The following is a 57,671-nucleotide window of genomic DNA, read 5'->3' on the forward strand; positions in this document are numbered from 1 at the left end:
TCGTGTTCGCCGCTCGAGATGAAGATCTTCGTGCCGGTGATGAGATACGAGCCGTCGCCGTTGGATTCGGCTTTCGTGCGCAAGATGCCGAGGTCGGTGCCGCAATGCGGTTCGGTCAGACACATCGTGCCCGTCCACTTGCCTGCGACGAGCTTAGGCAGATAGACCTTTTGCAACTCGGGCGTGCCGTGTGCGTGCAGACACTCGTAGGCGCCGTGCGAAAGGCCCGGATACATCGTCCACGCCTGGTTCGCCGAGTTCAGCATTTCGTAAAGCGCGTTGTTCACGAATGCGGGCAACCCTTGGCCGCCGTATTCGGGATCGCAGCCTAGGGCGGGCCAGCCCGCCTCGACGTATTGGCGATACGCCTCCTTGAAGCCCTTCGGAGTCGTCACCACGCCGTCGCCCGCGTACGTGCAGCCTTCTTGATCGCCGCTTTGATTCAACGGGAACAGGACTTCGGCGCAGAACTTGCCCGCTTCTTCGAGCACTTGATTGATGGTGTCGGCATCGAGATCGGCGTGCTTCGGCATGCCTTTCACTTCGGTTTCGACGTTCAGCAGTTCGTGCAGCACGAATTGCATGTCGCGCAGCGGCGCGGCGTACTGACCCATGACTTCCTCCAAAGGTTTACATCTTGTCTTGTACAGATCAAGCCGTGAGTGGCAGTCAGTGCGCCGGGTAGGAGCGTGGCTGACTAACGGCTTTCGCTCTGATACGAAACGATCGTTTTTTCCAGCGCGGCCCGCGTCAGACGTTCGGCATCGGGCAGATGCAGGAAACGCGCGTCGTGATGCAGGCCGAGCGTGAAGCTATACAGTTCGAACAGCATTAGGTTCGGATCGGTGTCCGAGCGCAAATGCCCCTCTTCAACGGCTTGCGAAATTGCTCTCAGCAATGCCGCCCGCCAGGTCGAGACGCTCAGGACGAGTTGCTCGCGCACCGGGTTGTCGCCACGGTCGTCGTACTCGACAGCGCCGCTGATGTAGATGCATCCCGTCATCACTTCCTGGATGCGTTTCTCCATCCAACGGCCGAGCATCGCGCGCAATCTCGGCAAGCCGCGCGGCTCGCGCAGACTCGGGAAAAACACCTCCTCTTCAAAGCGGCGGTGGTACTCGCGGACGACTTCCACTTGCAAGTCCTCGCGCGAGCCGAAATGCGCAAAAACCCCGCTCTTGCTCATCTGCATGCGCTCGGCAAGCAAGCCGATCGTCAAACCCTCGAGTCCGTTACGACTCGCTAGATCGAGCGCCGCATCGAGAATCGCTGCGCGCGTTTGTTCACCTTTTCGCATGGCCTCTCTGTACCGTTCTTTTGGCTGTGCAATCAAAAAATAGAACGGCCGTACTATTATTGAGCGCGGCCGCCCTCGAAACAAGGACTTTATTAGAAACTGGAATCTAACCGGGAAGCTAGGGGCGCTTGCCCGCTCGAGCGCCGGACGGCGCCGTCTTCCGCGCGCCTGTGCGGCGCGGCGAGGCGGCGCTAATCGTATCCGCCGACGGTCAGGACCTTCATCACGGCGCGGTACGTCGCGTAAGCGAGCCAGTTGATTAAGCGCTTCCCCCAAGGACGCGCGGCGTATGCGGCGGGGTCGACGGGACGAGCCTGCGCGAACGCCTCCACTATCGCCTCGCGCAACTGGCCGATCTCCCGGTGCTCGATCAGCACGACGTTGGCCTCGTTGTTGAGCACGAGGCTGAGTGCGTCGAGATTGGAAGAGCCCACCGTCGCCCAGTTCGAATCGACGACCGCTACTTTACCGTGCAACATCGTCTTTTCATATTCGGCGATTCTCGCACCGGCGCCGAGAAACGTTCGGTAAAGATGGGGCACCGCGTGATCGAGTGCGATAAATTCGTTGCGACCGATCAGCAGATGAACCTCGACGCCGCGCCGGGCCGCCGCCACCAACGCGCGGCGTAGCTTGCGTCCGGGTACGAAATACGGGTTGGCCAGCAAGATCTCGTGCCGTGCCCGGCCAATGGCGACCAGGTACGCTTTTTCGATCGCGCGCCGGTTGACGAAGTTATCGCGCGCGATAAAGGCGACGCTCGGCGCTTTCAGCGCCTGTTCCGAGGCATGGGCGGACGGCTGCGACGGGGCCGTGGCGCCCGTCGCGCTCGCTTGCTCGCGCAGTGCGAGCGCGCGCGGCACCGCCTCGGCGTATGGGCGGTGCCCGAGCGTTAAGCGCCGCCATTGCGTGTCCAGCGCGGCGCCGATGCGCGCGACGACGGGTCCCGTCAATCCGACCGCGAAGTCCCAGCGCGGATGCGCGAGCGGACCGTTCGCGGCGGCAAAGTCGTCGACGATATTGATGCCGCCGCAAAACGCAACTCGGCCGTCGATCAAGGCGAGCTTACGGTGCGTGCGCGAGAGCCCGAATCGGCCGAATACGCCCAGCCATCCGGGGTTGTAGATTCGATGCTCGATGCCCGCCGCCACCCATTCGTCGAACAGCGGGAGGCGGCCCGTCCCTAAGCCGTCGGTGATCACGCGCACGCGCACGCCACGGCTTGCCGCCCGCACGAGCGCGTCGGAGACGGGGCGACCTGCTTCGTCGTCGCAAAAGATATAGGTCTCGAGCGTGACCCTCTCTCGCGCATCGTCGATATGACCGATCAACGCGGTGAAATAGTCGGCACCGCTCTTGAAGAGCCGCACTTCGTTGTCGGCCGTGAAGGCGAGCCGCCATGCCCGGCGTTTGGAAACGAGGGCGGCCCCGATCCGCACGAGCCGGCGTGCGCCGCGTCCGCTCATGCTCGCTCGGGCGGCAGCTGCGAAATCCCAGCGGATGCGCTGCCTGCCCGCAACCGGCGCGGCAATTGCAGGATTGCATCGCGGTTGGACGAGGAGAAACACCGCGCCGCGGCCTGCTCGTACGGCAGCCACAGATAGGCCGTGTGCTCGCGCGGCGCGAGCGTGACCTCGAGTTTGTACGGCACCTCGAGCCCGAACCAATGTTCCACGTTGCGCGTGACGCCTTCGGCGTAGCGATGGCGCCAAACCGGGTAGATCTCGTATTCGATCCGCTCGCCCCAATCGATCAGCGCCTCGGGCGCAACGATCGGGCCGCCGACGACGATACCCGTTTCCTCCGCCACTTCTCGGACGGCGGTTTCGGCGAGCGGTTCGTCGATGCGGTCCTTCGATCCGGTCACCGATTGCCAGAATTCGGGGCGGTCGGCGCGCTCGATCACGAGCACGTCAAGCTCGGGCGTGTAGATGACGACGAGGACCGACTCGGGAATTTTCGGCGTTTTTTGCATGGCGTTCGATTGATTTGCAGTACGCCCATCAGCATAGCGCAGCAGTTGCGCACCGGCTCGCGCGACGCATCCGCCCATCGACGATCGACGCTGCCGCGTGCCTCGATGAATCCGCTTCGGGCAAGACCGCCTCAAGTACAAAACTCGACATAACTCCACACAATTCAACCGCTCTCCCGGTTGACCCATCTATTTTTTATTCTTACGATTTATTACTAGGCATAAAGACAATAAAAATCGAATGCTTTCACATCAATCGGATTTTGCCGTTGCTGTAGCCGTTCGTTGAATATCAAAAAAGCCAAATAAGGATAAAAATGAAAGAAAAATGCATTGGAAATGGCGCCGGAATCGGGCCGCTTGCCCGGCGCGTAGGAGGGACAACGCTGGCGCTGAGCATGCTCGCGCTGGCGGGTTGCGGCGGGAACGGAAACAGCACCACCACCCCCGCCGTAGCAGCCGACCAAACGTACACCGATAACGTTGCCTATTCGCCGAACGCCGGGGATTCGCTGCCTGCGGCGCAGGTCACCGAACAAGCGGCCGTCATGCATCACCAATGGTCGAGCGGCGGCGCGAGCGTTCCGTATACGACCACCACCGGGCATCTGACCGCTTCGGATACGAGCGGCAAGCTGGAAGCGACGATGTCGTACGTCGCATACGTCGCTCAGAACACCAGCGGCACCCCTCGTCCCGTCACGTTCTTTTACAACGGCGGGCCCGGTTCGTCATCCGTCTGGTTGCGCCTCGGCTCGTTCGCGCCGACGCGGGTCGCGACGCCCGATCCCTTGATGACCAACTGGCCGAACTATCCGCTCGTCGACAACGCGGAAAGCCTGATCGCCACGACCGACATGGTGTTCATCGATCCGCCGGGCACCGGTCTGTCGGAGGCAATCGCACCGAACACGAACAAGACGTTCTGGGGCTCCGATCCCGACGTTCAGGTGATGCGCGACTTCATCCGCCGCTACATCGCCGTGAACAACCTGACCGGCTCGCCGCTTTATCTGTACGGCGAATCGTACGGCACGCCGCGCACGGACATGCTCTCGCTGTCGCTCGAATCGGCCGGAGTACATCTGACCGGGATCGTGTTGCAGTCGTCGATCCTGAATTATGCGGCCTCGACCGGCGATACGTCGGCCGGGTCGTTCCCGTCCTACGCAGCGGTCGCGGCCTACTACAACCTGGCGTCGCCGTCGCCGACGAACCTCGGTACGTACGCGCAGCAGATCCGCAACTTCGTCACGGCGCAGTACACGCCGCTCGTACAGTACTCGACCGCTACGCAACAGGTTGCGATTCCCGCCGCCACGTTGAGCAATTGGTCTTCCCAGACGAATCTGTCGACGGCGTCCTTGAGCGCTTACTTCAAGTACTTTTACGACACGGAGGCCTCGCCGGGCCAGACGCTGCTCGTGCCGGGCTACACGATCGGTCGTTATGACGGACGCGTCTCGTTGCCGAACAGCGATTCGCGCCTTACCGCCGACAACGACCCGTCCGATATCTTGATCTCGCAGCCGTTCACGACCGCGCTTGCGGCGCAGATGCCGAGCTACCTCGGCTATCAGGCGCCGCACGCGACTTACCAGACGCTGAACGACAAGATCATCGGCGTATGGAATTTCAGTCATGGAGGCAAGACGCAACCGGATACGATCCCCGATCTGCTCGCGGCGCTCATGCTCAATCCGCAACTGAAAGTGTTGGCATCCAACGGCTATCACGATCTCGCGACACCGTTCTTCGAGACGGAAAAGGAATTGGCCCGACTGAAAACCGTAAAAGGTATTAATCCGAACATTCAGCTCACGTTTTACCAGGGCGGTCACATGATTTATTTGGATAATGTTGCGCGACCGCAAATGCAGGCCGATCTCGTGTCGTATTACAAGAATCAGTCGATTTCGAATGCGACGACGCTTGCGCAACTGGCGGCGCCGTGGGCCGATCAGAGCCCGGCGAATACGCCGACGGTCGCAACCACTGTCACGACGGCCCCCTGATCTCTCATCTCCAATGCGTGGCGGAGCCCCGTTGTTCGGGCTTGCGCTCGTGACACCTTTTTTTGTGAGCTACGTTATGTTCCAAATCTCATTGCTGCGCCTGTTGCCGCGCGCATCGTTGGCGGCCGCGCTCGTTCTCTGCGCGGGCGGCGCCTTCGCATCGACGCTGCAAGCCGTTTCGCCCCCCACGCCGCTCGCCGGTGGCGGCGTAGATGGCCCTTTCCTCCAGCGCGGCGCACGCGCATCGTCCGACACCCCAACGACCGGGGCAGCACTCAAGCAAGAGGCTCAGAACCGGCTAGCCGCGAGTCTCGGCGCGAACCGTGCATTCAGCGACAACGCCGCCATCACGCAGGTTCAAGCCCAGGCGAGCGGCCTAGGCTACGTTTCCGAGCATTTCCAGGAAATCGACACGGCGCGTAGCGGCAAGGTGACACTAAAGCAGGTTCAGCAGTATTTGCAGCAGCACTAATAAAGCCAAGGAATAAAAAAAACCAGCGGGTGGATCGACATCCACCTGCTGGTTTTTTTGTACCTTGCCTCTGTGCGAAGGCCTGTGAGCGCCCTCGCCGACCCCTCGGCGTCTTACGCCTTCGGCTGCTCCGGCTGGCGCAAACGGATATGCAACTCGCGCAGTTGCCGCTCGTCCACGGCGCTCGGCGCCTGCGTCAGCAGACACTGCGCACGCTGCGTCTTCGGGAACGCGATCACGTCGCGGATCGAATCGGCGCCAGCCATCATCGTCACGATACGATCGAGCCCGAACGCAATCCCGCCATGCGGCGGCGCGCCGTATTGCAGCGCGTCGAGCAGGAAGCCAAACTTCGCCCGCGCTTCTTCATCATTGATCTTGAGCGCGCGGAAGACCTTGCTCTGGACGTCTTCGCGATAGATCCGTACGGAACCGCCACCGATTTCCCAGCCGTTCAGCACCATGTCGTACGCCTTGGCGAGACAACGGCCCGGGTCCGTTTCCAGATACTCGAGGTGCTCGTCCTTCGGGCTCGTGAACGGATGGTGCGCAGCGACGTAGCGCGCTTCTTCCTCGTCGTACTCGAACATCGGGAAGTCGATCACCCACAGCGGCTTCCAGCCCGCTTCGACGAGGCCGTTCGCCTTGCCGAAATCCGAGTGGCCGATCTTCAGCCGCAGCGCGCCGAGGCTGTCGTTGACCACCTTCGCGCGATCCGCCGCGAAGAAAATGATGTCGCCGTCTTTCGCACCGGTGCGCTCGAGAATCGCCGCAATCGCCGCATCGTGCAGGTTCTTGACGATCGGGCTTTGCAGACCGTCACGGCCCTTCGCCGCTTCATTGACCTTGATCCACGCCAAACCCTTCGCGCCGTAGATGCGCACGAATTCGGTATAGCCGTCGATGTCGCCGCGCGTAAGCTCGCCGCCCTTCGGCACGCGCAGTGCCGCTACGCGACCGTCCTTCGTGTTCGCCGGTGCGCTGAACACCTTGAACTCGACGTCCTTCATCGCGTCGGTCAGTTCGGTGAATTCGAGCTTCACGCGCAGATCGGGCTTGTCGGAACCGAAACGCGCCATCGCTTCCGAGTACTGCATGACGGGGAACGCCTCGTCGAGCGTCACGCCGATCGTCTCCTTGAAGACGTGGCGAATCATCTGCTCGAACAGATCGCGGATTTCCTGTTCCGTAAGGAACGACGTCTCGCAGTCGATCTGCGTGAATTCGGGCTGACGATCGGCACGCAAGTCTTCGTCGCGGAAGCACTTGACGATTTGGTAGTAGCGATCGAAGTTCGCCACCATCAAGAGCTGCTTGAACAGCTGCGGCGATTGCGGCAACGCGAAGAATTGGCCCGCGTTCACGCGCGAGGGAACGAGGTAGTCGCGCGCGCCTTCGGGCGTGCTCTTCGTGAGCATCGGCGTTTCGATATCGATGAAGCCTTGCGCATCGAGATACTTGCGCACTTCCATCGCGACGCGATAGCGCAAACGCAGATTGTTTTGCATCTGCGGGCGACGCAGGTCGAGCACGCGGTGCGTGAGGCGCGTCGTTTCCGAGAGGTTGTCGTCGTCGAGCTGGAACGGCGGCGTGACCGAAGCGTTCAACACGGTCAACTCGTGGCACAGCACCTCGATTTTGCCGCTCTTCAAGCCTGCGTTGACCGTGCCTTCGGGACGATTGCGCACGACGCCTTGAACGCGAACGCAAAACTCGTTACGCACGCCTTCGGCGATCTTGAACATCTCCGCGCGGTCGGGGTCGCAGACGACTTGGACGAGCCCTTCGCGATCGCGCAGGTCGATGAAGATGACGCCGCCGTGGTCGCGCCGGCGATGCACCCATCCGCACAGCGACACGGTTTGGCCCAACAGATGTTCGGTCACCAGACCGCAGTATTCAGATCTCATCGACATGGTATTCGTCTTTCGTTTGGCATTTGAGGGCAGCGCGTGCGGTGCTATTCCGGATCACCGCACGGCGGCATTAAAGGGGCGGCTCGACCGGGCGGCGCGCCGGCGCGCTCGCCGGCAGTTGCGGGGCGACTACGCCCATCGAGACGATGTACTTGAGCGCGGCGTCGACCGACATGTCGAGCTCGATGACCTCCGCCTTGGGGACCATCAAAAAAAAGCCCGACGTCGGGTTCGGCGTCGTCGGCACGTACACGCTCACGTGCTCTTGCTGCAAATGGTTGATCACGTCGCCGCCCGGGGCGCCCGTAAGGAACGCGATGGTATACGAGCCGCGCCGCGGGTACTCGATCAATAGGGCTTTTCGGAATGCGTTACCGCTGCTCGAGAGCAGCGTATCGGACACCTGCTTCACGCTCGTATAAAGCGGCCCGACGATGGGGATGTGCCGCAAGATCGCGTCCCACCAGGTCACGAGCTTTTGCCCGACGAAGTTTTGCGTGAACAGCCCGACGATGAAGATGAACGCCAGCGTGAGCAGCGCCCCGACGCCGGGCAAATGGAACCCGAACAACTTCTCGGGCTGCCACGATTCGGGCAGCAACAGCAGCGTCTGGTCCATCGTACCGATGATAAGCCCCAGCACCCACAGCGTGATCGCCAAAGGTACGAGGACCAGCAAGCCGGTCAGAAACACGGATTTGAGCGTCGTCTTTTTCATGTATACCGCCAGGGAACCGCTAGGAATGAATCAGCGCGCTTATTCGTACCGCCCTGCGCTTGATGAGCGCGATGCCGCGCGACGACGTCCCGTCGGCGCCGGCCTCGGCGCCATCCGTGGCGACGCCCGCTCAGGCGTCGGACGTCGTGGACGCGGCGGGCGCAGCCGGCGTGCTCGTGCTGGCCGGTACGGCGGCCGAATCGGACTTGGCCTCCGACTTCGCTTCCGGCGTGGCATCGGACTTGGCCGCGGCTGTGCCGTTCGCACCGCCGGAGCCGCCGCGGAAATCGGTGACATACCAACCCGATCCCTTCAATTGAAAGCCCGCGGCCGTCACTTGCTTACGAAACGAGTCCTTTTCGCATTGCGGACACTGCGTCAGCGGCGCGTCGCTCATCTTTTGGAGCACGTCTTTCTCGAAGCCGCACGATTCGCAACGGTAGGCGTAGATCGGCATAATTCTCTTCCCGACTATTTCCGACAAAAAAACGGTTAAGCGCTTACAAAGCGTTGAATTATAGCCGCAATTGGGCGCGGCCCCGCTTAAGCGACGCTGGGCGCCGCGCAGCTCGCAAATTGAGGGCGCCGCCAACGAAAATCAAGTGTGCGGGACGCAGCGCGCGAGCGATCGCCCGGTTCCCGCGCGGCACGCGCGCAGCTTACCGCCGGCGCCAGCTCATCCAGCGCTCGCGTCCCGCGAATACCGGAATCGAATCGTCCACGGCTTCGTCCTCGACGAGGTCGAACGAGGGGCGCACAAGCGCGTCGAGTTCCGCTCGCGTGATCCCGAACGGTGGGCCTTTAGGCGCCTCGTCGAAGAAGAAAAAGCCTGCCAGCAAACCGCCGGGCTCGAGCAGTTCGGCCATCCTCGCCGCATAGTCTGCGCGGCGCGCGGGCGGCAATGCACAAAGGAACGCGCGCTCGTAGATCCAGCCCGGAGCGAACGGGGGCCGATAGGTGAAGAAATCGGCTTGTTCGACGAATGCCGCGTGAGGACCGAGCTGCGCGCGTGCGGCCGCGACGGCATCGGCGGCAAAATCGATCGCTCGCACGGTCCAACCCGCCTGCGCGAGCCAGCCGACCTCATGGGCGTTGCCGCACCCCGGAACGAAGACAGGCACCGGGGTCGAGCGAGCGGCAAAGGAGGCGAACGCCGCGGGCACGCCGGCTTGGTCCCATGGCGTGAAGCCTTGCCGAAAGCGCTCGTCCCAAAACGCAGCCGTATTCGGATCGCGTGTGGCGAAAGCGGGCGCCGCGCCGCCGGCGGGCTTTGATCCCGGGCGATCGGGCGATGAAGGCTCAGTCATGGCGTTAAGCTCCGTAAGCGATCGCAAGCCACGCACGGGCGACTACGGCGCCGACGCCGACCGCCACGCCGAACAGCAAGAGCGCCTGCAACATGCGGTTCGTGCGCTTTTGCTCGAGCAGCAGGAGTTTGACGGTCGCATCGTGCGTCGCGCGCGTCCCGTCGTGCCGCTCGGCGAGCACATGGTGAACAAGACGCGGCAACTGCGGCAGCGTCTTGCTCCACTGCGGCATTTCCACTTTGAGCCGCTCATACCACCCGCGCCAGCCGATCTGCTCGGTCATCCACCGCTCGAGGTAAGGCTTGGCCGTCTTCCACAGATCGAGTTCGGGATCGAGCGAACGCCCGAGCCCTTCGACATTGAGCATCGTCTTTTGGAGCAAGACGAGTTGCGGCTGGATCTCGACGTTGAACCGTCGCGACGTGGAAAACAACCGAAGCAACACTTGGCCGAGCGAGATGTCTTTCAGCGCGCGATCGAAATACGGTTCGCAAACGGCGCGAATGGCGCTTTCGAGTTCTTCCACGCGCGTGCTGGGCGGCACCCAACCAGATTCCAAATGCAACGTGGCGACGCGGTGGTAGTCGCGCTTGAAGAACGCGAGAAAATTCTGGGCCAGGTAGTTCTTATCGAAGTCGGACAACGCGCCGATGATCCCGAAATCCAAGGCGATATAGCGGCCGAAGTGAGCCGGATCGAGACTGACTTGGATATTGCCGGGGTGCATGTCCGCATGGAAAAAGCCATCGCGGAAGACCTGCGTGAAAAAGATTTCGACGCCTTCGCGCGCAAGCTTCGGGATATCGACGCCGGCCGCCCGCAGCGTCTCGACCTGGCTGATCGGGACGCCGACCATGCGCTCCATGACGAGCACGTTCGGCGTGCAGAACTCCCAATACATCTCGGGGACGAGCAGCAAATCGAGCCCCGCGAAGTTGCGGCGAAGCTGGCTGCCGTTCGCGGCCTCTCGCATGAGGTCGAGTTCGTCGTGCAAGTACTTGTCGAACTCGCCGACGACCTCGCGCGGCTTGAGCCGCTTGCCGTCGGCCCACAGGCGCTCAGCCCAGGTCGCCAAATCGCGCAGCAGCGCCAAGTCCGAGTCGATCACGGGCAGCATGTTCGGCCGCAACACCTTGATCGCAACGTCCTTACCGGCATGCTGGCCCGACTTTACCTTGGCGAAATGCACCTGAGCGATCGATGCGCTGGCGACCGGAACGCGCTCGAAGTCGTCGAAGAGCACGTCGACACGTGCGCCGAGCGACTTCTCGATGATGTCGATGGCGACGGCCGAGTCGAACGGCGGCACTTGATCTTGCAGTTTTGCCAGCTCGATCGCGACGTCGGCCGAGAGTAAATCGCGGCGCGTGGAGAGCACTTGCCCGAACTTCACAAAAATCGGGCCGAGGCTTTCGAGCGCGAGGCGCAAACGGACAGCCGGCGGCGACGTGTAACGGCGGCCGATCGTGCCGATGCGCACGAGGAATCGGACGCGGCGATCGCTGATCCGGCTCAACATCATCTCGTCCAAGCCGAAACGCCAGACGGTGTAAGCGATCTTGATGAAACGCAATAGACGCATAGGTGGCCCGCTCGCTATCGCACGCGGCGCAAGGCATTAGCCTCGCGCGCGAGCGTTTGCTGATCGAGCCGCTCGATCCGTTTTTCGACGCGCGCGAGTGCGTCGCGGGCGCGCGCAAGCTCGCTATTGAATGCATCGAGTGCATCGCGACGCACGAGCTGCGGGTTCTCGTCGAGCAAATATTCGGCGATCGAATCGCGCAAACCGCGACCGGCGCGCAGCGCCTGCGCCCCGGCCGTACGAACGAGCTCGGCAGCGCGATGAGCGGGCGCGTCGCCGATCAGCTTGGCCAAATCCTCCTCGGGCTCCCAGCGCAGATGCTCGGCCAGCTTCGCGAGCTGGGTGGCGAACTCGGCGTCGCCTTCGATCTTCACATGCTTCATAACCGCGGCTTGCCCGCCTTGCATGAAGGCCGGCAACGCATCGGAGGCGACTGCCAGGGACACGTCGACCGCGCGGGCGTCGATTTCATCGACGGCACTCAAATAGCCGCCGGGTTCGACGGCAAGCGTCAGGGTGATCGAGGAGAACTTCAGACGAGCCGTCTTCCCCGCGTAAGGAGCGAGGCGGTCACGCGCCCACGCTTCGCGAGCGAGCAGGTGATTGACGGCGGCGGCAAAGGGCTTGGCGGCAAGTGTCATCGGAGAGCAATAAAAAGCCCGCGCGGGCGGTAGCCGACGCGGGTCTCTATTGTAGCGCCCGATGGCCGGGCAACCGACGCTAGGCAAATGCGTTATGACGAATGGCCGGGGTGGAACGGTCGGGCTAGGAACGCCCGCGCCAACAATGGCCGCGGCGCGATCTAGCCTGAACCGAGGCTTAATGCGCCGTCTGCTCGATCCCGGCGAGCACCCAGCCATCGCCGCCGTGTTTGGGTTTCGTCAATTGCCACGTTTCGGCGAACGGCTGAGCCGCAGCCCCCCCGCCCTCTCGGAGCAGGCCAGTGTAACGCACGCTTGCGACATATTCGTTCGCATCTTCGGCCAGATCGACGAGCTCGGCATTGAGCTGCACAACGTCGGTCTCATCACGCTCGCCGCGCGCTTCGAAATCGACCTTCAGTTCGGCAAACATCTCGGGGGTCGAGAACGCGCGGATGTCGGCGAGCTTACCCGCATCCCATGCGGCCTGAAGTCGCACGAAGTTGACCTTTGCATGGTGCAGGAAGGCGGCCTCGTCGAAACCGGACGGCCGCTCGAATGTGGCCGGCACCGTCGCCGCCGAGACGGCGGCCGCGCGGCCGGCGCTCGGCGCCGGCGTCTCATCGCTGCCGCCGAACCCGTCGCGCCCCATCGGCATCGCCCCGCCGGCCGTGGCAAGCGAGGGAGCAGCGGACGCGCGCCGCAGCGACAGCAGCTTGCGAACGAGCCAGATACCGGCCATCGCCAACAACGCGACGACGATGACGTTCGCCATGGCGCTCGCAAACGCGCCGCCTAACCCGAAATGCGACAGCAGCGCGGCGATGCCCAAGCCTGCCGCGAGGCCGGCGATCGGCCCAAGCCAACGCGAACGCGCCGATGCAGCGGCCGTGGGAGCCGGCGCAGGCTGCGCGCGCGCCGCCTGGGCAGCGTTGCTCGGCTGCGTGCCGGCCGGCGCTTGACGCCCAAGCGGCTGCGCGGGCGGGGCACTTTCGCGCTGCATCGTTTGCGACTGGCGCCCCATGCTGCGCCCGCCGCTCATTCGCTTCGCCTCTGCATCGAGGGTGGCCAGCGCGCCGGTCGCGATCATCGTCGCCACGGTGAAGAGCCGGATTCGCTTCGAAAAACGCCATGAAAGCTGTTTGGAAGAATGCGAAAGCGAACCGGCCATGTTGGTATTCCTTATGAAAACAATGGGTTAGGGGATCTAATATTTCACCCCCACGTGCAAGGCTACCACGCCAGCTGACAAATTGTAATATTTCACGCCATCGAGCCCGGCCTGCTCCATCATCGTTTTCAACGTGTCTTGATCGGGATGCATCCGAATCGATTCGGCCAGATATCGGTAACTGTCGGCATCTTGCGCGAACTTCGAGCCAAGCCACGGCAAGACCTTGAACGAATACACGTCGTAGGCCTTTTTAAGCGGCTCCCAAACTTTCGAGAACTCCAGCACCAGGAGCCGGCCGCCGGGCTTCAAGACGCGGCGCATCTCGGAAATGGCCACTTCCTTGCGGGTCATATTGCGCAGCCCGAACGCCACGGTCACGACATCGAAGTAGTTGTCGGGAAATGGGATTTTCTCGGCGTCGCATAGCAGCGACGGCGTGACGACACCGCGATCGAGCAAGCGGTCGCGGCCCACGCGCAGCATCGATTCGTTGATGTCCGTCAGCCAGACTTCACCGCTCGGGCCCGCCTGTTTCGCGAAGGCCTTGGACAGATCGCCCGTGCCGCCGGCGATGTCGAGCACCTTGTAGCCGGGCCGTACGTTCGCTTGCGCAATCGTGAATTGCTTCCAGACGCGGTGCAACCCGCCCGACATCAAGTCGTTCATCAGGTCGTAGTTGGTGGCCACCGAGTGGAACACGCCGGCCACCTTCTTCGCCTTATCTTGTTCGTCTACGGTCTCGAAGCCGAAGTGGGTCTTGCTCATCGCGTTTATCCTCCGCGTTTCATATCAGTGACAGTGGCCCCGGGGAGCCGATGCGGCCGTCATCGGCGCATCGCGGTCGAGCCCCGCTGCTGCGAGCCTGTCGAAGTAGGTTCGCCAAAGTGCGTCCTGGCACGTGGCCAGTTCGTACAGCAAATCCCAGGAATAGATGCCCGTCGCATGGCCGTCGGAAAACGTCGGCTGCAATGCGTAATTGCCCACGCCGTCGATCGAGACGATCGTCACCTCGCGTTTGCCGGTTTGCAGCGTCTCTTGCCCCGGTCCGTGCCCGCGCACCTCGGCCGAGGGCGAATACACGCGCATCAATTCAAAAGGAATCCGATAGCTGAGGCCGTTCGGGTAGCGCAGCTCCAACGCGCGCGATTTTGCATGGACGACGATGCTCGTGGGCACCGGCGTTTCGGGAGTCAGTCCGCTCATCTTTCGCCTCTCATTCCAAATCCGCGGCCGCGCGGCGCTTCGCGCTTACGCCGTTATCCCTGCGCTTGAGCCATTTCTTGGCGCAGCGCTTCGGCGATCAGCGTGGCCTGCGCCCGCCGCTGCGACAGCAGCGCCTCGGAGACGGAGCGTTGCCGAGGCGCCCAGATCGGCAGCGGAAAATGGGCGTCGTTGGTAAAGCGCGGAATGACGTGCCAGTGCACATGCGGCACCTGATTGCCGAGGCTCGCGAGATTCACCTTATTCGGCGACAGCACGCGCCGTACCGCACGTTCGGTCGCGTAGACGGCCAGCATCACGCGTTGCCGCTCGCCCGGCTGCAAATCCGAAAATTCCGCCACGTGCGCGTTCCACACGACGCGACAAAAACCCGGGTAGTCGTGCTCGTCGGCCAGCACGACGCGCAATGCATCGTCCTGCCAAAGCACGACCCCGCCTTCCTCACGGCAAAATACGCATTCCATCATCGTCCCTTGGCCTCAAGCCGACGTCGATAAGCACTCATGCGCGGGCGCGCGTTACACCGTCTGCGCCCCGCGCGTGGGCGCTATTACACCAGTACGCGCTCGATTCCGCCATTATTCGCGCGCTCGACATAGTCGGCCATCCAGTTCTCGCCCAGGACGTGGCGCGCCATTTCGACGACGATGTAATCGGCTTCGACGCCCGCATCTTCGTTATAGCGCGATAGCCCCTGCAAGCAAGACGGGCAGCTCGTGAGCACCTTTACGTCGGCCGCACCGTTGCCGGCCGCCGCTTTGTCGCCATCGGTGCCCGCCGCCGTCACGGCAATTTCGCGCAGCTTGGCGGCGCCCTTACGAATTTCTTCCTCTTTCCGGAAGCGCACCTGCGTCGAAATGTCAGGGCGAGCCACGGCGAACGTGCCCGATTCGCCGCAGCAGCGCTCGTTCTTCGCGATCTTATAGCCGTCGTTGCTCGACCCCATCAGCTCGTTCACGAGCTTGACCGGATCGATCGTTTTGATCGGCGTGTGGCACGGGTCGTGATACATGTAACGCGTACCGGTCACGCCGTCGAGCTTGATCCCTTTCTCGAGCAGGAACTCGTGAATGTCGATAATGCGGCAACCCGGGAAGATCTTGTCGAATTCGTAGCCGGCCAATTGGTCGTAACAGGTGCCGCACGAGACGACCACCGTCTTGATATCCAGATAGTTCAGCGTGTTGGCCACCCGGTGGAACAGCACCCGGTTGTCCGTGACGATCTTCTCGGCCTTGTCGTACTGGCCGGCCCCGCGCTGCGGATAGCCGCAGCACAGGTAGCCCGGCGGCAGCACCGTCTGTACGCCCGCCTCCCACAACATCGCCTGAGTCGCCAGGCCCACCTGCGAGAACAACCGCTCGGAGCCGCAGCCCGGGAAATAGAAGACCGCTTCCGAGTCGACGGTCGTCGTCTTCGGATTGCGGATGATCGGAACGATCTTGTTGTCTTCGATGTCGAGCAGCGCGCGCGCCGTCTTCTTCGGCAAGTTGCCCGGCATCTTCTTGTTCACGAAGTGGATCACCTGCTCCACCACAGGCGGGCGCCCCGTCGTTGCCGGCGGATGCGCGGTTTGCTTCTTCGCGAAATTTTTCAGCAGATCGTTACCCAACCGCTGCGCCTTGTAGCCGATCCCCATCATCGCCGTGCGGGCGACATTGATCGTCTGCGGATTCGTCGCGTTCAAAAAGAACATCCCCGCCGCCGCGCCCGCGTTGAATTTCTTCTTGCCCATCTTGCGCAACAGATTGCGCATATTCATCGAGACGTCGCCAAAGTCGATCTTCACCGGGCACGGCGTCGCGCACTTGTGGCAGACCGTGCAGTGATCGGCCACGTCGTTGAACTCGTCCCAATGCTTGATGGACACGCCGCGGCGCGTCTGCTCCTCGTACAAGAACGCTTCGACGAGCAGCGAGGTCGCCAAGATCTTGTTACGCGGGCTGTACAGCAGATTCGCGCGCGGCACGTGCGTCGCGCAAACCGGTTTGCACTTGCCGCAGCGCAAGCAATCTTTCACCGAGTCGGCGATTGCGCCGATGTCGGACTGCTGCATGATCAGCGACTCATAGCCCATCAAGCCGAAGCTCGGCGTGTAGGCATTGCGCAGGTCGGCGCCCGGCAGCAGCTTGCCCTTGTTGAAGCGGCCGTTCGGATCGATCCTTTCCTTATATGCGCGGAAATCGGCGATCTCGGCCTCGGTCAGGAACTCGAGCTTCGTAATACCGATCCCGTGCTCGCCCGAGATCACCCCGTCGAGCGACCGGGCCAGCTTCATGATGCGCTCGACGGCCTTATGCGCGTCTTGCAGCATCTCGTAGTTGTCGGAGTTGACCGGAATGTTCGTATGCACGTTGCCGTCGCCGGCATGCATGTGCAGTGCGACGAACACGCGGCCGCGCAGGACCTTTTTATGGATCGCCTGCGCTTCGTCGAGGATCGGCTTGAACTCGCCGCCATTGAAGATTTGGCGCAGTTCGGCGCGAATTTCCTGCTTCCACGAGGCGCGGATCGTGCGGTCTTGGAGCACGTGGAAGACATTGACGCCCGGTTGATCGTCCACGCGGTCGGCGAACTTCTCGGCAAGTGCCTCGTAGCCGAGCTGAACCAGGTAGTGCTGCGCCTCGCGCAGCGACAAATCCAGCTTGTCGAGCGCGAACGACCAGCGCGCACGGACGCGGGTCAGCAGCGCGAGCGCCTGCTGCACACGGTCTTCCAGCAACTCCGCGCTCGGGATTTCGTTGGCGTCGTCCGTCTTGCCGAGCGGCAGATTGCCGGCCTTGAAGAACGCTTCGAGCGCGTCGACGAGTTGCAACTTGTTCTTCAGCGAGAGCTCGATGTTGATCCGCTCGATGCCGTCCGTGTACTCGCCCATGCGGTTCAACGGAATGACGACGTCTTCGTTGATCTTGAACGCGTTCGTATGCTTCGCGATCGCGGCGGTACGGCTGCGGTCGAGCCAGAAACGCTTGCGCGCTTCGGCGCTGACGGCGACGAAACCCTCGCCGCTCTTGCCGTTGGCCATGCGCACGACTTCCGAGGTGGCGGAGGCCACCGCATCGGCATCGTCGCCGACGATGTCGCCGATCAGCACCATCTTCGGAAACGCATTGCGCTTCGATTTCGTCGCGTAACCCACCGCGCGCAGATAGCGCTCGTCCAAGTGCTCGAGGCCCGCGAGAATCGCGCCCCCGCGCTTGGACGTTTCGAACAGGTAATCCTTGATTTCGACGATGCTCGGAATCGCATCGCGCGCCTGACCGAAGAATTCGAGGCAGACGGTGCGGATATGCGCCGGCATCTTGTGCAGCACCCAGCGCGCGGACGTGATGAGCCCGTCGCAGCCTTCCTTCTGCACGCCGGGCAGGCCGGCGAGAAATTTGTCGGTGACGTCCTTGCCGAGCCCTTCCTTGCGGAAGCGGCGCCCCTCGATCGAGAGCGTTTCCGTACGCAAGAGCCGCTCGCCCGGCGCGGCATCGCCGTCGAACCATTTCAACTCGAACCGGGCCACGTCGACATCGTGAATCTTGCCGCGGTTGTGCTCGAGCCGTGTCACTTCGAGCCAATTGCCCTGCGGATCGACCATGCGCCACCAGGCGAGATTATCGAGCGCGGTGCCCCACAGCACGGCCTTCTTGCCGCCTGCGTTCATCGCGACGTTGCCGCCGATGCACGAGGCGTCGAGCGAGGTCGGATCGACGGCGAACACATAGCCCGCAGCCTCGGCCGCCTCGGTCACGCGGCGCGTGACGACACCTGCGCCGGAGAAAATCGTCGGTACTTTGACCGACACGCCGGGTAGCTCCGTCAACTCGACGGCGCCCAACTGCTCGAGCTTTTCGGTGTTGATGACGGCGGAGAACGGCGTGAGCGGAACCGCGCCGCCCGTATAGCCCGTGCCGCCTCCGCGCGGAATCACGGTCAGGCCGAGTTCGAAGCAGGCCTTGACGATGCTCGCGATCTCCGCCTCGGTGTCGGGGGTCAGCACGACGAACGGGTACTCGACGCGCCAATCGGTCGCATCGGTGACGTGCGAAACGCGCGACAGACCGTCGAACCGAATGTTGTCTTTTTGCGTGCAACGGCCAAGCACTTTGGTGGCGCGGCGGCGCAGTTCGGCCATCGTCGCGAATTCGGCGGCGAACGCCTCGACGGCGCCGCGTGCGCTCGCGACCAGCATTTCGACGCGCGACGCGCGTTCGCGCCCCGCTTCGTCGCCGTGCTCGACCATGTCGGCGCGGCGGCGCTTCTCGATTTCGTTCAGCCGGTGGTTCAACGCCTCGATCAGCAACGCGCGGCGCTTCGGATTGTCGAGCAGGTCGTCTTGCAGATACGGATTGCGGCGCACGACCCAGATGTCGCCGAGCACTTCGTACAGCATCCGGGCCGAGCGGCCGGTGCGGCGCTCGGCGCGCAGCTCGTCGAGCGCGCGCCATGCTTCGTCGCCCAGCAGGCGAATGACGATTTCCCGATCGGAAAACGACGTGTAGTTGTACGGAATCTCGCGCAAGCGCGGTTCGGGTTCGGCGGCGACGGCAGCCGCGGCGCCGTGCGGATCGAAGACTTGAGGTGCGTTCATGGTCGGACGGATCGATAGGCCGGCCAAGGCGTCCATCGACGTTCAAGGCCGGCAATGCGCGTCACGCGCAATGATTTCTGGAAACTGGGCGTCGGCAGCGAGGGCTCGCCGCGCGGGTAGGCGGCAGCGCAGCCTGCTCGCATCAGAAGGTCGCTAGCCGCACGATCGTGCGTGACGGGCGTGCCGCTGCGCCGCGGGACGCGCTTCCCGCGGGGCTGGGGTGAGAGGGGCCGTCCGTGGCTGCCAGCGCATTATCCGGTCCTGGTTTTAAAACAGAATTCTACCGCATCGCACGAAGACGCGTTGACGCGCGATTGAACTCGCCGCAACGGCCGAATCCGCGCCCCAACCCGCCGGCCGACCGTCCATCCGGTCAATTTTCGGGCGGCTTTCTATGCCTTGCGGTTATCCATTCGGCAGGAGAAAACCGCCGTCCGTTGGCGCTATCATTGACCCTTTCGCATCCCGCACGCCACGCGCGCCCGTTAAGCGCCTCACGCCCATGTCCTCGTCTCACGATTACCTGAAGAAAATCCTGACCGCCCGCGTCTACGACGTCGCTCGCGAGACGGAACTCGAACCGGCGCGCAATCTCTCCGCCCGGCTGTCCAATCGCGTCTATTTGAAGCGCGAGGACAATCAGCCCGTCTTTTCCTTCAAGCTGCGCGGCGCCTACAACAAAATGGTGCACATCGACGCCGATGCGCGCGCCCGGGGCGTCATCACGGCCTCGGCCGGCAACCACGCGCAGGGCGTGGCGTTTTCGGCCGCGCGGCTCGCCGTCAAGGCCGTCATCGTCGTGCCCGTCACGACGCCGCAAGTGAAGGTCGACGCGGTACGCGCGCACGGCGGCCCCACCGTCGAGGTCGTCCAGTTCGGCGAATCGTATAGCGACGCTTATGCGCATGCGATCGAGCTGCAAAAGGCGCGAGGCCTGACCTTCGTGCATCCGTTCGACGATCCCTATGTGATCGCCGGGCAAGGCACCGTCGCGATGGAAATCCTGAGCCAGCATCAGGCGCCCATTCATGCGATCTTCGTCCCCATCGGCGGCGGCGGACTGGCCGCCGGCATCGGCGCCTACGTGAAAGCGGTGCGTCCGGACATCAAAGTCATCGGCGTACAAACGGAAGACTCGTGCGCCATGGCGCGCTCCATCCGGGCCGGCGAGCGCGTCACCTTGCCCGAAGTCGGTCTCTTTTCCGACGGCACCGCGGTCAAACTCGTGGGCGAGGAAACGTTCCGCCTGTGCCGCCAGTATTTGGACGATGTCCTCACCGTCAACACGGATGCACTGTGTGCCGCGATCAAGGATGTCTTCCAAGACACGCGTAGCTTGCTCGAACCCGCAGGCGCGCTGTCGGTGGCGGGCGCCAAGCAGTATGCCGAACGCACGGGCGTGACGGGCGAAACGCTGGTCGCCGTCACCTCCGGCGCGAACATGAATTTCGACCGGATGCGCTTCGTCGCGGAACGAGCCGAGGTGGGCGAAGCGCGCGAAGCCGTCTTCGCGGTGACGATTCCCGAAGAGCGCGGCAGTTTCAAGCGCTTTTGCGAACTCGTGGGCGAGCGCAACGTTACCGAGTTCAACTACCGTATCGCCGACGCGAGCGCGGCGCACATCTTCGTCGGCGTGCAAATCAAGAGCCGAGGCGAATCGGCGGAGATCGCCGGCACGTTCGAGCAGCATGGCTTTCCCACCGTGGATCTGACGGGCGACGAACTGTCCAAGCAGCACATTCGCTATATGGTCGGGGGCCACTCTCCGCTCGCGCGCGACGAGCGCCTGTTCCGGTTCGAGTTTCCCGAACGGCCCGGTGCGCTCATGAAATTCCTTTCGTCGATGGCGCCCGATTGGAACATCAGCCTGTTTCACTATCGAAACCAAGGCGCGGATTACAGCTCGATCCTCGTCGGCATCCAGGTACCGCTGGCGGACAACGAAGCGTTCGCGCGATTCCTATCGACGCTCGGCTATCCGCATTGGGACGAGAGCGGCAACCCCGTCTATCGGCTCTTTCTTGCGTGAGACGCCTCCATTCTCGACCGGACACCATGACTCCCGAACATTCGCCGCTCGGCAAAAGCACGAGCTATACCGAACAGTACGATCCGACGCTGCTCTTTCCCATCGCACGCAGCCAAGCGCGCGAAGCGATCGGCATCGCGCAGACGCTGCCGTTTTTCGGCACCGATATTTGGAACGCCTACGAGCTGTCCTGGCTCAATATGCGCGGCAAGCCGCAGATCGCCATCGCCACGTTTTTCGTGCCGGCCGAGTCGGCGAACATCGTCGAGTCGAAATCGTTCAAGCTTTATCTGGGCTCGTTTGCGCAGACGCGCGTCGAATCCGTCGACGCGCTGCGCGAGATGCTTAAGCGCGACGTCTCGGCCGCATGCGGCGCGAGCGTCTCGGTGCGTCTCGCGACGCCCGCGGAATTTAGCAAGCTCGAGTTCGAAGAATTCGACGGACTTTCGCTCGATCGCCTCGATCTCGATGCCGACGTCTACCAACCGGATCCGACGCTGCTGACCGCCGCTCACGGCGAAGCGCCCGTGGAAGAAACGCTTTATTCCAACTTGCTGAAATCGAACTGCCCGGTAACGGGCCAACCCGATTGGGGCAGCGTGCAGATCCACTACGTGGGACCGCAGATCGACCATGCGGGGCTGCTGCGCTACATCATTTCCTATCGCTCGCACACGGGTTTTCACGAGCAATGCGTCGAGCGCATCTTCATCGACGTTCTGCGCGAGTGCCGCCCGGTGAAGCTCGCCGTCTATGCGCGCTATACGCGTCGCGGCGGGCTCGACATCAATCCGTTTCGCACCAACTACAACCTGCCGATGCCCGATAACGCGCGCACGGCGCGGCAATAAAGGCCTGCGCAAGCGCCAAAATCCGATGAAGCCGGTACGGCGGGGCCCTGGGCAACCCTAGCTCCCGCCGGAAACCTGAGCGCCGCCTCGCTTCGATCGGCTCAGAACGCCTCGCTCGCGGACGCGCCTCGATCGTCGCCGGCCGCCCTCGCGCCGCGCGGCACGAAGCGTCCCGCGCGCGCGCCCGACGGCGCGCGATCGCGGTACGACAACGCGCCGTTGACCCACACGGCGTCGATACCGTCGGCGACCTGACGCGGATTGTCGAACGTGGCCGCATCGCGCACCGTCGCGGGGTCGAACAACACGAGATCGGCGTGATAGCCGACGTGAATCTCGCCGCGCCGCTCGAGCCCGAAGCGCCGCGCGGACAACCCCGTCATCTTGCGCACCGCCTCCTCGAGCGGCATCAACCGCACGTCGCGCGCGTAGTGGCCAAGCACGCGCGGGAACGTGCCCCAAAGCCGCGGGTGCGGCAGCGGATCGTTCGGCAACCCGTCCGAACCCACCATCGACGCCGGGTGGGCCAGGATCCGCCGCACGTCGTCTTCGGACATGTTGTGGTACACCGCGCCCGCCGGCTGCAAGCGCGCCGCCGCTTCGTGCTGCGTCACGCCCCACTCGCTCGCAATGGCCGCCAACCGCTTGCCCGACGCCTCGGGATGCGGTTTGGACCAGGTCACGGTGATCTCGATGTCGCCCGTGACCTGCTTGAGATCCAGCGTGGTGGAACTGCGGTCGTACGGATAGCAGTCGCAGCCCACGTGCTGTGTCGCTCGCGCGCGTTCGAGCGACGCGAGCACTTCGACGCTGCGCCCCCAGTTGCGCGGCCCGGCGCATTTCAGATGCGAGACGACCACCGGCACGTGTGCGTGCCGGCCGATGCGGCATGCTTCGTCGAACGCGTCGAGAATCGCGTCGAACTCGCTGCGCATGTGGGTCGCGTAAAGCGCGCCCGCCTGCGCGAGCGGCGCCGCGAGCGCCATCACCTCTTCGGTCGGCGCGTGAAATGCCGACGCATACGCCAGACCGGAGCTCAAGCCGAGCGCACCGTGCTCGAGCGCGTCGACGAGCTGTGCGCGCATCGCGTCGATCTCGGCCGCCGTCGCCCCCCGGTCAAGCCGGTCCATATGATTGCTGCGCAACGCCGTATGGCCGACGAGCGCCGCGACGTTGACGGCCGGGCGCGCGGCATTGACCGCATCGACGTACGCGCCGAAGGTGGGAAAGCAAAACGATTCGCGCTCGCCGAGCAGGTTCATCGGATCGGGCGGATCGCCGCGCAGCGTAACGGGCGATGCACTGATACCGCAGTTGCCGACGATAACGGTGGTCACGCCTTGCGAGAGCTTGGGCAGCATCTGCGGCTCGCGGATGACATGGGTGTCGTCGTGCGTGTGGACGTCGATGAAACCGGGCGCCAGCGCGCGGCCGTCCGCCTCGACGATCTCTTCGGCAATCCAATTCGAGAGGTTGCCGACGGCTGCGATCTTCTCGCCGCGAATTGCGACGTCGCGCACGACGGGCGGCTTGCCTGTCCCGTCGTAGAGCGTGGCACCGTAGATCAACGTATCGGCGGCTTCCGGATGAGAATGCATGGTTCGTCTCCGTGTGCGAGGCGCGTTAGGGCGGTGTGCCGCGGCGGGATGCGGCGGCACCGGCTTGCCGAGAATCGTACTCGCAGTTTCTGTACTATGGGAGTCCGAACGCCGGCAGGGACGCCGTCGCACGATTACACCAGGGACGACTCCGATGACATTGACGATGACGAGCTATACGGCCGCCTGCATCGACCCGCTCGGCAAGGGCTTAGGCATGGTGCCGAGCACGAGTGTGCCGCTCGACTCGGCGAAGAACCTCGAATGGAATCTGCTCGACGAAAACGTGAGCTTGCCGGCCGCTGTCCTCTACGCGGACCGGATTGAGCACAACTTGAAATGGATGCAAGACTTCATCGCCGAATACGGGCTGAAGTTCGCGCCGCACGGCAAAACGACGATGGCGCCGCAATTGTTTCGCCGGCAGCTCGACACGGGCGCTTGGGGGATTACGCTCGCCACGGCCCATCAAACGCGCGCGGCCTACCATGGCGGCGTCGAGCGCGTGTTGATGGCCAACCAGCTCGTCGGCAAGCAGAACATGGCGATGATCGCCGAGCTTTTGTCCGATCCTGACTTCGACTTCTTTTGCCTCGTGGACTCGCCGGATGGAGTCGATCAGCTCGGCACCTTCTTCAAGGCTGCCGGCCGCCGGTTGCAAGTGTTGATCGAACTGGGGGTGCAAGGCGGACGAACGGGCGTACGCGACGATGCCCAGCTCGAAGGCGTACTCGCCGCGATCGCTCGTCACGAAGGCACGCTGGTGCTCGCCGGCATCGAACTGTACGAGGGCGTGCTGGCCGACGAGCAAGCCGTGCGCGCGTTCTTGCGGCGGGCGGTCGATACCACGCGTACGCTCGCGCAGGCAGGCCGCTTCGAGCGCAGCCCAGCGATCCTGTCGGGCGCGGGTTCGGCCTGGTACGACATCGTCGCGGAGGAATTTGCCGCGCAATCGAAGGCGGGCGCGATCGACGTGGTGCTGCGCCCCGGCTGCTATCTGACGCACGACGTCGGCATCTATAAGAAGGCACAAACCGAGATCCTCGCGCGCAATCCGATCGCGAAGAAAATGGGCGAAGCCTTACTGCCGGCGTTGCAGCTCTGGGCGTACGTGCAGTCGATTCCGGAGGCGGACCGGGCGATCGTCGGTTTCGGCAAGCGTGACGCGGCCTTCGATGCGGGCATGCCCGTCCCGGCGCGCCACTATCGGCCCGGCGCCGACGCACCGCGCGAGATCGCACAGAGCGAGGGCTGGGAAGTCACGGGGATGATGGATCAGCATGCCTATCTGCGCATCGTTCCGGGCGCCGATCTGAAAGTGGGCGATATGCTCGCCTTCGATATTTCGCACCCGTGTCTAACGTTCGACAAGTGGCGGCAGTTGCTCGTCGTCGACGAGCGCTACCGCGTGACCGAGGTGATCGAAACGTTTTTCTGAGATGCCGGCTGGCGCGTCACCGGCGACGGTCGCCCGGCGCAAGCTGGCCGCCCTCGCCGCTCGAGTTCGTCGTATCGCCGGTAAGCGGCGGCGAGTCGGCCACTTCGCCGATCCTCGCCTCGAGCTTCGCCAACGCGTCCGATAACGCCGACAACGCATCGTCCGGCAGCGCCCCCATCGTTTCGAGCAAGAACGCGTTGCGCTGCGGCAAGCTCGCATCGACGGCGTGGCGCCCTTCGTTCGTCAACCGGACATTCGTGATGCGGTTGTCGCGCGCGTCGACGCTGCGCTCGATCCAACCGAGCGCTTCGAGCGATTTCAACTGACGCGTCAGCGCGCCCGGATCGATCCGCAGCCGTTCGACGAGCCGCTTTTGCGACCACTCGCCGTCGGGGTCTGTAAGCGCGAGCAAGATGCGCCAGCGGGGCATCGCATGCCCCACTTGCGCTTCGAACGCCGACATGAACGAGCGATAGGTTCGGCCGAACTGCTGAACGATCGCGATGTAGTCTTCCATGGTGCAACCCTTATTCCTTTGTCGGCGCTATTCTGCCGCAGGTACGGGCTCGCCACGACGGGTGATGCTCACGTGCGGTACGCTCGCGCACCGCCAGAGCGCGACGAGCGCGACGACGGCCGCCACGGCGAGACCCGCGTGAATCGCGGTAACGAGCGACACGCGTGCTTGTTCGAGCAACGCGGCGCCGTCATGGCCCGCATGCGCGAGCGATTCGAGCAGCGTACGTTGAGCGTTTTGATTGACGAGGATTTGCGGATCGCGCATGGTGGACCACCATTGCATGGCGTTCGCATCGGTCAGCGCATCGCGCACGCCGCGAGCGTAAAGATGGGTGATCAGCGTGCCCGTCACGGCCGCCCCGAACATGCCCCCGATCATGCGCAGCGATTGCAGCAAAGCAGTGGCGATCCCTAAGTGCTCGCGTCCGGCCGTTTCCTGGGCGAACACCGTGAGGTTCGGCAGCACGAAGCCGAGACCCACCCCGGCCAGCATCATGAGCCCCATGAGCAGCGGGTGCGGCATCGAACGCGTGGCCGCCGCCGTACCGATGCAGGCACACGCCAACAGCGCGCAGCCGACGTAGAGCATCGCGTTGGGCCGGCGGATGCGCGTTACGATACGGCCGTTGAGAATACTGCCGATCGTGATGAATACGACGAGCGGCGTGATCAGCAGGCCCGCATCCTTGGGCGAGAGTCCGAAGCCGCCTTGCAGCAGTAGCGGCGCGTAAAAAATCAACGAAAACATCGAGTATCCGCCGAGCACCGACAACGTGAACAGCGCGGCGAGACTGCGATTGGCGAACATATCGAGCGGCAGAATCGGCTGGGCAGCGCGCTGCTCCCATTTCCACAGCGCCACGGCCGAGACGGCGGCTGCCACGCCCAGTGCCCCGACGCCGCGCGATAAGCCATGCTGAGACAGCGATTCGACCAGCAATTGCAGGGAACCGAGCGCGAGCGCGATCAACAACGAACCGGGCCAGTCGAGCCGAATCTTGCCGCCAGCCTTCAGATGCCGGACATGCGGCAGATAGCGCCAAACGAAAACGAGCGAAAGCAAGCCGACGGGAAGATTGACGTAAAAGGCGGAGCGCCAGCCGTAGTACTGCGTCAGAAACCCGCCGAGCGACGGCCCGATCGCATTCGCGATCCCGAATGCCGAGCTCATGAGGACCTGCCAACGCAGGCGCACCACCGAGTCGGGAAACAGATCGGGGATGCAGGCGAATGCCGTGCCGACGAGCATGCCGCCGCCGATGCCCTGTAACGCGCGCGCGATCACGAGAAACAGCATGCTATTGGCCGCGCCGCACAGCACGGATGCTCCCGTGAAGACAACGATGGAGGCGATCACGAACGGCTTGCGCCCGAAATAGTCGCCCAGTCGCCCGAAAATCGGCACAGTGATGACGGACGTCAGTAAGTAGGACGTCGCCACCCAGGCATAGAGCTCGAAACCGCGCAACTCGGCGACAATCGTCGGCAACGCGGTACCGACGACGGTCTGATCGAATGCGACCAGCATGGTGACGAAGGAGATGCCGAGCATGGCGAGAAGCGACTCACGGAACGGCAGCAGCTGCCCGCGCGAGTGATGAGCGGCGGTGTGAACGGCCATTTTTTGAGGAAGCAATCGTTGATGCGTCAAAGAATGCCGAATGATAGCATGGCCGCATAGAATTTGCTGGGGAGCGGCAGGCCGCGCTATCGCCGATTCGTGCGCTTCTCCCCTCTTTTTCCCTCAATTTGCCACATGGAACCGATCCCTATCTTAGGGCCGCAACTCACCGTCGACGATCTCGCCGCCTTGGCCGAGGCTAAACGGGCGCTTGAAAGACAGCCGCTGGCGATGAAGCTGGCGGGTGCGGTTGGCATGCCGATCGAGCGTTTGCTCGCGCGATTGCCGGCTTATGCGCACGAAACGATCGCCGATGCCACGCGCCGCGCGCTCGACGCCAGCTTACGCACGGCGCTCGCAACGCTCGGCAAGCCGGAGCCGGCGCTCGAGGACGGCACCGCCCGGCCGCGCACAGCGGCAAGCGGCAAGCCGCGCGATTGGCTTCACAAAGTGGCTGTCGCGACGACAGGCGCCGCGGGCGGCGCATTCGGCCTTGTCGCGCTGCCGGCCGAATTGCCTCTCACGACCACGCTGATGTTCCGGTCCATCTGCGCTATTGCGCGCAGCGAAGGCGAAGATCTACGCGAGGCGCATGCGCGGCTGCAATGTCTCGCCGTATTCGGGATGGGGAGCAACGCTCAAGACGAGGAAGCCGACTTCGGCTACTTCATCGCCCGCGGCGCACTCGCGCAGGCGATCTCGAAGGCGTCATCGGAACTGGCCAGCAAGGGCGTCGCGGCACATGGCGCCCCCGCGCTCGTGCGGCTCATGAACGTGATCGCGGCCCGTTTTTCCGCTCAAGTCAGCGAACAGATCGCGGCCAAATCGATCCCCGCGATCGGTGCCGTGCTCGGCGCCGCCGTCAATACCGTCTTCATCGATCACTTCCAGCAGACGGCGCACGGACATTTCACCGTTCGCCGCCTCGAGCGGCGCTACGGCACCCCAGCCGTACAGGCGGCCTATCGCGCGATCGAATCGACGGCGGCAGCGCCGGCTACGCGCTCGCGCGCGTGAGTTCGCACGAACAGCGTCGCCCGCTCGAGGGCTTGCTTCGCCTCGGGTACGAAAGGCGTCCACAAGTGCCATACGTGCGGCATTTTCGGCCAGATCTCGCATTGCACCGAGACCCCCGCCGAACGTGCGCGCTCCGCCACGCGTCGCGTGTCGTCGAGCAGCACTTCGGTGCTGCTCGCCTGAATCATCAGCGGCGGCAGGCCCGATAGATCGGCGTACACCGGAGAAAGATAGGGATGCGTCGGATCGGCGTCGCCGACATAAAACTTCGCAGCCCGCCCGATGGCGGCTCCGCAAAACATCGGGTCGATACCGTCGTTGGACTCGATCGTGCCGCCCGTGGCCGCGAGATCCGTCCACGGCGAGAAGAGGACCCCGGCCGCCGGCAACGGATCGCCGGCATCGCGTAGCGCGACGAGCGTCGCCAACGCAAGGCCGCCGCCTGCCGAATCGCCGGCAATGACGATCGAATCGGCAGGGACGTCTCGGGCAAGCAGTCGTCGATAGGCGGCGAGCGCGTCGTCGAGCGCGGCCGGAAACGGATGCTCGGGCGCGAGCCGGTAGTCCAGGGAGAATGTGCGGGCACCCGAACGCGACGCGAGCGCGAAGACGAGCGGACGGTGCGATGCCGGCGAACAAAAATAATAGCCGCCGCCATGGCAATACAGAATCGTGCGCACCGGCGAGCGCCGGGCGAGATCGGCTGGACGCTCCAACCATTCGCCGCGCAGCGGCGCATCGGACGGCGACATCTGCTCGGTCAACCGCCAACCGGCCGGCACCTTCGGCCGCCGAATCCGCGCGCTCGCGTGAAGACGCGCCCGCTCGACGCTCACATGCGGCTTGAGCGTTTCAGGGCGAAATTGTTTCTTGAGCAACCAACAGGCGACGGCGCTTTGCCAGCTCATCGCTATCCACTCCGCGCTTAACTTGATTCTCGACGCTAACCGCCATGGTACGTGGACAAACGCGAAAGCGCTGCGGCGCCGGCGCAGACTGTGCGCGGGAACGCACTTCCCGCGCAACGAGCGGCCCGGCATTGCTCGAGCGCGATGAATCCCTTAGTTGGCCGGAACGACCTGCCCGCGGATTTCGCCGCTCGGGTTGGCCGCAGTATGCACATTGAAGTACCACTTGCCGTTCATCAAGTCGTCGGCTTGCGCGTCGGTGAGCGTCTTCTCGCCTGCGATCGGGCTCGCGAGCTTATCCTTGGGAATACCGACCTGAACGCCGGCATTTTGACCGACGGGCGCGGGACCGTGGAAATGCGCCATCGTCGCGGGCCCGGTTAGCCCTTCGTACGTAACCTGCCATTTGAGGTCTTTCGAAGCCGTATCGAAGGTCGCCTGCAATGCGCCATGACCCTTGGACGTCTTGGGCGGCACCTCGCTGGACGGCTCGAGATTGGCCTTCAGCGAAACGGTGTCGGCGAACGCGGCGCCCGTTGCGACCGCCCACAACAAAACGGCCAGATTCAGCTTTCGCATTACATGCATCTTGCTCTCCTGTTTGTTGAGGCCGCCTGTGCGAACACGCTCCGCACCCCAGTTGCGGCGGCTCCACATACTAGAACAAGTTGAAGAACATCGTGCGACAGCAGCGCAAGCGAGACGAACGCAGCGTCAGCAGACCTTGCGAAACATCGTGTCCACGACGGTGCCCGGGCTCACCGCCACCCAAGCCGAATCGCCCGAGCGCAGCGCGCCGGCCGGCGAGCCGTCCGCGCCCAGATAGTGCGTATCGAGCGCGCGCCACTGCTTACCGGCGCAGTCGATTTGATACCGCGTGACGGAAACCGCAACCGGCGCACTCGCCCCGGGCATCATCGAAGACGACTTCCACGTGGTCTTCGCGGTGTATTCGATATAACCGTCTGAATCGGTTGCAATGCTGTCGGTATCGACTGCGTAGGCTAGATCGCTGGCGCTTTTCAAAGGCGTCCATTGCGTGGCATCGGCGTACGCCACGGAACCTAGTGCAACAGTGAAGACGATCAAAGGGCGGAGCCAATTCATGTTTTGTTTCCTAACGTTCGGAATGGCCCGGCTTTGCGAAATCGCTAATTATTTTGGTGTCCTGCATATTTTTTTGCACGATGGCTCAGATTCTAGCAGAGCATAGTGTGAAAGCCTCCCGAAAATCTCGTGTATTGGTCCGCCCTGGCGCAAAGTGCAGGGGTGTGCTAACCACCTTGCGAGGATGCGTGCGCCGAATGCGAACGCGGCATGCGCCCGTTACCGCGCCGCCGACGCGGCGGTCGCGTCGCTCGCCGAGTCGACGACTTCGAAGTCTTTCGCGCGTAGGCTGACTTTGCGTGCATAGGCGGTGGAACCGCCATAGCTCTTGAGGGCGGCGCCCACATCGCCGCGAGCCGATTCCAAGTAGCCGTGCAAGATGGCCGAGCCCGCCTCGATGTTGGTGGCCGGTTCGGTCAGGTCGAGGTTTTTGACGAGCCTCTTATGCGCTGCCGGGACGACCTGCATGAGTCCCGTCGCGCCGTGCCTGCCGCGCGCATGGTCTTGGAAACGCGACTCGATCGAGATGATCGCGAGCACCAGCGCGGGCGGTAGCGAGTACTTCGATGCCGAGGTCATCACCGCCGAGGAGATCTGTTCCGCTTTGGCACGCGCGAGTCCGAACTTTTGCGTGAGCATCTCGCGGATGCGGTGGACTTGCCCGGACCCCGTTCCCGTTGCCGTCACCGCAGCGCCATCCGACGCGGCTACGGCCCCCGACGCTTCGCTCGGCGCACTGGCGCTCACACCGGCCGATGCGGCCAGCACGCGCGATGCTTCGGACTCCTGCGCAAATGCGGACGCGGACGCAGCCAGACCGAACGAGAGTAGCAACGCGAAAAAGAGTCGTGTCATCAGGCACTTAAGAGAAAAGGGGTGCGCCGCATTATAGCGGCTCATTCCGGGACTTTCAGGGGCTCGATTGAATTCATCAGTCGATTAAAAGGGCCGTGTCGAGGTACCCGATCGCCGCCCGCGCCGGTTAAGGCCGCGTTAAGCAACCGCAGCGGACAATCGGGCCTGGCTCTCACGACGACGTCCCCATGGCACTAAACGAACTCGAAGCGCTGAACCGCGCGCTGTTTTTGGCGATCGATGCAACGCCGTCCACACCGGCCTTAGGCATCGCCGTTGCCGCCTTCGTCGCCAACGGCCTGATTTGGTCCATCCCGCTTCTTTTGATCGGCCTTTGGCTGTCGGCCGACACACATCGTCGCGAAACGGCGCTGCGAGGATGCGCCGTCGCACTAGTTGCGCTCGGCGCGAATCAGTTGATCGGCCTAGCTTGGTCGCACCCGAGGCCCTTCATGATCGGTCTCGGACATACGTTTCTCGCGCACGCACCCGACTCTTCGTTTCCGAGCGATCACGCGACGGTCTTCGCCGCGCTTTGCGTGACCCTCTTCGCGCAGCGGATGACACGTCTAGGTCTCGCGACGTTCGCAAGCGGCTTGGCTGTGGCGTGGGCTCGCATTTTTCTCGGGGTCCATTTCCCGCTCGATATGATCGGCGCCGCAGGCGTAGCCGTTGCGGTACACATCGCACTAACCCCGGCATGGAGGCACGCCGGGCCGCGGTTGACCCAATGGGCTGTCGCTATCCATCGGCGCGTGTTTGCCGCGCCCATTCGGCTGGGCTGGCTGCGGCCATAATCGAGCGCGCCGCCGTCTGCATGTTTCTTGCAACGCAAGCTTGAAGTTGGCTTTTAGAGCCGCTTTCGCGTCCTTTTAAACCCGGCGTATTCCGCCACCGTTAATGAGTAAAAAGCCTAACCAAATACCCAATTCTGTAAGCAGAGATTTCGAAACAACAGCACCGAGAATAACCACGGCATAAAGCGCCAAACCTTCCCGACTTCCGGCTCGTCGCATTGCTCCCCCTCATGGGGGATGGTTCCATCACGTCTACAGATCACTGACCTAAACACGCGCATCGAAGACGCGGGGATGGACCATGCCTAAAGTAGCGGAACCCGACCAGCAGTTGAGCCGGCCGCTCGCGCCAGCCGGCTGCGACGGGGCAGCGCTCTCGCTGCCTAGGCCCGTTTTATCGGGGCCGAACAATGTGTGCACCGGAGTGACTAGCCCGGCGATCGTCACCAAGCGAAACGACACCATGCGAAGTACTACGGCTTGGCTCAATAAGGGCTTACGCGGCGCATGGCGCGCGGCTAAATATTTGATACCCGACGAGTTGTTTCTGCGGCTCTCGCATCGGCGTCATGTCGGGCGTTTTCCGAGCCTGGGCGCGCCGAGGACATTTAACGAATTCATCCTACAACGCTGCCTGCACCCCGAGCCGCTGTGGAGCGTGCTCGCCGATAAACTCGCCGTGCGCGAGTTCGTCAAAGCGCGCATCGGAGAGGAGCATCTGATTCCGCTCATCGCCGTGCCCGAGGTATTTACGGAGGAGGTCTTCGCTTCGCTGCCGAACGCGTTCGTCATGAAGACGAACCACGGCTGCGCCTTCGTCAAGATCGTCGAGGACAAGCGCCAAACGTCCTTCAAAGAATTGAACCGGCTCGCGCAAGCATGGCTCGCCCAGGACTTTTATCACTCCTCGCGCGAACGACACTACCGGCCGATCAAGCCGAGGCTCTACTTCGAGCAGTTGCTGGTGGACCGGGCCGGCAATATTCCCGCCGATCTAAAAATGAATATGTTCGGCCACGATCGAAACGGACCGATCATCTACGCGGGCATTGTCGCGGACCGGTTCGGCACGCCCCACGGGGATGTCTTCGACGTGAATTGGAATCACCTCGACCTCGCCGTGGGCCACTACCCGCGCAGCAAGATCCCGCCCCTCAAGCCGCCGCATTGGGACGAGATCGTACGTCTTGCGACGCGGCTGGTCGACGGACTCGGTTACGTACGCCTCGATCTTTATGTGCCCGACGGCAAGATTTATTTCGGAGAACTGACTTTTACGCCGGGGGCAGGCGTCTTTCCGTTCCACCCGGACCGCTACGACTACGAATGGGGGCAACTATTTCGAAACATGACCGAACAAGAACGGCCGATCGATAACGAGACATTCAAACAAGGCTCGCGGGTATGACCATGCAGACGACCGACACGAATACGAACACGACCAACGGCATGACCCTCACCACATCCTCGGATATCGCTCGCGCGCTTGCCGAAATCGAGCGAACGCTTACGCCTTCGACCGATATCGATGCGCTAACCGATACCCGCGTGCGCGAGACGTATGCGGCAGGCCTCGCTTGGATGCAGCGCTTCATCATGCAGCCCCACTCCGATCTCGGGCGCAAGGGTGCCGTGTGTCCGTTTGCAAAGCCCTCGCATGAAGAGCGCGCGTTGCTGTTCAGCGCCTTCGATGCCGCGGACATGCCGTTCGATACGTACATCGGCGCCTTGATGCGGCTTCCGTACCTTTTCAATCGCGTGGCGGCGGAGCGGCCCGAGCCGTCCGAACTCCTTTCGCTTGCGGTGTATCCGCTCGGGTTGCAGGACGAGGAGCACTACAAGTTCATCGACTGCGCACACATGATCTTGAAGCCGTTCTACATGGAGTGCGGGTTGATGTTGGGCGAGTTCCATCCCACGAGCAGCGTACGAGGGGCGCATTCGGACTCGTTTCGACCCATGCGTGCCGACAAGCCGCTATTGGTGATACGCGCGATGGCACTGCACGACGCCCTGTTCATCGACGGCGCGTCGACGCCGATCGGCATGCGCGTACACGAGCTCGAATGCTATCTGCGCTGGAACGCCGAGCGCTTGTCCGCCACCGAAAAGGCGCGCGTAGCCGATCGGCTCGCGCAACGCAAGGCACAGCTTGCCGCCGTCGACGCCATCGCCCAACCGGCGGGGCAGACAGCCAGTGTCTGAAACCGGAAATCCGCAAATGCAATACCGCTTGGCGCGATGCGCGCCGGCCGCAACGAGCGGCCAACGTATTCGTAGGTCAATCGATAACGGAAAGGGGAGTGTGTGCGATGGAAGAACTCGCGTGGGAAGAGTGGCAAACGCTTTGTGAGATGATGAACGGATACATCAAGACGCAAGTGCTATCCACCGCGTGCGATCTCGGCGTCTTCGACGTCATCGAGCGAGGCGCCACGATCGAATCGCTCGCAAAGCGGCTCGAGATCGACGAGCATGGCTGCCGGGTGCTGCTGTTGGGCCTCAAGCAGCTCAAACTTGTGAGCGTCAGCGAAACCGGTGCCATCACGAATGCGCCGCTCACGCGTCGCTGCCTGCTGCGCAACGCGGAGCAGTCGATGGTGCCTTTCGTCCACCTGAACGATAAGATCCAACACCGCGCGTGCTTACATTTCACGCGGGCGCTGCGCGAAGGCCGCAACGCGGGTTTAGATGAGTTTCCCGGCGATTCGGCGACGCTCTACGGCCGCATGGCCACCGATCCCGCGCTCGAGCGCCTTTTCCACGAGGGGATGGGCGCCTATACGCGACTGTCTCCGCGCATGATGAAGGTGAGCGAGTTCGCCGACGTCTCGATGCTGCTCGACCTCGGTGGCGGCGACGGTACGAACGCGATTCGACTGTGCGAGCGCTATCCGTCCTTGATGGTGACCCTCGTCGATCTGCCTTCCGTGATCGAGAAGGCCCGCGCCAATATCGAGGCGAACGGCCTCACCGATCGCGTGACCTGCGTGGCCGTGGATATGTTCTCCGATCCTTGGCCCGGCGGCTGCGACGGTGTCATTTTCTCGCACGTGCTTGAAATCTTCTCGCCCGAGAAGATCCAGTTTCTTTACAAGAAGGCCCGCGCCTACCTCGAACGCGACGGACAGCTTTTCGTTTGGTCGTTGATGTGCGACGACGACGAAGCCGGCGGCTTGCAATCGGTGAAGTCCTCGCTCTACTTCGTCACCGTTGCAAGCGGCGAAGGCATGGCCTATCCCGTACGCGATCACATTCGTTGGCTGAACGACGCAGGCTTCAATACGGTAATGAAGTACGATGCGCGCGCGATCGATCATTGCGCGCTGGTCGCGCGATAAGGCCGCGGTCACGCTCCATCGAAACGAAGCGAGCGAGGCCGACCGCGCCTCGTTCGCCTAAGTCGAGCTGCCGGATAGCGGTATGCTCGAGTTCGCTTCGATTTTCCGCCGTTCCGCGCCCTCCCTCACCTTTCCTTGCGCCCTCCCCGCCGCAGCGGCGGACGAACGCCGGCTCGACGGTTCCTTGATGCGTTGAACGATCGTTCGACGCCAGCCCACTTATAATGCGTGCCGCGGGTTCCGCCACCGTCCAAGTCGCATATTTATAAAAAAGACGGGGCTCACGCCGTTCCGGCCCGCGAATAAAAAGTTACCTGAGAGCCACAATGACAAAGATTGACGTTTCCGCGAGGAGCGCCGGTTCCGCTTTATTGTTTTTGAGCTGCCTGGTCGCGACTGGTTCGGCGCAGGCCACAAAGCATAAGACGCTTCACGCCGACGCCGCCGTCGAATCGGCATCCTCAGTCTCCTTGCTGGTACCGGCCGACGCCAGCATCCCGAGCGACGTTTGGAACGATCCCCGTTGGCGGCAGGGTCCGCTGACCGCTCAGTTGGGCCATGTCGCCACGCTGATGGTGCCGGCGGGTTTTCGGTACCTGCCGCCGCTTCCGGCAAGACTTGACGACGATGCACCCGATGCCGGCGAGGCAAACGACGGATCGAGCGATCAATCGAACGACTCGCTGAGCGCCGTGATCGCCCCCGACGACGGCAGTTGGACTACGCGCATCGCGCTGGCATATACGGGGTACATCGATACCCGCGACATCGATTTGAATCCCGACGATCTGGCGCGAACGATGCAAATTCGGAGCAGCCCGTTCAATCCGTTGTCGCCCGCTTCCGAGCAAGCCGTACCCGACCTCGTCGAGATCAAATGGATTCGCGCGCCGCGATGGAACGGGACGAGACACGAACTCGACTGGCTATACGAGAACCAGACGACCGGAGTTCACGGCGTCGACAACACCTCGTTTCTCAATGCGGCGGTATTGGGCCGGCGTTACACCGTGGCGATCCAGACGGAACTCGACGGTGCCGACGGCAGGGGCCGCGCGGCGGCGATGCAAGGCACGTTCGATAAACTGGTCGACGGCGTTCGGATTCGCGAAGTCGAGCGCTACACCGCGTATCAATCCGGCGAACCGACCGCGAAGCTCAAGCTGACCGATTACATCACCGGGCCGGAGACGGAAGACGAGAAGGCATTCGAGAGCAAGATGGCTCGCGCCGTCGGCTTCGATTGGAGCGGGCTGGCTATGCGGCTACTACCGCTCTTGGCTTTGGCCGCGGTGATCTGGGGCAGAGCGCAGCGCAAGAAGCAAACGAAGGTCGACGGGCCGGCGATGTAGGTGGACGCGCTAGCGCGGTGGAATCAGTACGCTTGGGATCGTCTCTTCGTAGCAGGCGTTTGGCGGAGGTGCCCAACTTCGTTCGCAGCCGCCAAAATAGTCGCCACCCTATTCGACACGTTTTTCGTAACCACGAGACAGAGCACTGATTTTAGGGCGATTTTTCGTCGGAAAGATCGGCGCAAAAGCGCAAAAATAGTCGCCACGGCATTCGCCAAAGCGCACGACGCCTCCCTTGCCTACGACTGAGCCCGTCCATGACTTGCGGAAGCTTTACCTCGACCGGATTCAGTTCATGGTCTCCCCGCGCCGCGCCGTTCGACTGCCACTTGACGCTTGCCGATCCGATACCCGTCGATCCACTTGGCGTGCAAGAACGTGCCGGGAGCGTACCGACTATCCCGCTCCGAACTGAGATCTCCCTTGCGTCCGACCGTACGCCCCTCCTCGAACACCGTTGCTCCATCGTCCACATAGTAGTTCGGTGCTTTGTCGGCGATGTCGAACTCATGATTCGGAAAGACGTCGAGCAGGGACGCCCAATACTCCATGCGTTCGTGTCTAAGATGACGCGGCGTCAGCTCCAGCGTATCGGCCAAGATGTTGCGCTCATAGTCGAGACGCGCGGCATGGGGCCAATCCAGCGCGTCGCGCAGCACGTACCGGCGCAGCGCGACGAGCGCCGCCGCGGCTTCCGGATATCGACGGGCAAGTTGCCGCTCCACGAGGCGGTCGGCCCTAGCACGCCGCGGAGCATGCTCCGCGATCTCGAATGCAATGTGGAACGCCCGCTCGTAGCCGTCGCTTTCGAATCCGCTTTCATCGAACGCAGTCGTGACGCCCAGCTCGCGATGGTGGCCGCTCACCTTGGCAAGTCTGAATGCGCGGGCGAGCGGTTTCACATGTTGCGCGGTTAGCCGAGCCAGTTCGACATCCACCTGCCGCGCGTACGCAACGAGTTCGTCACGCGACATCTCCTCGATCGTCGATGCGACGCCTGGACGGAAGCCGGAAAACGCGTCGCGCCATCGGCGCTGGATCGGCGCACGAACGAGTGTTTGGAATAGCGTTTTCAGATTCACAATAAACATTTTGCAGTACTGAATAAGGTGAATCGATCGTCGTCAGACACGGCTCGATTCAGTCGATCATCTTGCGACTAGCCGCAACCGCTGGCGGAATCGGCGACGCGCTTCGCTCTTTGAAACGGCCGCCCTTCGGGCGACACGCGCATACCGTCCCGGAGAGCGGTCCATGGCAGCTCCGCCGGATCGGCAGCCATACGCCCATCCGATTTCGCGACCAATACGGCCTGCGCAATCGGTTCGAAATCGGCGCGGAAATGCACGGAACTCTTATTGACCAGGATCTTCATCTCCTCGGGAACGACGCCGGCAACGCGATAGAAGGCGCGGTCCATCATCTGCACCCGTGTAGACGTGACGACGACGCAGACGTCGTCTATTCGCAAGCATGCGGTCGGGCCGAGTTCGACGGTTGCGCCCTTCAGCATGGGACCGTCGCAATGGCAGCGCCCTGTCGACAACGACTCGACCACGAAGCGACCCACGAACGGATGACCGGATGTTGCCCCCAGCGTCAGCTCGACGCTTGCGCCGGCTCCCGCTTCATGGGCGATGCCCGCTGCCTGCGGGTCCCAAAAGAGACCGAGCGCCGCACGCTGCGCTCGATGGGCGACGAGTGCGTGAAGCAGCCCTGTCGAGTTCGACGCAGCGCCGGCGCCGGGGTTGTCTTGGGTATCCGCGATCACCACCGGGCGGCGTCCCTCCCTCGAAAGGCGCATGGCCTCGACGACCGCCTCGTCCGCACTCAGAAACTCGATCGACCAGTCGCTCTCGTTCGACACGAGCCGCTCATACAGGCCGTCGACAGCCTGCGACAATGGGTCGATGTCCGTGCCGTAGCCGAAGACCAGAGGGCCGCATTCCGGAAAATCGGCGGCGGGAAAGCCGGGAGTAAAAGAAAGCGAGGTCACGGCGCCACCCTCGAGGGTGTCCAACGCCGCGTAAAAGCCTCGCGACGGCTCCGCATGCGTGCACATCGCGTTGATCGGAATGAGGAACGGCACATGCCGAGCGTATTTCTTCCAGCGAGGCCCGGCATCGATACGCGAGCACAGCAGCTCGGCCGCGCGCCGTCCGGTCTTCGCCATATCGACGTGCGGATAGGTTCGATAAGCCACGAGTCCGTCGGATTGGTCCACCATGCACTGCGTGACGTTCGCGTGCAGGTCGAGCGACGCAACGACAGGCACGTTCGGGCCCACGATCGCACGGATGCGCCGCAGCAACTCACCCTCGCCGTCGTCGACGTGTTCCGCGACCATCGCGCCATGGAGATCAAGGTAGACGGCGTCGGGTTTGCCATCGCGAATGCCATCGAGGATTTCGCCCGCGATGCGTTCGTAGGCATCCTTGGTAACGCGCCCCGAAGGCGTGGCTCCGGCCCACAGTCCGGGGACGATCTCGTGGCCGGTGTCCTCGATCGCGGACAAAAAGCCGCCGAGCGGTATGTTCAGCGAACGCAATTCGTCAAACGTTTCGCCGCGGCGGATCGCTCCGACAGCCCGGTCGTTGAACGACGCGTAGCTTGCGGGGATATCGACGAACGTATTCGTCTCGTGCTGGAATCCGGCTGCGTAAATTCTCATAGTAGTTTCGCTCCGACCAGGGGCTTAACGGGCGTGTACAAGAGCAGTGCACCGAGGACAAGCAGTCCGGCGATCACAAATAGCCCTGTCTCGGTATGCCCCGTCAACGTCTTGACCCATCCGATCATCGTGGGACTCAAGAAGCCGCCGAACAGACCTAGCGTATTGATGAAGGCGATCCCGCCGGCCGCGGTCGGGCCGCTCAACATATCGTGCGGAATGGCCCAGAAAACGGAATAGGCGGCGAACATCGCACCGGTGGCGATCGTAATGGCGACGAACGCGATTCCAAATTGTTTGAGGTAGATCGTCGCCACCGCGAGTGTCGCGGCGCTGACGGCAGCGGCGACCGCGGCATGTCGATGGCGCTCCTTGTTTCGGTCGGAGCTGCGCGCCAGCGCATACATCGACACAGCCGCGGCAATATACGGAACCGCCGAATATAGGCCGATCTGGAGAACGCTTTGCAAGCCCGTCGCCTTGAGAATCGCCGGCAGCCAAAAGCCGATCGCGTAGAGCCCGCAGATCAGACAGAAATACGCCGCGGCGAGGCGGTAGATCGACGCATTGCACAGCACGGCAGGCAGCGAACGATAGGCGGAGCGTTCGGGGATTGCCGGCGCCGCAAGACCTTTCAGGCTCGCGCGTTCCTGGGCCGACAACCACGGGGCAGCGTCGGGCGAATCCTTGAGCCAAAAAAGCGCGACGATGCCGAGCAGCGCGGCAGGCACGCCCTCGAGGATGAATAGCCACTGCCAACCTGCGAGGCCGTGCGTGCCCGATAGCGATGTCATCACCCAACCGGATAGCGGTCCGGCCACGATGCCTCCGATCGGCGCCGCCGCCAGTACCAGCGCGACGGCACGGGCCATTCGCTCCTTGGGATACCAGTATGAAAGGTAGAAGATCATTCCCGGCGCGAATCCGGCTTCAAACACGCCCAGAAGAAAGCGCAACGCATAGAACGATGTCGTACTCGATACGAAGCACATCGAGGCCGAGGCGAGCCCCCATAGCATCATGATGCGAGCCAGTGTCTTGCGTGCGCCGATTCGTACGAGCAGTAGATTGCTCGGTATCTCGAATAGCACATAGCCAAGAAAGAAGATGCCGGCCCCGAGCCCATAGACGGCATCGCTCAATGCGAGGTCGCGCTGCATCTGCAATTTCGCGAACCCGATATTAATGCGATCGACATACGCCAATGCGTAACAGACCACGAGAAATCCGAGGACACGAGCATCTAATTTTCGGAATAATCCTGCGTGAGATAAAGGCAGACCTTTAATGTATACGTTGGTGTCGGTGGCCATTGAGCAATCTCGGAATGAATGTTTGTTTTTAGCGCTAAGATGTCAGCGAGGCTGACTTTACCCCGAAAACAGCGTACAAAGTACCGTCATCAGGCAACAGGGTGTGCACCAAATCCATCCTATCAATATTGAGAGGTTGACAAGAGATGACATGGATCAAATAAAGAAAAGCCAATTGAAATGCTTAGAAGCGGTCGTGACGACGGGGTCAATCAGAAAGGCGGCGGCAAAGCTCGATATTCAGCCATCGTATGTGAGCCGCCAAATCCAAATGCTCGAGCGCGAAACCGGTGCGATCCTTTTCGACCGGCAATCGGCGGGGGCGGTGCCCACCCCGGCGACCGCGCATCTGCTCGAGTACTACCGCATGTGGAACGCTCAACTGGAGCACTTGGAAAGTCAGCTCGGATCGTTGGAGGATCTCGGATCCGGTAGCGTCATCGTTGCGGCGAGCGAAGGCCTGATTCCGTCGTTGACGGATGAGGTTTTATGGGATTTCAACCGTCAATATCCGAATATTCGGTTGACGGTCCAAACGAAAGCCACCGTCGAGATCGTGCACGACGTTCAGAAAGGCATCGTTCATATAGGGATGGCGTATAGCCCGCCGGCGTCGGAGCATCTGCGCTTTCACGCTCATGCCAAACACCGCGTAGTGGCAGCCATGTGCCCGGAACATCCGCTGGCCAGAGAGACGGGGAATATCCCGTTCGGCCGGGCGATCGCCTATCCGTTTGCGACGATGCCCGCGATATATGGACTCGGCCGCTTGATCGAGGCAGTCGCCGCGGCTGAAAACCTGCGCTTCTCGCCCATCATGCAAGCGAATACGCTGGATCTGCTGACGCGCTTCGCGCTCGCCGGCCGAGGCGTCGCCATGGTGACCGACTATTCCGTCCGTCAGGAAGTCGCCGAGGGGCGCCTTGTCGCCCGAGTGATCGACCACCCGATGCTCGGCAACCAGTATGCAAAGGTTTTCGTCAATTCCGAGAGGATGCTGACGCGCGCGGCGAGCGAGCTATTGCATTGGATCGAGACGCGCATGTCGGTGTTCAATGTACCGATGGTTGCGGAATCCGTTTAGGGAAGTACGCATTAGTCCTTCGACGAGAGCTCCTCCCGCATTCAATGCTTAGGCTCTCGGCCTACCATGGTGAAGCTGCCCTGGGACCTGCCGAAGATCGTTTTAAATTTTCGAAGGGCGTTAGCAAGAAGTCGGTCTGCGTCGGAATAGTCGCTACTATACCGCCCCGATTTGGAATTGATCGTCCAGCCGGATGACGTCCGCCGCAGTTCGCCAGCGATGCGTGCTGGCTTGAAGCCAGTGAGGCAAGGATGACCCATCTTGTCAATCTCTTCGCCGACTAGCAGGCCACCATCGTGGGCTATTGCCCATATCCGATACGACTCCTCATCGTCCACCACCAGTCCGGGAAAAAGGTCTTCGAGCGGCTCGTCTATCGCTTCATAGAACGTCTGGACGGATGCGTTGACCCTAACGTCGCCATTTGCAAACTCTGATTCCTTCAGGTAGCGGGGAGCACGAAGTTCGCCGTACGTCTCGTTAAGGTGCTCGGAGATTCCGCTGCTTTCGGGTTTCAGTCGACGCAGAAACGAGCCGAAAAATGTCAGGTTGCTCCCGGCTACGGCGTCGGCAGCTTTGTTCTTTGCATAAATCTCGAGCACAGTGAGCACGACATCGGCCGCAGATTTGTTCTTTGAAAGTACCGCCGATACCGCGTGGCCCTGCGGGATATCGGTTGCGTCGATCAATACGGAAAATGCCGGGATGTCGCGATATGAAAAGTCGATGACCCACTGGAAGCGAGCGTACCCCGTCGTCAGGAATTTGCTTTTCTCGGTTTCTGCGAGTGCGAATTCTGCCTCGGTCAGTTCACACGCGTTCCCGTCAACGTCGCGATAGCATCTTTCCAACGGAGACTGCAAAAGCTCGCGCTTCAGGTCTGATATCTCCGCCAGCCGGACCTTGAATGTCAACTGGTTTTGAAGCGATGCAAACTCCGTAGCCTGCGCTGCTTCTGCCAAGCTTTTTACCTCTTCTTCGTAGACCTTCGTAATAAGTTTGGCAGTATTCACCGCATACGAAAGCGGCAAACGCACCTTCCTATCGGTGGCAACTATAAGGAAATTAGGGACTAGCACTTCGTGCGCCTCGGCCCAATTTCCGTCGTCATCTTTTCCCTGGAGTTCAAGCCCCCAACTCCCTACGAGACCAGCGGGGCAGCCTTCCGAGGGCAGCTCGATGTATGTGGCGCGCGCGAACGGCCCCAGCCGGTCGTCATGGATGTAAAACGCCTTTCCCGAAGGGGCAAGCTTGTATCCAAGAACGCAGACTGCATGGCCACCAATCTTCGTTAACAGACCGCCTGGAGCGACTGCGTAAACATCTGCCCCGAGAATCAGAGGTAATCCACTGTCGATGTACGACTTTACCGTCTCGGACAGTTCGTCCCAGCCAATGCGTGACAAGGACTCCGAGTGATGGCGTAGCCCGGACACATCGAGAGCGCGAAGGATCTGTTTATTAGAAAGTTCCTTGTTGGGGAAACTGTTGCTTGATCCCTCGATGAAATTAATCGCGTTGGTAGTAATCTCGCTACAAGACGGTATCTCGCGCACTGCTCGCCATTTGAGCGCCTGAAGCGTGGACCATATCGACGTGGTGGCGCAGGCCGAGACAACCTTGTCCTGTTCTTGGAACGCGATGGAATCCACATATAGATCAAGGCCAAACAAGTTCACCTTGTACGACCGGGACAACGAGTGTTTAAAAGTGTTACGACTTAATCCGTTATAACGTTTAAGACATGTTTTGCCAATGAACGTTTTTGGCAATGGCTTAACCACCATAAAGCCTAGATAATCGTTCTGCAATGATCGGCAAGCATCGACGCCCCCATCCGCAAGAAGCTGATCGAAGGTTCTATGATCAAGCTCGCGTGCGAAGAAATGCAGCCGCGCGCATTTAGGGCCCCGACTGTTGAACCGCCTTACGTAAAAACTCGAATAATCTTCATATAATCTTTGTCGATATACTCAAACTCAAGCAGCACCGATTTCGCCTTGAGATCGGAGAGATAACGAAATATATAATCAATCTGCTTCTTGCCAAAGATATCAGGAAAATCCGAACCAAAGCATTCTTTGACTAGATTGCTGAGCGTATATTTTGCGAACTGACAGACAAGAAAAGGTATCATTGCAAGAAAAAAAATAGCAGCCAATTGGCTGCTATTTTTTGAATAGATGTCTTATTAGAGGCTATACGTACGCGCCAATGTGTCCCCATCGACCGCACGGCGATCTGCCTGCTCTTCGTACCGTTTGTCGGCTGCTGACACACAAGCCCGAAGGTCCGCGATCTTTGCGTCGTCAACTACCGACGCCTTAGCGGCAGCGATAAGCTCAGCAACTGTCATCGTGGACTCTCCAAAAGAGTTAAGCAAGAGATCGCGTACAGCGCAATCCGAACCGAGCATAATGCCACTTCGCGGGCTAGAGCGCAAGCAGCTTTCGCTCTGCGACACTGACGTGCGAACGCTCCCGACGCCACACGTTACCATTAGCGGCTGCATCCGGCAAAACTTGAGAGCGGGGCAAGGCACTATGACGCAGCATTGGCTCACGCAAACTGATCAGACCCCCGATATAACGCTCTGTCATGGAGTTCCGCCTCAACGACGGCAGCCGTAATTCGCTGCGAACGCGGTGACGCGTCAAAGGAGGGCATGCGCAAGGGACTTTCCCGCGGCAGTGGGGAGCGTTCAGGACTCAACAACCACGACCAACGGTGAACGGTGCAGCCATTATTTACCTTTCAAAAGGTAACGCCTTCGACGCACAGCACTGAGAGAACGAAAAACTGTAAATAAGAAAAAAGCCCGTAACCACGGGGCTACAGGCTGGTTGTTTGCACCTTGGAAAAGTGACCTTCAGAACGGAATATCGTCATCCATATCGTCGAGCCCGCCGCCGCTGGCCGGTTGGCTCGGGCGGCTTGCACCACCGCCGCCGCCGCTACGCCCACCGCCACCGCCGCCGCCGCCCATCGAGCGACCGCCGCCGCGCGACTCCGAAGACTCGCGGCTGTAGCCCATGTCATCGCCGCCGCCCATGCCGCCACCGCCGCCCGCACCGCCGCGACCGCCAAGCATCTGCATCTGATCCGCAACGATTTCCGTCGAATAACGATCCTGTCCGTCCTGACCTTGCCACTTGCGCGTGCGCAAGCGACCTTCGATGTACACCGACGAGCCCTTCTTCAAATACTCACCGACGATCTCGGCCAAACGCCCAAAAAATGCAACGCGGTGCCACTCCGTGGCTTCCTTGAATTCACCCGATGCCTTGTCCTTGTAGCGATCCGTCGTCGCAAGCCGGATATTGGCGATGGCGTCCCCGCTCGGCAGGTAACGAATTTCGGGATCGGCGCCGAGATTGCCGACGAGGATGACCTTGTTTACGGATGCCATGTATCTCTCCAGTTAATCCATTTGCGCAGCCGCGCTCGCTCCCCGAGCACACGGCACGCGCCGCCGCGTGGCCGTCAAGCCTTACGCGGCGCCTTCATGTTGGCGGCGATTATAAGCCAGGCCAATACCAGCCCGGAGCAAGCGAAAAACACCGCGTTTTGCCCCACCGATTTCATCAGCCAACCGCCCACGACCCCTCCCAGGGCCAGGCCGATCGACTGCGTCGTGTTGTAGACGCCGGCCGCCGCGCCCTTGCGCGTACCCGGCGCCAACTTCGAGACGAGCGACGGTTGCGACGCCTCGAGAATGTTGAAGCCCAAAAAGTAAACGAACAAAATCGCCGCCACCGACAAGATCGTATGCGGCGCCGTTCCGAGCAGCAATTGGCCAATCAGGATAAGCGCGATCGCACCGCACAAGACCGGCTTCATCTTGCCCCGTTTCTCGGCCGCGATGATCGCGGGCACCATCATGACGAACGACAGGCCCATCACCGGCAAATAGACTTCCCAATGCGAGGCCACGGGCAAACCGCCCGCCACGAGAATGCGGGGCACGACCAAGAACAGCGCCGTCTGGGTCGCATGCAACACTAGCACCCCGAAATTCAAGCGCAGCAGTTCGACGTTGTGCAATACCTCGGCGAACGGCGCGCGCACATGAACGGGCTTGGCCGCATCGGGCACGATCCAGAGCACGACGCCGACCGCAATCAGCGACAGCACGCCCACAAGCGCGAACAGGCCGTTCATCCCCACCCATTGATAAACGATCGGCGCACCGACGATGGCGACGGCGAACGAGATGCCGATGCTGCCCCCCACCATGGCCATGGCCTTGGTGCGGTGTTCGTCGGCCGTCAGATCGGCGATGAAGGCAATGACTGCCGACGATACGGCGCCCATCCCTTGAATCACACGCCCCACGATGATCCAAGTCATGTCGTGCGCCATCGCCGCGACGAAGCTGCCAAGCGCGAAGATCACCAGCCCGGCGGCAATGACGGGCTTGCGTCCGAGCTTGTCCGACGCCCATCCGTAAAAGATATAGAGCAGGGACTGTGTCACGCCGTAAGCGCCGAGTGCGAGGCCCACAAGGAAGACGTTGTCGCCGCCCGGGATGGTCTTCGCGTACACCGAGAAGACCGGCATGATCATGAACAGGCCGAGCATGCGCAACGCGAAAATCCCGGCGAGCGATACCGTTGCGCGCATTTCGGGCGCACTCATACGCGAAGAAGTAACGGACGGATTGGACATCTGAGCGAGCAAGGGGAAACCGAAGCGGCGTCGTTGCTGTTTCCCACTCCCAAGCCGGTTCGCTCGGGCAGGTCTAGCGAACGTCACGAGCGCGGGGAGCTTTCAGCTTTCGTTTCCCCGGCACTGTAAGGATGCCGTAACGGCGGTCTGGAAAAGTCGTTATAGTAGCAGGTTTGGCCCCTCCCTCTTGCCAGGTTCATGGAACAGATTCGCATCCGTGGGGCGCGCACCCACAACCTGAAGAACGTCAATCTCGACCTGCCACGCCATCAACTGATCGTGATCACCGGCCTGTCCGGCTCCGGCAAGTCGTCGCTCGCGTTCGACACCCTCTATGCCGAGGGTCAGCGTCGATATGTGGAAAGCCTCTCGGCCTACGCGCGCCAGTTCCTGCAATTGATGGAGAAGCCCGACGTCGACCTGATCGAGGGCCTGTCGCCCGCGATCTCGATCGAGCAGAAAGCGACGTCTCACAATCCCCGCTCGACGGTGGGCACCGTCACCGAAATCCACGACTACCTGCGCCTGCTTTATGCACGGGTCGGCACGCCGTACTGCCCCGAGCACGAGATCGCGCTGGAGGCGCAAAGCGTCTCGCAGATGGTCGACACGGTGCTCGCCCTGCCCGAGGAAACGAAGCTCATGATCCTTGCGCCCGTCGTGGCGAACCGCAAGGGCGAGCACGCGGAATTGTTCGAGCAGATGCAGGCGCAAGGGTTCATCCGGTTCCGCATTCGCTCGGGCGGCGGCACCGCCAATGAGGGAACGGCGCAGATCTACGACATCGACTCGCTGCCCAAGCTCAAGAAGAACGACAAGCATTCGATCGACGTCGTCGTCGATCGCCTGAAGGTGCGGCCAGACATGAAGCAGCGCCTGGCCGAATCGTTCGAAACGGCCCTGCGTCTAGCCGACGGCCGTGCGATCGCGCTCGAAATGGATACCGATAGCGCGCACCTGTTCAGCTCGAAGTTCGCCTGCCCGATTTGTTCGTACTCGCTGCCGGAACTCGAGCCGCGGCTCTTTTCGTTCAACAATCCGATGGGCGCCTGTCCCGATTGCGACGGGCTCGGCCAGATCACGTTCTTCGATCCGAAACGCGTCGTGGCGCATCCGACGCTTTCGCTCGCCGCCGGCGCCGTCAAAGGCTGGGACCGCCGCAACCAGTTTTACTTCCAGATGCTGCAAAGCCTCGCAGCCTATTACGAATTCGACATCGATACGCCCTTCGAGGAGTTGCCCGAGAAGGTCCGCAAGCTGATTCTCTTCGGTTCGGGCAAGGAGCAGATCCCGTTCTCCTATATCAACGAGCGCGGCCGCGCGACGGTCAAGGAACACGTATTCGAAGGCATCATTCCGAATCTCGAACGCCGTTATCGCGAAACCGACTCGGCAGCCGTACGCGAAGAGCTCGCCAAATATCAGAACAATCAGGCCTGCCCGTCATGCGACGGCACGCGGCTGCGCCAAGAAGCGCGCTTCGTGCGCCTGGGCGCCGACGGCGACGCGCGTGCCATTTATGAAGTGAGCGGCTGGCCGCTGCGCGACACGCTCGGTTACTTCCAAACGCTCAAGCTCGATGGCGCCAAACGCGAGATCGGCGAGAAAGTCGTCAAGGAAATCGTCGCGCGGCTCATGTTCTTGAACAACGTCGGACTCGACTATCTATCGCTCGAGCGCAGCGCCGACACGCTCTCGGGCGGCGAAGCGCAACGCATCCGGCTCGCCTCGCAAATCGGCTCGGGCCTGACGGGCGTCATGTACGTGCTCGACGAACCGTCGATCGGTTTGCATCAGCGCGACAACGACCGCCTGATCGCCACGCTCAAGCATCTGCGCGATCTGGGCAACTCGGTGATCGTCGTCGAGCACGACGAAGACATGATCCGCATGGCCGATTACGTCGTCGACATGGGTCCCGGCGCGGGCGAGCACGGCGGCATGATCATCGCCGAGGGTACGCCCAAGCAGGTGCAGACCGACCCGGCCTCGCTCACGGGCCAATACCTGGCCGGAGCACTACGCATCGAATTTCCCGACGAGCGCAAAGAGCCCGACGAGCGGCGCCTGCGGATCGTCGAGGCGCACGGCAACAACTTGAAGCGCGTCACGCTCGATCTGCCGGTGGGGCTGCTCACCTGCGTGACGGGCGTGTCGGGGTCGGGCAAGTCGACGCTCATCAACGACACGCTCTACCATGCCGTCGCGCAGCATCTGTACGGCGCGTCGGCGGAGCCCGCACCCTACGAGCAGATCGAGGGGCTCGAGCATTTCGACAAGGTCATCAACGTCGATCAATCGCCGATCGGCCGCACGCCGCGCTCGAATCCGGCCACTTACACGGGCGTGTTCACGCCGATCCGCGAATTGTTCGCCGGCGTACCGTCGGCGAAAGAGCGCGGCTACGATCCGGGCCGTTTCTCGTTCAACGTGAAGGGCGGCCGCTGCGAAGCGTGTCAAGGCGACGGCGTGCTGAAGGTCGAGATGCACTTTCTGCCCGACGTATACGTCCCGTGCGACGTCTGTCACGGCAAGCGCTACAACCGCGAAACGCTGGACGTCCAGTACAAAGGCAAGAACATCAGCGAAGTACTCGACATGACGGTCGAGCATGCTTACGAGTTCTTCAGCGCCGTGCCCGTGATCTCGCGCAAACTGAAGACGCTGCTCGACGTCGGGCTCGGCTACATTCGGCTAGGTCAATCGGCCACGACGCTATCGGGCGGCGAGGCCCAGCGCGTGAAGCTCTCGCTCGAGCTATCCAAACGCGACACCGGCCGCACGCTGTACATCCTAGACGAGCCCACCACCGGTCTACACTTTCACGATATCGCGCTGCTGCTGGAAGTCATCCATCGGTTGCGAGATCATGGCAATACCGTCGTCATCATCGAGCATAATCTCGATGTGATCAAAACTGCGGACTGGGTCATCGATCTCGGTCCGGAAGGCGGCGCGGGCGGTGGGCAGATCATCGCCCAGGGCACGCCCGAGCTGATCGCGAAAGCGAAGGCGAGCTTTACTGGGCGCTATCTCGCACCGCTGCTCGAGCGCCGCTGATCGCGGCGAGCGTTGGCGGCCCGGCACGACGATGCCGCGCCGCCCGATACCGGTAGGACAGTTGGAGACTTAAAACATCATGGCTAAGCGCAACGAGGCCCCCGAAGACGCCCGCATCCGCGAGCTCGGCGGTCGTCCCGTACGGCTCACGAGCGACATGAGCTTGCCGAAGCTGTCCGCCGTGGAAATCGGCAGCTATGCCCTCGCCCTGTTCGGCATGTGGGTCGTGCTGCACTTCAAGCTGCTCGGCGCGCTGCTGGGCGGCATGCTCGTCTATCAGCTCGTCCATACGCTCGCGCCCGGTATCGAACGCCACATGTCGGGGCAGCGCGCGCGCTGGGTCGCCGTCGTCGTCATCGCGGCCGTCGTAGTGGGCGGCCTCGCGGGTCTCGCGATCGGCATCGTCGAGCACTTCGAGCACACGGTGCCGAACATTCAGAATCTGCTGTCGCAGGTCATGCAGATCATCGATCAGGCGCGCCTACGCTTACCCGAGTGGCTCTCGGCGATGCTGCCCGGCGACGTTTCCCAAATGAAGCAAAAGGCCGGCATGCTCGTGCAGACGCACATGAGCCAATTGCAGCAAGGCGGCAAGAATGTCGCGCGCGGCTTCGGGCATGTTCTGTTCGGCATGATCATCGGCGCGATGATCGCTATCACGAGCGAGCGGCACATCCAGCGCCTGCCGCTTTCGACCGCCCTTGCCTCGCGCGCCACGCGCTTCGCCGACGCATTCCGCCGCATCGTCTTCGCGCAGGTCAAGATCTCGACGATCAATGCGGTGTTCACCGCGCTGTATCTGCTCATCGCGCTGCCGCTCTTTCATCAGCGGCTGCCGCTATCGAAGACCCTCGTTCTCGTCACCTTCATCGCCGGCCTGCTGCCGGTGATCGGCAACTTGATCTCCAACACGCTGATCCTGGCCGTCTCGCTCGCGGTGAGCCTGCCGACGGCCATTTCTTCCCTGGTGTTTCTCGTATTGATTCACAAGTTCGAGTATTTCTTGAACGCGCGAATCGTGGGAGGGCAAATCGAGGCACGCGCATGGGAGCTTTTGCTCGCCATGCTCATCATGGAGGCGGTGGCCGGCGTGCCGGGGCTCATCGCCGCGCCGATCTTCTACGCCTACATCAAGCGCGAGCTGATTTACTTGCGCCTGATCTAGCTTCGGCGCCGGCCGCTAAGCCGGCGCCGCGGCCGTCAACGGAAGACGACCGTCTTCGTTCCGTTCAGCACGATCCGATGCTCGACATGCCACTTCACGGCACGTGCGAGCGTCACGCATTCCACATCGCGGCCGATTGCCGTCAGTTGATCGGGCGTCATGCTGTGATCGACCCGCTCCACTTCCTGCTCGATGATCGGACCTTCGTCGAGGTCGGTCGTCACGTAATGCGCCGTCGCGCCGATCAGCTTCACGCCGCGGTCGAACGCCTGGTAGTAGGGTTTCGCGCCCTTGAAGCTCGGCAGGAACGAGTGATGAATGTTGATCGCCCGTCCCGTCAGGTGCTCGCACAGGTTCGGGGACAAGATCTGCATATAGCGCGCGAGCACGACGAGATCGGCACCGTGCTGATCGATCACCTCGAGCACGCGCGCTTCTTGCGCGGCCTTCGCTGCGCCCGTCGATTCCGTCAACGGAAAATGATGGAACGGGATGTCGTAGCTTGCCGCCAGTTGATAGAAATCCTTGTGGTTCGAGATGATCGCGGGGATTTCGATCGGCAACTGACCGGTCCGATAGCGGAACAGCAAATCGTTCAAGCAATGGCCGATTTTCGAGACCATGATGACGACCTTCGGCTTGAGCGCGGCATCGTGAATCTCGCAGCGCATCGAGAACTCGTCCGCAAGCGGGGCAAACGCTGCGCGCAACGCCTCGAGGCCCGGATCGCCGCCCACTTGCTGGAAATGCACACGCATGAAGAACTCACCCGTGTGACTGTCGCCGAATTGGGCCGAATCGAGAATATTGGCGCCGCGCTCGAAGAGAAATCCCGAGACGGCGTGGACGATGCCGGGCCGATCGGGGCACGACAGTTTCAAAATGAAGCTGTGTTGGGTCGACATATGACCTCTGAACTCCTGTGATTGATTCGCGCCGGGCCGCTTCACAGCGTCACCGGCGGCGCGGCGAAAAGCGATTCGATGCCGGCGCAGGCGTCGTCGTCGATCCAGCGATGGCGCAGCATGCAATCGAGCGTCGCCAAGCTCGCGTCGACGGTCATCTGACCGTCCTCGATCCAGCGCGCGACTTCGTCGATCCGCGCAAGCCGGTGCTCCCCCACTTCGCCGTCCTGGTTGCGCGGCGAAAAGTCGTCGGGCAGCGGCAAGTCGTAGACGAAAACCTGTTCGGCCTGGGTGCCCTCGGGCAGCGATTGCAGCACGTGCACGACGCGCCCCGGCACTGCCTGCACGGCGAGCGACGCCTCGATGCCGGCTTCTTCCCAGCATTCCTTGACGATCGTCTCTTCGATCGAAAACCCCCAGCCGATACCGCCGGCCACGACGTTATCGAGCATACCCGGGTCGGTCGCCTTCGTCTCGCTACGGCGAGCGATCCAAAGCGCAGGCGCGCGATCGGCATATTTTACGATGCCGTTCAAATGCACCGCGTAAGTCATCGTGCCGAAAAAACGCGCAGCCGCGCGCTCGATGAAGGCGAGCGGTTCGCCGTCGAACGCGTTTCGGATCGCATAGGTCTCGTCGCGCCATCCGCGGATACGCCCCTGCCCCGCCAACGCGCCGATCACCGTTGCCAGCGCGGCCGAGCGGCTATTCGCGTCGATATCGAAACGCGGGGCGAGCACGATGCGGGCCGGATCGATCTCGAACACGTCCGGCCATTGCGCGAGCAACGGCACGTCGCTTTCGCGGATCCAGCCCACCTGCTCGGCGGACATGAACAAAGGCCGGTGCGCGCTCGGCTCGAAACGGCGCGCACGGGCGATGCACGTCAAACTCATGAAGCTCCTCGAACGATCGTGACGATTTGACGGCTCAATCGCGCAGCGCGACGCGCAAGCCGAGCGCGATGAAGGTGGCCCCCGCCAGCCGGTCCAGCCACACGCCGGCGCGCGGCCGACGCTTGAGCCACCCGCCGAGCGTGCCCGCGAAGACGCCGAACAGCGAGAAGATCGCGAGCGTTTGCAGCATGAAGATCAGGCCCAGTTCGACCATCTGCACGCCCACGCGCTGCGAGCCGCTCGGATCGACGAACTGCGGCAGGAAGACGACGAAAAACAACGTCACCTTCGGATTCATCATGTTGCCGATCACGCTTTGGCGAAATACGGACGTGAGCGGCTGCGGCGGCCGGTCGTGCGCGCTGGCCAACCCGCGACTCGTCAAGGCCTTGATGCCGATCCAGATCAGGTAAAGGCCACCGGCAATCTTGACGATTTCGAACGCCAGCGGCGACGAGCGAAGCAGCGCCGCCACGCCCAATGCCGCGAGCGTCGTGTGAAACGTCAAGCCCGCGGCAAAACCGAGCGCCGCCACAAGGCCCGCAGCGCGTCCCTGCGAGATGCCGCGCGCGAGCACTTGCAAATTGTCGGGGCCGGGCGCGGCCGTGACCGCGATCGAGGCGGCGAGGAACAGCGGAAGATTCGGCATCGTTTTCGCTCAGAAAAAGACCAGCATGCAAGACGGGCGGCAATTACGCGACAGCAGCACGGCATCGGCGCGCACCGCCCCCCCCGGGAAATCAGTGACCGGAGAACTGCGTGACCGCATAAAGCGGCAGGCCGCTTTCGCGCAATAGTTTCGACCCGCCCAAATCGGGCAAGTCGACGATCGCCGCACCTTCGACCACGACGGCACCGAGCCGCTCGAGCAGCTTCTTGCCCGCCATCATCGTGCCGCCGGTCGCGATCAAGTCGTCGACGATGACGACACGCTCGCCCGGGCCGCACGCATCTTCATGGATCTCCACGGTGGCGGTGCCGTATTCGAGCGAATAGGATTCGGAGACGGTCTTGTACGGCAGCTTGCCGATCTTGCGGATCGGGATAAAGCCGATGTTCAACTCGTAAGCGACGATCGGCGCGATGATGAAGCCGCGGGCATCGAGCCCGGCTACGTAGTCGAGCTTAGCTTCGACATAGCGCTCGATGAAAAGATCGATCAAGACGCGCAAGGTCTTGGGCCGCTGCAAGAGCGGCGTGATATCGCGAAACTGCACACCGGGCAGCGGCCAATCGGGAACCGTACGAATCTGGCTCTTGATGAACGCGGCGGCATCGAACGGCGCATCCGCGGGCGCATGGGACATGAAATTCTCCGGGTTCGCCCGCACCGGGGCGAGCAAGTGGTGTTAGAGGTAAGTCGGGTGAACGGCGCGCCGTCTCAGGAGGCCGAAGCGCCGGCGCGGCGGTTGCGCAGCAACCGCTCCTCGGCCAACGACAGCGCTTCGGGCAGCCCGCGCAAGACGAGGATGTCGGCTTCGCGCAGCTTCGTCTCCGGGCCGGGTTCGACGCCGCGAATCCCGTGCCGCCGAATCGCCGTAACCTGCACGCCCATCGAGGCCAGCCCGAGTTCGTCGAGGCTACGGCCGACGGCGTCGGCATTGCCGTCGACAGCCACCGATTGTAGCCGCACCTGGTCGTGTCCGTCGTCGTCGCCCGGATCGTCGGCACCGTGGAAGTAGCCGCGCAATAGGCTATAGCGCGCATCGCGCAGCTCCTCGACGCGCCGCACGACGCGCCGCATGGGCACGCCCATCAAGACCAGCGTATGCGACGCGAGCATCAAGCTGCCCTCGACGATCTCGGGAATGACCTCCGCCGCGCCCGCCGCGAGCAGTTTTTCCAAATCGGCGTCGTCGACCGTCCGCACGATGACGGGCAACGCCGGCTCCAGTTCATGGACGTGGTGCAGTACGCGCAGCGCCGAGGGCGTGTTCGCGTAGGTCACGGCCACCGCCGCGGCGCGATGGATACCCGCCGATACGAGCGATTCGCGCCGCGCCGCGTCGCCGAAGACGACCGATTCGCCGGCTGCGGCCGCCGCATTGACGCGATCGGGATCCAAATCGAGCGCGACGTAGGGCAGCCCTTCGTGTTCGAGCATACGCGCAAGGTTTTGCCCGGCGCGGCCGTAGCCGCAGATGATGACGTGCGCGTTTTGCCGCAGGCTTTGGGTCGCGATTCGCGTCATCTGCAACGACTGCTGCATCCATTCCGTCGACGACAGCCGCAAGACGATGCGGTCCGCATTCTGAATCATGAACGGCGCGGCGAGCATCGAGAGCAGCATAGCCGCAAGAATCGCCTGCAACATCGCGGCGCTCACGAGGTGCTTGTCGAGAATCAGATTGAGCAGCACGAAGCCGAACTCGCCGGCTTGCGCAAGCCCGATACCCGTACGCATGGCCACCCCGGGCGTCGCGCCGAACAAGCGCGCGAGCCCGGTGATCATGACGATCTTCAGCAATACCGGCGCAATCAGGAAAGCGAGCACGAGCAGCGGATGGGCGATGAGCACGCGCGGATCGAGCAGCATGCCGGTCGTCACGAAGAACAAGCCGAGCAGCACGTCGCGAAACGGCTTGATGTCCTCTTCCACCTGGTGACGATACGGCGTCTCGGCGATCAGCATACCGGCGATGAACGCGCCGAGCGCGAGCGAGAGCCCGAATTTGTCGGTGATAAACGCGGCGCCGAGCGTGACGAGCAGAAGATTGAGCACGAAAAGCTCTTGCGAGCGCCGCCGCGCGACGACGTTGAACCAACGCGTCATGAAACGCTGCCCCATGAATAGCAGCAGCGATAGCGCGACCACGATCTTGAGCGCCGCGATACCGAGCGTCATCGGCAGATCGTGCGTCTCCCCCCCCAGCGCGGCGATGACGATCAAAAGCGGCACGACGGCCAGATCCTGGAACAGCAGCACGCCGAAGATGTTGCGCCCGTGTTCCGTTTCGATCTCGAGCCGCTCCGAGAGCATTTTGCTGACGATCGCCGTCGAGGACATCGCGAGCGCGCCGCCCAGCGCGATGCTGCCTTGCCAGCTCACGTGCACCCAGCGTTCGAGCAGCAGGCCGACGAGCACGGCCACGCCCACGGTGCCGATCACTTGCAGCAGCCCGAGCCCGAAGACGAGCCTGCGCATCGCACGCAGTTTGGCGAGCGAAAACTCCAGCCCGATCGAGAACATGAGGAAGACGACGCCGAACTCGGCCAAGTTCTGCGCCCGCTCCGAATCGGGGGCCAAGCCGAGCGCATGCGGCCCGACGACGATGCCCACAGTCAAATAACCGAGCATCGGCGGCAAGTTCAACGAGCGGAACAGCACGACGCCCACCACTGACGCGAGCAGCAGGAAAAGCGTCATCTCGAGCGGAGAAATCACGGGTTCAGCGTCCTCGTTCGTCAGCGGAACGCACGTCACGCGCTCAAAGCGCGCCGCGCATTCGATGTTTTGAGCCTGAAAGCGGCTGGGGCCCAAGGGCGGCCCGGCGCGGCGAACAACGCCTTTGCTATACTCCGGCGAATGATAGCGAAAATCAATGGCGACCGGGCATTGGCGCTCGCCCGGGAAGTCCTCGACATCGAAGCCGACGCGGTTCGCGGGCTTCGCGACCAAGTCGACGAGCGCTTTGTCGCAGCCGTCGACTTTCTTTTGAGTTGCCGCGGTCGAGTCGTCGTATCCGGCATCGGCAAATCCGGCCACATCGCCCGCAAGCTAGCCGCGACTCTGGCCAGCACCGGCACGCCTGCCTTCTTCGTGCACCCCGCGGAAGCGAGCCACGGCGATCTCGGCATGGTGACGCAAGACGACGTCTTCATTGCCCTCTCGAATTCCGGCGAATCGGAAGAGCTCATCGCGATCTTGCCGCTCGTCAAGCGCTTGGGCGCAAAGCTGATCGCGATGACAGGGCGCCCGCAATCGACGCTGGCCAAGCTGTCGGACGTGCACTTGAACGCCGCCGTGCCGAAGGAAGCATGTCCGCTCGATCTCGCCCCCACGGCGAGCACGACGGCCGCGCTCGCGCTCGGCGACGCGCTCGCGATGGCCGTGCTCGACGCGCGGGGCTTCGGCGCGGACGATTTCGCACGCTCGCATCCGGGCGGTGCGCTCGGGCGCCGGCTGCTCACGTACGTACGCGACGTCATGCGCACGGGCGATCAACTGCCCAAGGTCGACGCGCGCGCGACGGTCCGCGATGCCCTGTTTCAACTGACGGCCAAGCGCATGGGCATGACGGCGATCGTCGATGAAGGCGGCCGCGTGGCGGGCATTTTCACCGACGGCGATCTGCGCCGCGTACTCGAGCGCACAGGCGACTTCCGCGATCTGCCGATCGCCGACGTCATGACGCGCGCCCCGCGCACGATCGGCCCCGATCATCTCGCGGTCGAAGCGGTCGAGTCGATGGAACGCCATCGCATCAACCAAATACTCGTCGTCGATGCCGACGGCTTGCTCATCGGTGCGCTGAACATGCACGACCTGTTCTCGAAGAAGGTGATTTGATGGCCGCGGCTCTCACGGCAAGCGAACGCGCGAGTCGCGTCAAGCTGATGATTTTCGACGTCGACGGCGTGTTGACGGACGGCAGCCTGATGTTCACGGCGCAGGGCGACCACATGAAGTCGTTCAACTCGATGGACGGCCATGGACTGAAGCTGCTCGGCAAAGCCGGGATTCAGACGGCGATCATCACGGGCCGCCGCTCGGACATCGTACTGGCACGCGCGCAGGAACTGGGCATCTCGCATATCTATCAGGGCGCCGCCAACAAGGTCGACGCCTTTGCGCAATTGATGCGCGAGACGCAGGTCACGGCCGAGCAATGCGGCTACATGGGCGACGACTGGCCCGATCTCGGCGTGCTCACGCGCTGCGGGTTCGCGGCGGCCCCGGCCAATGCACACCCCGACGTGATCGCCCGCGCGCATTGGGTTTCGGAAGCTCGCGGCGGACAAGGTGCGGCGCGGGAAGTGTGCGACGCGATCCTACGGGCTCAGCACCGCTACGAAGCGCTGCTCGCGGCCGCCTGCGCGGCGAGTGGCGCATGAACAGCTCGCGCCTCACGTCGCTCTTCTCCTTGATCGCGCTGGCCGCGCTCGCGGGCGGCACGTATTGGCTGCTGCAAGCCACTCGGCCGCCGGCGGCCGACGACACGCAAAGCGCGAAGACGCACACGCCCGATTATTTTGCCGATAACTTCTCCGTTTCCGAACTCGATCAGTCGGGCACCACGCAATACCGGTTGATGGCCACCAAGATGGTGCATTACGAGGACGACGAGAACAGCGATCTGACGCTGCCCGCGATCCGTGCATTCCAGCCGGGCAAGCCGATCGTGACGGCAACGGGTCAGCGCGGCACGGTCAACGGCGACGCCTCGATCGTCGATTTGTACGATAACGCTCGCATCGTGCGCGCGGCGGGCGCGGGCGATCCTGAAATGCAGGCGGATTCGTCTCACTTTCGCGTGTTCGTGAACGACGATGTGATCGAGTCGAAAAACCCGGTTAAACTTCGGCGCGGCCTGTCCATCGCGACGGCAAATGCCATGAACTACAACAATGTCACCCGC

At 62.4% G+C, this 57,671-nt stretch carries 50 protein-coding genes (2 of these 50 only partly in view); 17 read left to right on the forward strand and 33 right to left on the reverse strand.

Features of this window, described 5'->3' with window-relative positions:
- The 4 genes from AB1286_RS09150 to nudB all read right to left on the reverse strand — a co-directional run.
- Positions 1 to 614: the start of an acyl-CoA dehydrogenase C-terminal domain-containing protein gene (locus AB1286_RS09150; RefSeq protein ID WP_430362975.1), read on the reverse strand. Its footprint begins 1,174 nt before the window's first position; only the first 614 of its 1,788 coding nucleotides appear in the window; its start codon is at positions 612 to 614; its stop codon lies beyond the left edge, outside the window.
- Positions 615 to 697: 83 nt separating this feature from the next.
- Positions 698 to 1,297: a TetR/AcrR family transcriptional regulator gene (locus tag AB1286_RS09155; RefSeq protein ID WP_430362976.1), complete on the reverse strand. Its 600-nt coding sequence runs from the start codon at positions 1,295 to 1,297 to the stop codon at positions 698 to 700.
- Between the two features lie 191 nt (positions 1,298 to 1,488).
- Positions 1,489 to 2,763, reverse strand: a complete 1,275-nt coding sequence (locus AB1286_RS09160) for a phospholipase D-like domain-containing protein (protein WP_430362977.1) — start codon at positions 2,761 to 2,763, stop codon at positions 1,489 to 1,491.
- On the reverse strand, positions 2,760 to 3,272 hold the full coding sequence (gene nudB / locus AB1286_RS09165) for a dihydroneopterin triphosphate diphosphatase (RefSeq protein ID WP_430362978.1): 513 nt from the start codon (positions 3,270 to 3,272) through the stop codon (positions 2,760 to 2,762). Before nudB ends, AB1286_RS09160 begins: the two co-directional genes overlap by 4 nt.
- A 317-nt stretch (positions 3,273 to 3,589) precedes the next feature.
- Here nudB and AB1286_RS09170 point away from each other — a divergent pair, with 317 nt between their 5' ends.
- Positions 3,590 to 5,287 carry a S10 family serine carboxypeptidase-like protein gene (locus AB1286_RS09170; protein WP_430362979.1) on the forward strand — a complete coding sequence of 566 codons (1,698 nt, stop codon included), beginning with the start codon at positions 3,590 to 3,592 and terminating at the stop codon, positions 5,285 to 5,287.
- A gap of 76 nt (positions 5,288 to 5,363) precedes the next feature.
- Positions 5,364 to 5,759 carry a hypothetical protein gene (locus tag AB1286_RS09175; protein ID WP_430362980.1) on the forward strand — a complete coding sequence of 132 codons (396 nt, stop codon included), beginning with the start codon at positions 5,364 to 5,366 and terminating at the stop codon, positions 5,757 to 5,759.
- Positions 5,760 to 5,872: 113 nt separating this feature from the next.
- Here AB1286_RS09175 and aspS read toward each other — a convergent pair whose 3' ends face one another.
- The 11 genes from aspS to AB1286_RS09230 form a co-directional block, all read right to left on the reverse strand.
- Positions 5,873 to 7,675: an aspartate--tRNA ligase gene (aspS, locus tag AB1286_RS09180; protein WP_430362981.1), complete on the reverse strand. Its 1,803-nt coding sequence runs from the start codon at positions 7,673 to 7,675 to the stop codon at positions 5,873 to 5,875.
- Between the two features lie 70 nt (positions 7,676 to 7,745).
- Complete coding sequence (locus AB1286_RS09185; RefSeq protein WP_430362982.1) at positions 7,746 to 8,393, reverse strand: DUF502 domain-containing protein; 648 nt, start codon at positions 8,391 to 8,393, stop codon at positions 7,746 to 7,748.
- 130 nt (positions 8,394 to 8,523) lie between these two features.
- Positions 8,524 to 8,850, reverse strand: a complete 327-nt coding sequence (locus tag AB1286_RS09190) for an FmdB family zinc ribbon protein (protein WP_430362983.1) — start codon at positions 8,848 to 8,850, stop codon at positions 8,524 to 8,526.
- A gap of 202 nt (positions 8,851 to 9,052) precedes the next feature.
- Complete coding sequence (locus AB1286_RS09195; RefSeq protein ID WP_430362984.1) at positions 9,053 to 9,700, reverse strand: methyltransferase domain-containing protein; 648 nt, start codon at positions 9,698 to 9,700, stop codon at positions 9,053 to 9,055.
- A gap of 4 nt (positions 9,701 to 9,704) precedes the next feature.
- Positions 9,705 to 11,282 (reverse strand): ubiquinone biosynthesis regulatory protein kinase UbiB, encoded by a 1,578-nt coding sequence (gene ubiB, locus AB1286_RS09200; RefSeq protein WP_430362985.1) that lies wholly within the window; start codon positions 11,280 to 11,282, stop codon positions 9,705 to 9,707.
- Between the two features lie 14 nt (positions 11,283 to 11,296).
- A complete protein-coding gene (locus tag AB1286_RS09205; RefSeq protein ID WP_430362986.1) occupies positions 11,297 to 11,923 on the reverse strand; it encodes a ubiquinone biosynthesis accessory factor UbiJ in 627 nt (208 codons plus the stop codon).
- 178 nt (positions 11,924 to 12,101) lie between these two features.
- Positions 12,102 to 13,094, reverse strand: a complete 993-nt coding sequence (locus AB1286_RS09210) for a Tim44 domain-containing protein (RefSeq protein ID WP_430362987.1) — start codon at positions 13,092 to 13,094, stop codon at positions 12,102 to 12,104.
- Between the two features lie 36 nt (positions 13,095 to 13,130).
- Positions 13,131 to 13,862, reverse strand: coding sequence for a bifunctional demethylmenaquinone methyltransferase/2-methoxy-6-polyprenyl-1,4-benzoquinol methylase UbiE (ubiE, locus tag AB1286_RS09215; RefSeq protein ID WP_430362988.1), 732 nt, complete (start codon positions 13,860 to 13,862; stop codon positions 13,131 to 13,133).
- A gap of 24 nt (positions 13,863 to 13,886) precedes the next feature.
- Positions 13,887 to 14,300, reverse strand: a complete 414-nt coding sequence (locus AB1286_RS09220) for a gamma-butyrobetaine hydroxylase-like domain-containing protein (RefSeq protein WP_430362989.1) — start codon at positions 14,298 to 14,300, stop codon at positions 13,887 to 13,889.
- 53 nt (positions 14,301 to 14,353) lie between these two features.
- Complete coding sequence (locus AB1286_RS09225; RefSeq protein WP_430365023.1) at positions 14,354 to 14,782, reverse strand: HIT family protein; 429 nt, start codon at positions 14,780 to 14,782, stop codon at positions 14,354 to 14,356.
- Positions 14,783 to 14,868: 86 nt separating this feature from the next.
- Positions 14,869 to 18,897 (reverse strand): DUF3683 domain-containing protein, encoded by a 4,029-nt coding sequence (locus AB1286_RS09230; RefSeq protein WP_430362990.1) that lies wholly within the window; start codon positions 18,895 to 18,897, stop codon positions 14,869 to 14,871.
- A 502-nt stretch (positions 18,898 to 19,399) separates the two neighbouring features.
- Between AB1286_RS09230 and ilvA the strand changes: the two genes are divergently transcribed.
- Both ilvA and queF read left to right on the forward strand, forming a co-directional pair.
- Entirely contained in the window at positions 19,400 to 20,926 is a 1,527-nt protein-coding gene (gene ilvA, locus AB1286_RS09235; protein WP_430362991.1) for a threonine ammonia-lyase, biosynthetic, read from the forward strand.
- A gap of 26 nt (positions 20,927 to 20,952) precedes the next feature.
- Complete coding sequence (gene queF, locus AB1286_RS09240; protein WP_430362992.1) at positions 20,953 to 21,777, forward strand: NADPH-dependent 7-cyano-7-deazaguanine reductase QueF; 825 nt, start codon at positions 20,953 to 20,955, stop codon at positions 21,775 to 21,777.
- A gap of 101 nt (positions 21,778 to 21,878) precedes the next feature.
- On the opposite strand, the gene AB1286_RS09245 is transcribed toward queF, so the two are convergent.
- Positions 21,879 to 23,375 (reverse strand): N-acyl-D-amino-acid deacylase family protein, encoded by a 1,497-nt coding sequence (locus tag AB1286_RS09245; RefSeq protein ID WP_430362993.1) that lies wholly within the window; start codon positions 23,373 to 23,375, stop codon positions 21,879 to 21,881.
- Positions 23,376 to 23,529: 154 nt separating this feature from the next.
- Here AB1286_RS09245 and AB1286_RS09250 point away from each other — a divergent pair, with 154 nt between their 5' ends.
- Entirely contained in the window at positions 23,530 to 24,813 is a 1,284-nt protein-coding gene (locus AB1286_RS09250) for an amino acid deaminase (RefSeq protein WP_430362994.1), read from the forward strand.
- A 16-nt stretch (positions 24,814 to 24,829) separates the two neighbouring features.
- Here the strand turns inward: AB1286_RS09250 and AB1286_RS09255 are convergent, their stop codons facing one another.
- Positions 24,830 to 25,330 (reverse strand): MarR family winged helix-turn-helix transcriptional regulator, encoded by a 501-nt coding sequence (locus AB1286_RS09255; RefSeq protein WP_430362995.1) that lies wholly within the window; start codon positions 25,328 to 25,330, stop codon positions 24,830 to 24,832.
- A gap of 27 nt (positions 25,331 to 25,357) precedes the next feature.
- Positions 25,358 to 26,953: an MFS transporter gene (locus tag AB1286_RS09260; protein ID WP_430362996.1), complete on the reverse strand. Its 1,596-nt coding sequence runs from the start codon at positions 26,951 to 26,953 to the stop codon at positions 25,358 to 25,360.
- Between the two features lie 135 nt (positions 26,954 to 27,088).
- Between AB1286_RS09260 and AB1286_RS09265 the strand changes: the two genes are divergently transcribed.
- Positions 27,089 to 27,970 (forward strand): EcsC family protein, encoded by an 882-nt coding sequence (locus AB1286_RS09265; protein ID WP_430362997.1) that lies wholly within the window; start codon positions 27,089 to 27,091, stop codon positions 27,968 to 27,970.
- On the opposite strand, the gene AB1286_RS09270 is transcribed toward AB1286_RS09265, so the two are convergent.
- From AB1286_RS09270 to AB1286_RS09285, 4 genes are all read right to left on the reverse strand, one after another.
- Positions 27,916 to 28,878, reverse strand: a complete 963-nt coding sequence (locus AB1286_RS09270; protein WP_430362998.1) for an alpha/beta hydrolase — start codon at positions 28,876 to 28,878, stop codon at positions 27,916 to 27,918. The two genes, AB1286_RS09265 and AB1286_RS09270, sit on opposite strands and share 55 nt — an antisense overlap.
- A gap of 153 nt (positions 28,879 to 29,031) precedes the next feature.
- Positions 29,032 to 29,466, reverse strand: a complete 435-nt coding sequence (locus tag AB1286_RS09275; protein WP_430362999.1) for a CHRD domain-containing protein — start codon at positions 29,464 to 29,466, stop codon at positions 29,032 to 29,034.
- 126 nt (positions 29,467 to 29,592) lie between these two features.
- Positions 29,593 to 29,985 (reverse strand): surface-adhesin E family protein, encoded by a 393-nt coding sequence (locus AB1286_RS09280; RefSeq protein ID WP_430363000.1) that lies wholly within the window; start codon positions 29,983 to 29,985, stop codon positions 29,593 to 29,595.
- Positions 29,986 to 30,204: 219 nt separating this feature from the next.
- Complete coding sequence (locus tag AB1286_RS09285; protein ID WP_430363001.1) at positions 30,205 to 30,840, reverse strand: lytic transglycosylase domain-containing protein; 636 nt, start codon at positions 30,838 to 30,840, stop codon at positions 30,205 to 30,207.
- Positions 30,841 to 31,028: 188 nt separating this feature from the next.
- Here AB1286_RS09285 and AB1286_RS09290 point away from each other — a divergent pair, with 188 nt between their 5' ends.
- From AB1286_RS09290 to AB1286_RS09310, 5 genes are all read left to right on the forward strand, one after another.
- Positions 31,029 to 31,637, forward strand: coding sequence for a phosphatase PAP2 family protein (locus AB1286_RS09290; RefSeq protein ID WP_430363002.1), 609 nt, complete (start codon positions 31,029 to 31,031; stop codon positions 31,635 to 31,637).
- A 463-nt stretch (positions 31,638 to 32,100) separates the two neighbouring features.
- Positions 32,101 to 33,045, forward strand: coding sequence for an ATP-grasp fold amidoligase family protein (locus tag AB1286_RS09295; RefSeq protein WP_430363003.1), 945 nt, complete (start codon positions 32,101 to 32,103; stop codon positions 33,043 to 33,045).
- Positions 33,042 to 33,842, forward strand: a complete 801-nt coding sequence (locus AB1286_RS09300; RefSeq protein WP_430363004.1) for a DUF6875 domain-containing protein — start codon at positions 33,042 to 33,044, stop codon at positions 33,840 to 33,842. The genes AB1286_RS09295 and AB1286_RS09300 overlap by 4 nt, the downstream gene beginning before the upstream one ends.
- Positions 33,843 to 33,949: 107 nt before the next feature.
- Positions 33,950 to 34,978: a methyltransferase gene (locus tag AB1286_RS09305; protein WP_430363005.1), complete on the forward strand. Its 1,029-nt coding sequence runs from the start codon at positions 33,950 to 33,952 to the stop codon at positions 34,976 to 34,978.
- Between the two features lie 326 nt (positions 34,979 to 35,304).
- A complete protein-coding gene (locus AB1286_RS09310) occupies positions 35,305 to 36,330 on the forward strand; it encodes a DUF2167 domain-containing protein (RefSeq protein WP_430363006.1) in 1,026 nt (341 codons plus the stop codon).
- Positions 36,331 to 36,623: 293 nt separating this feature from the next.
- Here AB1286_RS09310 and AB1286_RS09315 read toward each other — a convergent pair whose 3' ends face one another.
- From AB1286_RS09315 to AB1286_RS09325, 3 genes are all read right to left on the reverse strand, one after another.
- Positions 36,624 to 37,421: a hypothetical protein gene (locus AB1286_RS09315; protein WP_430363007.1), complete on the reverse strand. Its 798-nt coding sequence runs from the start codon at positions 37,419 to 37,421 to the stop codon at positions 36,624 to 36,626.
- Between the two features lie 68 nt (positions 37,422 to 37,489).
- Entirely contained in the window at positions 37,490 to 39,001 is a 1,512-nt protein-coding gene (locus tag AB1286_RS09320; protein ID WP_430363008.1) for a M81 family metallopeptidase, read from the reverse strand.
- Complete coding sequence (locus tag AB1286_RS09325) at positions 38,998 to 40,314, reverse strand: MFS transporter (RefSeq protein ID WP_430363009.1); 1,317 nt, start codon at positions 40,312 to 40,314, stop codon at positions 38,998 to 39,000. Before AB1286_RS09325 ends, AB1286_RS09320 begins: the two co-directional genes overlap by 4 nt.
- Positions 40,315 to 40,465: 151 nt before the next feature.
- On the opposite strand from AB1286_RS09325, the gene AB1286_RS09330 reads away from it, so the two are divergent.
- Positions 40,466 to 41,398, forward strand: a complete 933-nt coding sequence (locus AB1286_RS09330; protein ID WP_430363010.1) for a LysR family transcriptional regulator — start codon at positions 40,466 to 40,468, stop codon at positions 41,396 to 41,398.
- A gap of 41 nt (positions 41,399 to 41,439) precedes the next feature.
- Here AB1286_RS09330 and AB1286_RS09335 read toward each other — a convergent pair whose 3' ends face one another.
- From AB1286_RS09335 to AB1286_RS09345, 3 genes are all read right to left on the reverse strand, one after another.
- Positions 41,440 to 43,071: a hypothetical protein gene (locus tag AB1286_RS09335; protein WP_430363011.1), complete on the reverse strand. Its 1,632-nt coding sequence runs from the start codon at positions 43,069 to 43,071 to the stop codon at positions 41,440 to 41,442.
- Positions 43,072 to 44,267: 1,196 nt separating this feature from the next.
- Positions 44,268 to 44,807 carry a single-stranded DNA-binding protein gene (locus AB1286_RS09340; protein ID WP_430363012.1) on the reverse strand — a complete coding sequence of 180 codons (540 nt, stop codon included), beginning with the start codon at positions 44,805 to 44,807 and terminating at the stop codon, positions 44,268 to 44,270.
- Between the two features lie 74 nt (positions 44,808 to 44,881).
- The gene (locus AB1286_RS09345; protein WP_430363013.1) at positions 44,882 to 46,066 is read right to left on the reverse strand and encodes an MFS transporter; all 1,185 of its coding nucleotides are present in this window, start codon (positions 46,064 to 46,066) and stop codon (positions 44,882 to 44,884) included.
- A gap of 198 nt (positions 46,067 to 46,264) precedes the next feature.
- Here AB1286_RS09345 and uvrA point away from each other — a divergent pair, with 198 nt between their 5' ends.
- Entirely contained in the window at positions 46,265 to 49,126 is a 2,862-nt protein-coding gene (gene uvrA, locus AB1286_RS09350) for an excinuclease ABC subunit UvrA (RefSeq protein ID WP_430363014.1), read from the forward strand.
- Between the two features lie 79 nt (positions 49,127 to 49,205).
- Positions 49,206 to 50,291, forward strand: coding sequence for an AI-2E family transporter (locus tag AB1286_RS09355; RefSeq protein WP_430363015.1), 1,086 nt, complete (start codon positions 49,206 to 49,208; stop codon positions 50,289 to 50,291).
- 35 nt (positions 50,292 to 50,326) lie between these two features.
- Here the strand turns inward: AB1286_RS09355 and purU are convergent, their stop codons facing one another.
- The 5 genes from purU to AB1286_RS09380 form a co-directional block, all read right to left on the reverse strand.
- Positions 50,327 to 51,196 carry a formyltetrahydrofolate deformylase gene (purU, locus tag AB1286_RS09360; protein ID WP_430363016.1) on the reverse strand — a complete coding sequence of 290 codons (870 nt, stop codon included), beginning with the start codon at positions 51,194 to 51,196 and terminating at the stop codon, positions 50,327 to 50,329.
- Positions 51,197 to 51,237: 41 nt separating this feature from the next.
- Positions 51,238 to 52,092, reverse strand: coding sequence for a DUF4743 domain-containing protein (locus AB1286_RS09365; RefSeq protein ID WP_430363017.1), 855 nt, complete (start codon positions 52,090 to 52,092; stop codon positions 51,238 to 51,240).
- Positions 52,093 to 52,126: 34 nt separating this feature from the next.
- Positions 52,127 to 52,741, reverse strand: a complete 615-nt coding sequence (locus AB1286_RS09370) for a LysE family translocator (RefSeq protein ID WP_430363018.1) — start codon at positions 52,739 to 52,741, stop codon at positions 52,127 to 52,129.
- A gap of 91 nt (positions 52,742 to 52,832) precedes the next feature.
- Positions 52,833 to 53,399 carry an adenine phosphoribosyltransferase gene (locus tag AB1286_RS09375; RefSeq protein ID WP_430363019.1) on the reverse strand — a complete coding sequence of 189 codons (567 nt, stop codon included), beginning with the start codon at positions 53,397 to 53,399 and terminating at the stop codon, positions 52,833 to 52,835.
- 74 nt (positions 53,400 to 53,473) lie between these two features.
- Positions 53,474 to 55,477, reverse strand: coding sequence for a cation:proton antiporter (locus AB1286_RS09380; protein WP_430363020.1), 2,004 nt, complete (start codon positions 55,475 to 55,477; stop codon positions 53,474 to 53,476).
- Between the two features lie 141 nt (positions 55,478 to 55,618).
- Between AB1286_RS09380 and kdsD the strand changes: the two genes are divergently transcribed.
- The 3 genes in view from kdsD to lptC are tightly spaced (each overlapping or abutting the next) and all read left to right on the forward strand, a layout consistent with a single transcriptional unit that may run on beyond the window.
- Positions 55,619 to 56,602 (forward strand): arabinose 5-phosphate isomerase KdsD, encoded by a 984-nt coding sequence (gene kdsD, locus AB1286_RS09385; protein WP_430363021.1) that lies wholly within the window; start codon positions 55,619 to 55,621, stop codon positions 56,600 to 56,602.
- Complete coding sequence (locus tag AB1286_RS09390; protein WP_430363022.1) at positions 56,602 to 57,147, forward strand: KdsC family phosphatase; 546 nt, start codon at positions 56,602 to 56,604, stop codon at positions 57,145 to 57,147. Before kdsD ends, AB1286_RS09390 begins: the two co-directional genes overlap by 1 nt.
- A protein-coding gene (gene lptC / locus AB1286_RS09395) for an LPS export ABC transporter periplasmic protein LptC (protein WP_430363023.1) crosses the window boundary here: on the forward strand, positions 57,144 to 57,671 show its 5' portion. It continues 87 nt past the right edge of the window; only the first 528 of its 615 coding nucleotides appear in the window; the start codon lies at positions 57,144 to 57,146; the stop codon falls past the right edge of the window. Before AB1286_RS09390 ends, lptC begins: the two co-directional genes overlap by 4 nt.

Source organism: Trinickia sp. NRRL B-1857, from assembly GCF_050470685.1.
In the GTDB taxonomy this organism is placed as follows: Bacteria; Pseudomonadota; Gammaproteobacteria; order Burkholderiales; family Burkholderiaceae; genus Trinickia.

Coding starts and splice junctions, on each gene's coding strand:
- AB1286_RS09320 (WP_430363008.1), bottom strand. CDS start 39,001: ATGAGAATTTACGCAGCCGGATTCCAGCACGAGACGAATACGTTCGTC.
- ubiE (WP_430362988.1), bottom strand. CDS start 13,862: ATGAGCAAGACCCACTTCGGCTTCGAGACCGTAGACGAACAAGATAAG.
- AB1286_RS09225 (WP_430365023.1), bottom strand. CDS start 14,782: ATGGAATGCGTATTTTGCCGTGAGGAAGGCGGGGTCGTGCTTTGGCAG.
- AB1286_RS09345 (WP_430363013.1), bottom strand. CDS start 46,066: ATGTCCAATCCGTCCGTTACTTCTTCGCGTATGAGTGCGCCCGAAATG.
- AB1286_RS09365 (WP_430363017.1), bottom strand. CDS start 52,092: ATGAGTTTGACGTGCATCGCCCGTGCGCGCCGTTTCGAGCCGAGCGCG.
- AB1286_RS09190 (WP_430362983.1), bottom strand. CDS start 8,850: ATGCCGATCTACGCCTACCGTTGCGAATCGTGCGGCTTCGAGAAAGAC.
- AB1286_RS09305 (WP_430363005.1), top strand. CDS start 33,950: ATGGAAGAACTCGCGTGGGAAGAGTGGCAAACGCTTTGTGAGATGATG.
- AB1286_RS09270 (WP_430362998.1), bottom strand. CDS start 28,878: ATGAGCTGGCAAAGCGCCGTCGCCTGTTGGTTGCTCAAGAAACAATTT.
- AB1286_RS09275 (WP_430362999.1), bottom strand. CDS start 29,466: ATGCATGTAATGCGAAAGCTGAATCTGGCCGTTTTGTTGTGGGCGGTC.
- AB1286_RS09260 (WP_430362996.1), bottom strand. CDS start 26,953: ATGGCCGTTCACACCGCCGCTCATCACTCGCGCGGGCAGCTGCTGCCG.
- queF (WP_430362992.1), top strand. CDS start 20,953: ATGACTCCCGAACATTCGCCGCTCGGCAAAAGCACGAGCTATACCGAA.
- AB1286_RS09280 (WP_430363000.1), bottom strand. CDS start 29,985: ATGAATTGGCTCCGCCCTTTGATCGTCTTCACTGTTGCACTAGGTTCC.
- AB1286_RS09355 (WP_430363015.1), top strand. CDS start 49,206: ATGGCTAAGCGCAACGAGGCCCCCGAAGACGCCCGCATCCGCGAGCTC.
- AB1286_RS09245 (WP_430362993.1), bottom strand. CDS start 23,375: ATGCATTCTCATCCGGAAGCCGCCGATACGTTGATCTACGGTGCCACG.
- AB1286_RS09230 (WP_430362990.1), bottom strand. CDS start 18,897: ATGAACGCACCTCAAGTCTTCGATCCGCACGGCGCCGCGGCTGCCGTC.
- AB1286_RS09210 (WP_430362987.1), bottom strand. CDS start 13,094: ATGGCCGGTTCGCTTTCGCATTCTTCCAAACAGCTTTCATGGCGTTTT.
- AB1286_RS09375 (WP_430363019.1), bottom strand. CDS start 53,399: ATGTCCCATGCGCCCGCGGATGCGCCGTTCGATGCCGCCGCGTTCATC.
- AB1286_RS09250 (WP_430362994.1), top strand. CDS start 23,530: ATGACATTGACGATGACGAGCTATACGGCCGCCTGCATCGACCCGCTC.
- AB1286_RS09310 (WP_430363006.1), top strand. CDS start 35,305: ATGACAAAGATTGACGTTTCCGCGAGGAGCGCCGGTTCCGCTTTATTG.
- AB1286_RS09290 (WP_430363002.1), top strand. CDS start 31,029: ATGGCACTAAACGAACTCGAAGCGCTGAACCGCGCGCTGTTTTTGGCG.
- AB1286_RS09285 (WP_430363001.1), bottom strand. CDS start 30,840: ATGACACGACTCTTTTTCGCGTTGCTACTCTCGTTCGGTCTGGCTGCG.
- AB1286_RS09340 (WP_430363012.1), bottom strand. CDS start 44,807: ATGGCATCCGTAAACAAGGTCATCCTCGTCGGCAATCTCGGCGCCGAT.
- AB1286_RS09295 (WP_430363003.1), top strand. CDS start 32,101: ATGCGAAGTACTACGGCTTGGCTCAATAAGGGCTTACGCGGCGCATGG.
- AB1286_RS09220 (WP_430362989.1), bottom strand. CDS start 14,300: ATGAGCGGACTGACTCCCGAAACGCCGGTGCCCACGAGCATCGTCGTC.
- ilvA (WP_430362991.1), top strand. CDS start 19,400: ATGTCCTCGTCTCACGATTACCTGAAGAAAATCCTGACCGCCCGCGTC.
- ubiB (WP_430362985.1), bottom strand. CDS start 11,282: ATGCGTCTATTGCGTTTCATCAAGATCGCTTACACCGTCTGGCGTTTC.
- nudB (WP_430362978.1), bottom strand. CDS start 3,272: ATGCAAAAAACGCCGAAAATTCCCGAGTCGGTCCTCGTCGTCATCTAC.
- uvrA (WP_430363014.1), top strand. CDS start 46,265: ATGGAACAGATTCGCATCCGTGGGGCGCGCACCCACAACCTGAAGAAC.
- AB1286_RS09315 (WP_430363007.1), bottom strand. CDS start 37,421: ATGTTTATTGTGAATCTGAAAACGCTATTCCAAACACTCGTTCGTGCG.
- AB1286_RS09390 (WP_430363022.1), top strand. CDS start 56,602: ATGGCCGCGGCTCTCACGGCAAGCGAACGCGCGAGTCGCGTCAAGCTG.
- AB1286_RS09370 (WP_430363018.1), bottom strand. CDS start 52,741: ATGCCGAATCTTCCGCTGTTCCTCGCCGCCTCGATCGCGGTCACGGCC.
- AB1286_RS09160 (WP_430362977.1), bottom strand. CDS start 2,763: ATGAGCGGACGCGGCGCACGCCGGCTCGTGCGGATCGGGGCCGCCCTC.
- AB1286_RS09330 (WP_430363010.1), top strand. CDS start 40,466: ATGGATCAAATAAAGAAAAGCCAATTGAAATGCTTAGAAGCGGTCGTG.
- AB1286_RS09265 (WP_430362997.1), top strand. CDS start 27,089: ATGGAACCGATCCCTATCTTAGGGCCGCAACTCACCGTCGACGATCTC.
- AB1286_RS09255 (WP_430362995.1), bottom strand. CDS start 25,330: ATGGAAGACTACATCGCGATCGTTCAGCAGTTCGGCCGAACCTATCGC.
- AB1286_RS09175 (WP_430362980.1), top strand. CDS start 5,364: ATGTTCCAAATCTCATTGCTGCGCCTGTTGCCGCGCGCATCGTTGGCG.
- AB1286_RS09155 (WP_430362976.1), bottom strand. CDS start 1,297: ATGCGAAAAGGTGAACAAACGCGCGCAGCGATTCTCGATGCGGCGCTC.
- aspS (WP_430362981.1), bottom strand. CDS start 7,675: ATGTCGATGAGATCTGAATACTGCGGTCTGGTGACCGAACATCTGTTG.
- AB1286_RS09185 (WP_430362982.1), bottom strand. CDS start 8,393: ATGAAAAAGACGACGCTCAAATCCGTGTTTCTGACCGGCTTGCTGGTC.
- AB1286_RS09170 (WP_430362979.1), top strand. CDS start 3,590: ATGAAAGAAAAATGCATTGGAAATGGCGCCGGAATCGGGCCGCTTGCC.
- purU (WP_430363016.1), bottom strand. CDS start 51,196: ATGTCGACCCAACACAGCTTCATTTTGAAACTGTCGTGCCCCGATCGG.
- AB1286_RS09205 (WP_430362986.1), bottom strand. CDS start 11,923: ATGACACTTGCCGCCAAGCCCTTTGCCGCCGCCGTCAATCACCTGCTC.
- AB1286_RS09300 (WP_430363004.1), top strand. CDS start 33,042: ATGACCATGCAGACGACCGACACGAATACGAACACGACCAACGGCATG.
- kdsD (WP_430363021.1), top strand. CDS start 55,619: ATGATAGCGAAAATCAATGGCGACCGGGCATTGGCGCTCGCCCGGGAA.
- AB1286_RS09195 (WP_430362984.1), bottom strand. CDS start 9,700: ATGACTGAGCCTTCATCGCCCGATCGCCCGGGATCAAAGCCCGCCGGC.
- AB1286_RS09325 (WP_430363009.1), bottom strand. CDS start 40,314: ATGGCCACCGACACCAACGTATACATTAAAGGTCTGCCTTTATCTCAC.